This is a genomic window from Collinsella sp. UBA1693 (genome assembly GCF_002320115.1).
Lineage (GTDB): Bacteria > Actinomycetota > Coriobacteriia > Coriobacteriales > Coriobacteriaceae > Collinsella > Collinsella tanakaei.
Map to the genome: position 1 here is coordinate 44957 of NZ_DCJT01000007.1, position 57240 is coordinate 102196.

Consider the following 57240-nt stretch of genomic DNA (forward strand, 5'->3'; position numbering starts at 1 on the left):
CGGTTGCGGCTAAGCAACAAAATTAATTATATCCATGGCTGGGGGAGGCGCAAGGGGGAATTTCAAAAAAGATAAGCGACAAAAGATAGATAACGGTCTTATCAGCACATTGCGCAACGTGTGAAGCGTCTGTTTTTAGGTCTCGCGGTCTCAAGGCGTATTATCATATTAAAGATTACTCCCATGAACTGACGCGACATCCCGCGCGTCGCGGAAGGAGATACATGTCTGAGACCATTACCGGTTCCCTGAACGTCTCGAACGACGTCATCGCCGACATCGCCGGTTACGCTGCCATGTCCTGCTACGGCGTGGTTGGCATGGCTGAGCAGCTGCAGGGCGCTGAGAGCGTTCGTCTGTCCTCCGGCCAGCGCCTTCGCAAGGGCGTTTTGGTTTCCACCGCTGAAGATGGGCTGACCGTAGATCTTCACGTGGTCATCGAGGCTGGTGTCAACATGAGGTCCGTGAGCCAGAACCTTGCCAGCTCCGTCACCTTCACGCTGCAGGAGATCGCCCAGATCGATCCCTCCAAGCTTAAGATCGCTATTCACATCGACGCTATGAAGTCGCGCGCCTAGTACGCGTTGTCCACGAGATGGAGCTGCAACATCTAATGATCGCAAAGACCGTTCGCACCTGTTTTCCCATCGCCGCCGGCGCGGTTGCTGAGAAGGCAGAGGAAATCAACAAGCTCAACGTGTTCCCCGTGCCCGATGGAGATACCGGCACCAACATGTCCCTTACCCTCCAGTCGGTTGTTAAGGAGCTTTCCGCCCTTCCCGTCGATGCTGATATGGAGGCTATCGCTGGCGCCATCACCCACGGTTCTCTGATGGGCGCCCGCGGCAACTCTGGCGTCATCACCTCCCAGATCCTTCGCGGCGTCGCCGAAGGTCTTGTTGGTGCAACCGAGCCCGCCACTTCCGCTCATATCGCCGTCGCGCTTCGCCGCGCCGTCAAGGTCGCTTTCCAGGCTGTCCGCAAGCCGGTCGAGGGCACCATCCTCACCGTCCTTCGCGACATCTCGACTAAGGCCGATGAGTGCGAAAAGAAGCGCATGACCGCCGAGGAAGCTCTCGACGCCATCGTCGTAGAGGCATACCAGTCCGTTGCCCGCACTCCCGATCTGCTTCCAGTTCTGAAGGAGAACGGCGTGGTGGACTCCGGCGCCTTCGGCTTCGCCATCTTCCTTGAGAATTTCGTCGCCGCAGCCCTGGGACGCGCGAGCAACATCGAGGACTTCTCCGCCACGTTCGATGCCGATGCGGATTCTGCAAAGGCCGGCGCCCTGGATCGCGTCAAGATCGAGGCGAATGACGACTGGGAGGGATCGGAGTACCGTTACTGCAACGAGTTCCTCTTCAAGGCTGAGAAGCATTTTGACGAGGACAAGGTGCTGCAGTTCCTCGCCTCTATGGGCGATTGCGAGTTGCTGGTCGGTGCGTATCCCGACTACAAGGTTCACGTGCACTCCAACACCCCCAACCTTGTCCTTGAGCACATGCTCCAGTTTGGCCAGGTCTACGAGGTCTTCATCCACAACATGGACCTGGAGGTCGCCGAGCGCACCGCTAAGATCCATGCCGATCAGGAGGCTGCCGCCGAGCCCGCTAAGCCCCTTGGATTTGTCGCCGTTGCGGCAGGTTCCGGCGAGGCGGAGATCTTGAAGTCCCTTGGCGTTGACGTCGTCGTTTCCGGTGGCCAGACCATGAATCCCTCTACCGCCGATCTGCTTGATGCCGTCGCCAAGGTCAACGCCGAGGCCGTTATCATCCTGCCTAACAACGGCAACATCCGCATGGCTGCGGAGGCCGCTGCCAACGCATGCGAGGACAAGCGCGTTGTGGTCGTTCCCACCAAGACGGTCCCCCAGGCGTTCTCCGCGCTGTTCGCCGTCATGCCCGATGCGGGCGTTGACGACGTTGTCGAGGCAATGTGCGATGCGTACTCCGAAGTCCGCGACGGCGAGGTCACCCGCGCCGTGCGCGATAGCTCCGCTTCCGACGGCTCTCCCATCCACTCCGGTGATGTTATGGGTATCATCGCCGGTTCCATCGACATCGTTGGTTCCGACGTACTCCAGGTCACGGTCGACTGCATCAATCGCATGATGGACGAGGAAGAGGGCGACTCCCTTACCATCCTCGCTGGCGAAGAGCTTTCTGACGATGCGTTCCAGGAGATCCTCGACGCCATCGAGGAGGCCCAGCCCGACCTCGAGATCGATTCCCATCGTGGCGAGCAGCCGCTGTATCCGGTCATCTTCTCTATCGAATAGGGGACAACTCCATGTCGACAGGCGTTAAGCTGCCCGCCGCGTCCGCGCGCCTTGCTCGCTCGGCCGCCCTTAGCGACGACGTCTCTCGACTCAAATACGTTTCTGGCGCTCGTGAGGAGGCCCTTCGCAAGCTCGGTATCGAGTGCGTGGAGGACCTCCTCCTCCACGTTCCGCGCCGTTACTTGGATTTCACCAGGGCCTTCTCCATCGAGCAGGCTCCGCTGGGCGAGGTCTGCACCGTCATCGCCACCGTCGACCGCGTGACCGAGAAGCGCCCGCGGCCCCGCATGGTGGTAACGGAGGTCTCTCTTGTTGACCAAACGGGCGTATTGCAGGTGGCGTTTTTCAAGCAGCCTTGGATTTCGCAGCAGCTGTCGCGTGGGGATCGCCTCGCCGTTATGGGCAAGGTTGAGTTCTCCTACGGCTTCAAGCAGATGGCGTCGCCCCATTTTGAAAAGCTCGACGCCGCATCGGTATCCGGAACGGTGCTGCCGGTGCACCCCGTTCGCGACGGCATAAGCCAGGCTTGGATGAGACGCATCGTTTCCGGTGCGCTCGAGCAGGTTGCCGATTTCTGCGATCCGCTTCCCGCGCGCCTTCGGGCAAAGCGCGGCCTTATGAGTTTGTCACGGTCCTATCGCTCGCTCCACTTTCCCGTCGCCATGCCCCAGCGAGAGCTTGCGCGCAAGCGCCTCTCGTATGAAGAGGTGTATTACCTTCAGCTCGCCTTGCGCTTGCGCGGCAACGCCGGCCTTCTTGGCGTGCGTCCCTTCAAGCACCGGGTTGGGTCGCATGTTGACTCGCTTATCGAGCACCTTCCCTTCAAGCTCAGCGAAGAGCAGCAGCTGGCCGTCGATCAGATCTTGGAAGATATGGCCAACGGCGCATCCGTCATGAACAGGCTTTTGCTCGGCGATGTCGGCACGGGTAAGACCGCGGTGGCAAGCGTCGCTCTTGCAAGCGTGGCAGATTCCTCATCTCAGGCTTGCGTTATGGCGCCAACGGGCGTGCTCGCCCAGCAATATGCAGTAAAATGCGGTCCTCTGCTCGAGCAGGCGGAAATCTCGTGGGCGCTGCTCACGGGATCGACCACGCAGGAGGAACGCGCGCGTATTCTGGATGGGCTGCGCTCCGGCTCCATCGACGTCCTCTTTGGCACGCATGCCGTTTTGGGCGAAGACGTTTTATTTAAGCTGCTAAGCCTCGTCGTTATCGATGAGCAGCATCGTTTCGGCGTCGGTCAGCGCAATGCCTTGCGATCCAAGGGTCCCGGTGCAGATTTGCTGGTCATGACAGCGACGCCCATCCCGCGCACCCTCGCGCTGTCTGTTTACGGCGATCTTGATACCAGCATTATTCGTCATCGTCCGGTCGAGGGCGCCGGCGTCGCCACCAAGGTGTTGGACGAAGCGAACCGCGACATCGCCTACGGCGCTATTCGCGACGCATTAGAACAAGGCCGCCAAGCATACGTGATCTGCCCCTTGGTCGCGGAGAAAGAGGACGACTCAGAACTAGAAGACGTCCCCGCCCTCGAGCGCGATGATGACGGAAAGGTGGTCGCCCCGCCGCTTCATTCGGTTGAGAAGGATATCGAGGCGCTGCGCATCACCTATAGGGGCAAGCGCGTCGAGGCGTTGCACGGTCGCATGTCGTCCAAGGAGAAAGACCGAATCATCTCGGAGTTCCGCTCCGGCGAGATAGACATCCTGGTGTCCACAACGGTGGTCGAGGTGGGCGTGGACGTTCCCAACGCCACGGTCATGCTTATCGAGAACGGAGAGCGCTTTGGTTTGGCAACCTTGCACCAGCTGCGCGGCCGCGTTGGACGTGGTAAGCTATCGGGCTCGTGCTACGTCATGTGCGCCCTCAAGCGCAAGCGGGGCCGTAGGTCTCCTGCCATCGACCGCCTCGAGGCCCTTGAGTCAACGACGGATGGATTTGCGCTGGCAGAGATGGACTTGCGCCTGCGCCATGAGGGAGAGATCTTAGGCTTGCGCCAGCATGGCGGCGTGAGCTTGCGATTTGTTGATTTGGACGATGACGCCGATCTTATCGAGTGGGCGCATGCAGATGCCATCGAGACGCTTCGCTACGCGCCATCGCTCGATTCGGTGGCGACGCTTCCCATCAGGCATCGCGTCATCGATCGCTACGGCGATATCTTTAAGGAGGTTAGCGGCGGATGAGAATCATCGCTGGCGAATGGAGGGGCAGGAAGCTGTCCGAGCCCCGCGGACGGGAAGTCACGCGGCCCACGACCGATCGCGTTCGCGAGGCGTGCGCGTCCATGGTCGATTCTGCGCTGGTAGGGGGCATCGAGGCGGCACGTGTGCTCGACGCCTTCGCGGGTTCCGGAGCCATGGGCATGGAGATGCTGTCGCGCGGCGCCTGCTTCGCGGCGTTTTTCGATATCGATAGGCAGGCAGCCGGCCTGGTTCGAAAAAACCTGGAGTCCATGGGGTGCGCCGGCGCTCGCTACCGCGTTACGTCCGGCGACGTGCTTGCCATGTCGACCCGCGGTCGTCTTTTCGGTGCGCCGTTTAATTTGGTGATCCTGGACCCGCCTTATGATTTCGACCCGGCAGACGTCTCCGCCTTCGTCGAGCGCCTTGCTGCCTCGGGCAGCCTTGCCGATGACGCGTTGGTGCTCTACGAGCACGCCTCCGCCAAGCCCGGACTCGACCCCTTGGGCTTTATCGAGGAGCGCGACAAGCGCTATGGCAGCACGTCGGTTCAGCTTCTTCGGCGTTCGACTGAAGTCGAGTAAACTCGTCCGCGTATTCAATCCATTTTGCCTATCCCATTGATCGCACACATGCGAGGTACTATGCAACAGATTACCCATGCGTTGGTGCCGGGCACCTTCGACCCCATCACCTTTGGCCATATCGATGTAGCGCGTCGAGCGAGCCGCCTGTTCCCGCACGTTACGGTCGCGGTGGCGGAATCCTTGGGCAAAAACGGCGTCGGTACGGTGTTCACGCTGGACGAGCGCGTGGAGCTTGCCCGCACGGCGCTGAGCGACATTCCCAACGTCGACGTGCAGCCGTTTTGCGGCCTGCTTGTTGATTTCGCCCGGCAGGTTGGCGCCGGCGCGGTGGTAAAGGGATTGCGTGCCATGACGGATTTTGAGTACGAGCTCCAGCAGGCAGACCTCAACTACCGTCTGGATTCTGAGCTCGAGTCCATATTCGTGATGAGCTCGCCCCAATACGGGTACCTGTCCTCCTCCGTGGTGCGTCAGATCGCATCGTTTGGCGGGGATGTATCGGAATTCGTTCCCGTTTGCGTTCAGCGCGCCTTGAAAGAGCGGTTTGTATAGTATCTTGCTGCATGTGGTACTATTACCTGTTGATATGCAACCGTTGAAAGGAGACTGCGATGCCGGGCGAGAACCTTCCTGGCGAGAGGATCGAAAGCTTGGTGGATGAGCTCGAGGGCATCATCCAGGAGTCCAAGGCTCCTTTCGGCAAGGCTCAGCAGAAGATTATCGAGACCGAGGTCTTCTTCAACATCCTTGATGAGATCCGCATGAGCTATCCGGAGGAGTGGCAGAAGTCCCGCCGCATCCTTCGCGAGCGCGATGAGCTTCTTGCCTCTGCTACCGCCCAGGCTGATTCCATCATCGCGGACGCTCAGCAGCAGGCGCTCACCATCGCCGGCGAGCAGGAGATTGTCCGCTTGGCGCAGCAGCAGGCAGATGATATTCGCGATCGTGCCCAACAGTACGAGCGCGAGACCCGCTATGCTGCCGAGGACTACGCAGAGCAGGTGTTCACGCATCTGGAGGAGAACCTCAAGAGCCTCACCTCCACCGTCGCCCGTTGCCGCCAGCAGCTCAATGAGAGCGCTAGCCAGTCGCAGAACGGTGCCTGGTAGCTATGGCGAGCGAAATGGACATCCAGCCCGGCGCGGTGGATCAGCCGCAGGCGCCCAGCGTCATCGTCGATCTCACCGGCCAGCTTGAAAATCCCGGCGAATCCATGCCAGTATCCGGCAAGCTTGAGGTGGACGGTTACTCGGTGGGCGATAAACAGCTGCAGCTTTCTGACGGTATCCAATACGATGTGGTTCTCACCAATGCCGGCGACGGTATCCTTGTCACCGGCATGGTTCGCGCGCACGCCACGGGTGAGTGCGACCGCTGTCTGGAGCCAGCGAGCTTCGACGTTGCCGGCGAGATCGAGGAATACTACCTTTTCGAAGAGCCCGAGGACGAGGAAGCCTACGAGGATGGATTCGAGCTGGTGGGGGAGGACCGGCAGGTCGATCTTTCCGGTGCCATCAACGATGCCGTCGTTATGGATACGCCCTTTGTGGTGTTGTGCCGCCCGGATTGCCTGGGTATCTGCCCCACCTGCGGCGCCAACCTCAATGAGGGCGACTGCAGATGCGCGGATAAAGCCGAGCAGGACTGGCTCGATAGCGACGAGAATCCGTTCGCCGCGTTGAAGAACCTCAAATTGGACGATTAAGGCCGCATCCAATCCACGTCTCGTCCACAAATCAGGCGTACGGGGACCGTTATGGAAAAAATACCTGTACACCTGCTGTAACTGTGCTAATATCGCTACTTGCGCGTAATTGTGCTCGATTTAGATTATAAGGAAGGTCAACATGCCAGTACCTAAGCAAAAAAAGGGTCGCGCGAAGACGCATTCCCGTCGCTCCACGAACATGAAGATCACCGCTGCGGCTCGCTCTGTTTGCCCTCGCTGCGGTGCCGTGAAGCTTCCTCACCATGTGTGCCCCAACTGCGGGTTCTACAAGGATCGTGAGGTCATCGTTACCGAGTAACTTACATAAGGTGAGTTACCGTGACGCTATCGCGAAACAGTATGGCCGGCTCGGTGAGTCGGCCATTTCGCTATAAAGGGGGAGTATCCATGAAAGACGTACGCATCGTTGTCGATGTAATGGGAGGGGACGAGGAGCCCCAGGTTGTGCTCGACGGCATCTCCGCCGCCCTTGCCGCCGATCCCGCCCTCACCGTGCTCGCCGCGGGTCCTCAGGATATCGTGGTTCCGTTTTGCGATTCCACCGATCGCGCGGAGGCTCTCATCGCCCCCGATGTCATCACCATGGAAGACGACCCTATCCAGGCTGTCATGACCAAGCGCAAGTCCTCTATCGTCATCGGCTGCCGCGCCGTCAAGAAAGGTAACGCCGACGGCTTCTTCTCAGCGGGGTCTACCGGCGCCGTCACTGCGGCGGGCACCGCCTACGTCACGCCGTTTCGCTACGTGACCGCGGAGGGCGAGCGCCGCCCCATCCGTCCCTGCATCACCTCTACGCTGCCCAACCGCTCGGGGGGCCTTACGGTCTTTTGCGACATGGGCGCCAACCCGGACGTCGACCCGGACGACATGGTGCGCTTCGCCCAGATGGGCGCCGCCTACGCTTCGTGCGTCCTGGGCGTCAAGAACCCCCGTATCGGACTCATGTCCAACGGTACGGAGGACACCAAGGGCTCGCACTTCACCAAGGAATGCTTTCCGTTGATGCGTCAGCAGGTGAAGGGTTTCGCGGGCAACTGCGAGGGGTCCGACATGGTGTCGGGCAACGTCGACGTGGTGGTTACCGACGGCTTTGCGGGCAACGTCGCCCTTAAAGCGACCGAAGGCGCGGCGAAGTTCATCATGTCAGAGCTCAAGGGCGCTCTCATGGGGTCGCTTAAGGGCAAGATCGCCGCGGTGCTTCTTAAGGACGAGCTCAAAGCGATAAAGGCAAAGCTCTCAGGCGATGCCAAGGGCGGCGCGATCCTGCTTGGCCTGCGCGGCGTGGTTCTTATCGGCCATGGGGCGACCTCTGTCGAGGCCGTCAAGAATGGTACGCTCGCGGCTGCAGAAGCGGTCAGAGCGGACCTGGTTCAAAACGTCGCGGATTCTATGGAGGGTATCCTCTAGGGACCGCTCGTCCACCCGTCCACGCATACGGCAACGTTTACCAGCCGCCTTCAACCTTCCTTATCGGTCTGGTTGAGGCGGCTGCTTCAAGCGGGTAGAATCACTAGCATATGCGAAAGGTAACGCCGCCTTCGCGGCTTCACCGAAAGGAGCGCCAACCATGGAGCGCAACGAGATTCTTGAGAAGATCATCGAAATCGCCAGCGATGTTTTGGGCACCAACCCTGACGACGTCAACGAGCAGACCACGTTTGATGACCTGGATGCCGACTCCCTTGATCGCCTTCAGCTTGTGACGGCTATGGAGGACGAGTTCGACCTGGAGATCGATGAGGAGAAGCTTCTCGCCATCAGCTCCGTTGCCGACGCTGTCGAGGCGATCGAATCCGCCCAGGAGGCATAAGGTTTTGACCATAGCAAAGAAACTCGCCCTTGCAGAGCAGATCTGCGGCCACACGTTTAAGAACCGCGACCTTCTGCAAAGCGCTATCACCCATCCATCCGCGGTGGAGGGCCAGCCCGTCTCCGCTTCATATGAACGCCTGGAGTTTCTGGGCGATTCCATACTTGGCTCCATCGTCGCGTTGTCCCTGTTCAAGTCTTATCCCGGCTTTGACGAGGGCAAGCTCACGCGCCTTAAGGTGTCTTTGGTTTCCGGTATGACGCTGTCCGAGGTCGGCCGCGAGCTGGGGATCGATAAGTGCATCGTCTTTGGCGCCTCAGAGACCGGCACCGGTGCCCGCGGCATGCATTCCGCCCTCGAGAACGTATTCGAGTCGCTGGTGGGCGCTATGTATCTGGATGGTGGCTGGGACGTTGCGGAGGAGTTTATCCACCGTACGCTTAAGCCGCATCTGGCGACCGAGCGCGCGGAGCATCCCACCAACCCCAAGAGCTACCTGCAAGAATGCGTGCAGGCTGACCACCTCGAGGCTCCCTCGTACAAGTTGGTCGACACGTCGGGCCCGGCACACGAGCCCGTCTTCACCGCTGTCGCGCTCGTGGACGGAATCCGCCGCGGTCGCGGCTCGGGTTCTTCCAAGAAGGAGGCGGAGGCTGCCGCCGCCCTGGACGCGCTCAACCGCATGGGCTATACCCACAACGGCGTCATCCTTAAAAAGAAGCTGGGCTAAGCGAGGCATCTGTGTATCTCAAATCGCTCACGTTAAAGGGATTCAAATCATTCGCAGACCGGGCTCACATGTCGTTCGAGCCCGGTCTCACCGTGATTGTGGGCCCCAACGGTTCCGGTAAGTCCAATATTTCAGACGCTATTCTGTGGGTCTTAGGCGAGCAGAGCGCCAAGCAGCTCCGCGGCCAGGCCATGGAGGACGTCATCTTCTCGGGCTCGTCCGCGCGCCAGCCCGTGGGCGTTGCCGAGGTCACGTTGGTACTCGACAACTCTGACCACGTGCTTCCCGTCGACTTCAACGAGGTCGCGGTGACCAGGCGCATGTACCGCTCCGGTGAAAGCGAGTACCTCATCAACTCAAGTCCCTGCCGCCTGATGGACATCCAGGACATCCTGCATGACTCCGGATTGGGCAAGGACACGCACTCCATCATCTCGCAGGGCAAGCTCGACGCGATTTTGCAGAGTAGGCCCGAGGAGCGGCGCGCGCTCATCGAGGAGGCCGCCGGCATCTCTAAGCACAAGCGCCGTAAGGAGCGCGCTCTCAAGAAGATCGCCTCTATGGACGAGCATCTCACTCGTGCCCGCGACATCAACAGGGAAATCTCGCGCCAGCTCAAACCCCTTGAGCGCCAGGTCGACCGCGCGCGCAAGTACAAGGATCTTTCTTCGCGTGCTCGAGAGCTCACCCAGATTCTCGCGGTCGACGAGCTCCGCCGCCTGCAGGCGAGCTGGAGCGATATGGAGAGCGCGGCCAAAGAAGCCGATGCTTCGCTGGAACTCGCCCGCTACCGTCTTGCAGAAAAGGAGCGCGAGCTCGAAAAGCTACAGGTCATGCTCGAGGAGAAAGGCCTCTTTGTGGGCGACCTCGGCGAGCAGCGTCGCCATATGCAGGACGTGGTTGGCCGCATAGGGTCCGACATGCGCCTTCTCGAGGAAAAGGGCCGCAACATGGTTGCGCGCCTCTCCGAGATGCGCGGCACCCTCTCGGGTTCAGAGCACCAGCGTCGCCGCGTCTCAAGCGAGCTCGAGGACGTGGAGCGCCAGTTGGACGAGGTCCGCGCCGCAGCGGAGCTGGCCCAGCAGGATGTAGACGAGTACGCGCCGGCTGCGGGCGAGCTGCATAACCGCCGCGTCGAGCTGGACGAGCTCATCTCCAAGCTCAACCGCGAGCAGCGCGACGCCCAGCGCACCGTTGACAGTGCCTCGCTGGAGCTTGCCAAGGTACGCGAATCGCTCTCAAACGCCGAGCTCGAGGATTCCATGTACGCATCGCGCCTGGAGCAGATCGAGGAGAACATCGAGAATATCGACGAGTCGTTGGTCAGCCGTCGCGACCGCGCGGAGGAGGTGGAGGACCTCCTCAGGGCGGCACGCGAGGAGCAGGACGAAGCGAAGCTCGCCATCGAGACCGCGCGAGGCGCCCTCGAGGAGTTGCGTCGCCGCGAAAGCGAGGCGCGTCAGCGCGTGTCCGAGGTTCGCTCGGAGCTCGCAAGCCTGAAGAGGCTGGACGAGAAGATCTCCGAATCCTCCCCGTTGGTATCAAAGATTGCCCATGCTCGCCCCGATTCCATCGCCGGCCGTTTGGGGGACGTCATCGAAGCCCCCAAGGACCTCGAGGATTTGGTCGAGCGACTGCTCGCGAGCGATATCGAGGCCTTCATCCTTAACGGAGCCAGCGACCTCGAGGATGTCGCGTCCCTGGCGATGGGCGAGTCATCCTCGTCCGGCCAGGCGCTTCTGCTGCCCAAGAGCATCGATTCCGTACCGTCTGCCGACGGCGCCGCCGGTTATCGCTTGGTCGAGCGCTTACAGGTCAAAGAGGGCTTCGCTCCCGCGATCTCCGCGCTCATCGGCCATATCTATGTTGTTGAATCCCTGGCTCAGGCCCTGGCTGCCCCCGCGGTGCCCGGAGTTCTCTATGTCACACCCGACGGCGCGAGGGTGACAAATGGCGGCGTCGTTCGCGTTGGCGAGATGGCGTCGCAAACCACCGGCACCCTCGAGCGCAAACGCCGCATTCGCGAGCTCGAGGGCTTGGAGCCCGACCTTGCCTCCGCGTTCGATCATCTGACGCATCAGGTCGAGGATGCCGCGGCGGCCGTGGAGAAGGCTCGTTCGGTGCAGGGCGAGGCATCTGGAAAGATCGCTCGTCTGGACGGCGAGCGCTCCAGCGTGCTGTCGGAGATCGGCCGTTTGGAGCAGTCGCTGGTGCGTATCCTCGCCGAACAGAAGCAACTCAAGCGTCGCCGCGAGGAAGCAGCAGAAGCGGTTCGCGCCGCCCAGCCACGCGTCGACGAGCTGCTCGATGAGCGGGCGGAGGCGCAAGAGCTTTTGGCCGAGCTCGCTTCCAAGGTCGCCGATGCCGCCGACGAGCTCGACCGCGTGCGAGCCAACGACGCCGAGGCGGCAGGCAAGCTCGCCGATGCCAAGGTGCGCCTTGCCCAGTCCAAGGAGCGGCTGCGCAGCCTCAACGCCCGCCAACCCGAGCTCAAGCATCGGCTCGAGGGCATCGACCGTCGTATCCGTGCCACCGAGCAGGCATCGCGTTCGCTCGAGGTGCTGCGCCTTCGCGTTGACCCGTTGCACAATCGCTATCAAGCCCTTTCCGAGCGCGCCATGGACTGGGCCGCTCGCCTGCGCGACCAGGCTTCTATCGAGGAGGCGGACTCCGCCTCGCTCAAGAAGACCATCGAGGACGCCAAGAGCGAGGTCGCCCGCGCCAAGCAGGAGGTGGAGCGCTCCACCGCCGCGGTAAACGATTCCCGCGTCGCCCGCGGCAAGCTCGAGGTGCAGGTTGAAAACGCCATCCAGGCTATCACGGCAGACGGGGAGACGGTGCTCGAGGAGGCGCTGCAGCTGCCCGCGCCCACCGATCGCGCTGCAGCGGAGCGGGAGCTCGAGAGCCTCGCCCGCCAGATCAACAACTTGGGTCCCGTCAACCAGGTGGCCTACCAGGAGTACGAGCGCCTCAAGACGCGCGCGGACTACGTGGAGTCGCAGCTGGCGGACCTCGAGAGCGCGCGCAAGGCGCTCACCAAGATTACCTCGGCCATCGACCGCAAGATGCGCAGGCAGTTCCTCATCACCTTCGAGAAGGTGGACCAAAACTTCCGCGAGGTCTTCAGCATGCTGTTCCCCGGAGGTCAGGCGCATCTGGAGATGACCGACCCCGAGCATCCGGCCGACACGGGCATCGAGGTGGTCGCGCAGCCGCGCGGCAAGCGTATCACCAAGATGATGCTCATGAGCGGCGGCGAGAAGAGCTTGACGGCTCTAGCGCTGCTGTTCGCCGTCTACCGTACCCGTACCGTGCCGTTCTACGTGCTGGACGAGGTCGAGGCGGCGCTTGACGACTCGAATCTCTCGAAGCTGATCGGCGCCATCAACGTGCTGCGCGAGTCCACGCAGCTCTTGGTGGTTTCGCATCAGCGGCGTACCATGGAGGAGGCGGACGTGCTCTACGGCGTGTCCATGCAGGCGGACGGCGTGAGCCGCGTCGTCAGCCAGAAGTTAGATCGTGAAACCGGAAAGGTCGTGAATGCATAATGGGATTCTTTGAAGCGCTTTCCCGCGGCCTCGAGCGCAGCCGCGAGGCTTTAAACGAGGTTTTCTACTTTGGCGGCGAGGTAGATGAGGACTTCTGGGAGAACCTCGAGGACACCCTCGTCATGGGCGACATGGGAGCTGAGATATCCATGCAGGTCACCGACGACCTGCGCGACGAGGCGGCGCGACGCAATCTCAAGACCGCCCGTCAGCTGCGCGGCGCGCTGGCGGACCGTCTATCCCAGGTGTTCGTTCAGCCCGATGGCGACATCTTCCGCGATACCCCCAGCTGCGTGCTGTTTGTAGGCATCAACGGGGCTGGCAAGACCACCACGGTGGGAAAGATCGCCAGCGACATGGCGCACCGTGGAAAGAAGGTTGTGATCGGTAGCGCCGATACGTTCCGCGCCGCCGCCATCGAGCAGCTCGATGTTTGGGGCCAGCGCGCCGGCGTGCCCGTGGTCAAGCGTGAGCGTGGAAGCGATCCTGCCAGCGTGTGCTACGACGTGTTGGACGAGGCTGACCGCTTGGGAAGCGATCTGGTCCTCATCGATACCGCCGGTCGCCTCCATACCTCGCCCGAGCTCATGCGCGAGCTCGCCAAGGTGGTCAAGGTCACCCGCAAGCGCGCCGAGCAGATGAAGCGCGGGCCCATGGCGGTCCACGTGGTGCTGGTCATCGATTCCGCCACCGGTCAAAACGGCCTCAACCAGGCGCTTGAGTTCAACGACGCGCTGGGGCTCGACGGCATCATCATGACCAAGCTCGACGGTACTGCCAAGGGCGGCATCGCGCTCGCGGTCGCCTCGCGCTTGAAGCTTCCCATCTACCGTATCGGCGTGGGCGAGAGCGTGGACGACCTCCAGGAGTTCGATGCGCACGAGTTCGCCCGCGCCCTGGTGGGCGAGGAGTAGCCCCGTTTTGCCGTATAATCACCTGCCAGTGAAAAGATTGTTCGAGTGGGGGAGGACCCATGTTCAATAGCCTGTCCGATCGCCTGACAGATACCTTTGACCGCTTGCGCGGCAAGGGTAAGCTCACCGAGGCGGATATCACCAGCGCGATGCGCGACATCCGCATGGCGCTTCTGGAGGCGGACGTCAACTTCAAGGTGGTCAAGGACTTTGTTGCCCGCACCAAGGAGCGCTGCATGACCGCCGAGGTCATGGAGTCCCTCTCGCCCGCGCAAAACGTGGTCAAGATCGTTTTGGACGAGCTCATCGAGCTTTTGGGCTCGACGGAGAGCAAGCTCGTCCTCTCCAACCGCATCCCCAATGTCATCATGCTGGTGGGCCTGCAGGGCTCCGGTAAGACCACCGCTGCGGTGAAGCTCGCCTACTTGCTCAAGAAGCAGGGTAAAAGCCCGCTTCTGGCCGCCTGCGACGTCTACCGTCCCGCGGCTGCGGACCAGTTGGCCACGCTCGGTGGGGAGATCGGCGTGCCGGTCTTCCGCGGCGACGGCCAAAACCCCGTCGAGATCGCTCGCGCCTCCATCCGCGAGGCCGTCGACCACATGCGCGACGTGGTCATCGTCGACACCGCCGGCCGCCTTCAGATCGACGAGCAGATGATGCAGGAGGCCGTCGACATCAAGAAGGCCGTCAAGCCCGACCAGGTCCTCATGGTGGTCGACGCCATGACCGGCCAGGATATCGTCAACGTGGTCTCCACCTTCGCCGAGCGCACCGACTTCGACGGCGTCATCATCTCCAAGCTCGACGGCGACGCACGCGGCGGCGGCGCGCTTTCCGTCCGCGAGGTCACCGGCAAGCCCATCAAGTTCGTTTCCATGGGCGAGAAGCCCGACTCGCTCGAGGTCTTCAACCCCGAGCGCATGGCCAAACGCATCTTGGGGATGGGCGACGTCATCGGCATCATCGAGAAGGCCCAGGAGATGGCCGATGTCGAGCAGCTCGAGGCTGCGGAGCGGATGCTTCGCGAGGGCTTTACCATGAACGACATGCTCGACCAGATGCGCGCCGTCAAGAAGATGGGCGGCATGAAGGGCATTCTGGGCATGCTCCCCGGTGGACAAAAGGCCTTGAACCAGATGGGCGGCAACCTGGACGAGAGCATCTTCGAGCGCAACGAGGCCATGATCATGTCCATGACCAAGGAGGAGCGCGAGAAGCCCAGCATCATCAACGGCCAGCGCCGTGCGCGCATCGCCCGCGGCTCCGGCACCACGCCGGCAGACGTCAACAACCTCATGAAGCAGTGGGGCGAGATGAACAAGATGATGGGCAAGATGCGCTCCATGACGCAGCAGGCTCAGGCCGGTTCTGGCAAAAAGGGCAAGAAGGGTAAGAAGGGCAAGAAGATGCGCATGCCCGGTATTCCTGGCATGAGCGGCATGCCCGGCATGGGCGGCGGCAACCCGTTTGGCGCCATGGGTCGCGGTGGCAGCGATATGGATATGCTGCGCGCCATGGAGCAGCAGATGCGCAACAAGCGCTAGCGATAGCTGCAAGGTGCATTTTCGCGGGCGGTTCGCGGCCTCGGCCGTTGACCGCCCGTTTTGTTTAGAATGTGCGTGCGGCGCCTCTTTGCGCCGATTGAGGTTCCCCCTACGGGGGTAAAGCCATACACGTCGGTTAACGCCTTGACCATCCCTATTTGACATAATGCGTCCCGACGATCAGGAAAGGAGTCTCCCATGAGCAAGGCTGATCAGCTCTTTGTCTCTATGTGCAAGGATATTCTGGATCATGGCACCACCACGGAGGGCGAAAAGGTTCGACCCCGCTGGGAGGACGGGTCCCCGGCCTACACCATCAAGAACTTCGGCGTCACCAACCGCTATGACCTGCGTGAGGAATTTCCCGCGTTGACGCTTCGTCGCACCGCTCTCAAGAGCGCTATGGACGAGATCTTGTGGATCTACCAAAAGAAGTCCAACAACATCAACGATCTCAACAGCCATATCTGGGACCAGTGGGCCGATGAGTCGGGCTCAATTGGCAAGGCCTACGGCTACCAGATCGCCCAGAAGTCGAGCTATCGCGAGGGCGAGTTCGATCAGATGGACCGCGTCCTGTACGACCTCGAGCACACGCCGTTCTCCCGTCGCATCATGACCAATATGTACACGTTTGCGGACCTGCATGAGATGAACCTGTATCCGTGCGCCTATAGCGTTACCTACAACGTCACGCAGGGCGAAGGGGATGAGAAGCCCGTTCTCAACATGGTTCTCATGCAGCGCAGCCAGGATATTCTCGCGGCTAATAACTGGAACGTGTGCCAGTACGCCATCTTGCTCATGATGGTCGCCCGCCATGTCGATATGGTTGCCGGCGAGCTGCTCCACGTTATCGTCGATGCTCATATCTACGATCGCCATGTCGATATCGTCCGCGAGCTTATCGAGCGGCCGCAGTATCCGGCTCCTCGCGTGTCGCTCAATCCCAACGTCCAGAACTTCTACGATTTCACCACCGATGACCTGATCGTCGAGGATTACAACCACGGCCCCCAGGTCAAGAACATCCCCATCGCCGTTTAGGGAGGATTTCGCTTTGAGTTGCAAACTTTCAGCAATCGTCGCCGTCTGCGATGATTGGGGCATCGGCCGCGATGGCGGCATGGTAGTCGCGAACAAGCAGGATATGCGCCATTTTGTGAGCACAACAACGGGACACCCCGTCATCATGGGCCGCAAGACGCTTGAGAGCTTTCCCGGGGGACGTCCCTTAAAGAACCGCCTAAACATCGTCCTCACGCACGACCCCTTTTTTCATAGAGAGGGAGTCGAGGTGGTGCATAGCGTCGATGCGGCGCTCGACCTCGTATGCGACCAGGACGAGGCGTGGGTTATCGGCGGCGGCCAGGTCTATCGACAGCTCCTGCCGTATTGCGAGCGCGCGGTGGTCACCAAAAACCATTGCCTACGCGCGGCTGACGCTTATTTTCCCAATCTTGACCAAGATGAGGCCTGGGAGCTTGTAGATGAGACCGAACCCATTATCTTGGGTCGCGGCGAAGGCGATGAGGGCGTGAGCTTCTCTTTTGCCACCTATCAGCGCCGCCAGCAGGGGTAAATCTTCGCCCGCTGGGGTATCATACAATCTATACGTCGCATTGTGTCCGGGCCCGAGCGGCCCGGCTTCGTTGAAGGGCCCGCTCCATGAAGACCGTCATCCTATACCGTTCCAAGCACCATGGCAACACCAAGAAACTTGTCGATGCCGTTGTGGCAAACTTCGACAACGTCGACGCCATCGATGTCGCCGCGCTGGGCAAGAACGAGTATCCGGACTTGGACGAGTGCCCACTGGTGGGCATAGCCACGGGCATCTACTACGGCAAGATCGACGATGACCTGGCGCGCGTCATGGAGCACACCATCAACGAGGGGCAGAAGATCTTCGGCCTCATCACCTACGGCGGTTCCAGCAAGTGGTACGGCAAGGATATCGATGGCATCTGCCGCATGAAGCGCGCCGTCTTCCTGGCCTGCTGGGGTTGCGCCGGCTTCGATACGTGGGGACCGTACAAGTTTATGGGCGGCATGAATAAGGGCCGCCCCAACCAGGACGATATCCAGGCGTGCCTAGAGTTCTACAAGAAGCTTCTCGATGACTACGGCGATATTTTGGACGAGCAATACGAGCAGTACAAGAAGCGCCGCGCTTATCAGGAGGCGCACCCGGCAGGCGGCCTTATGTCCAATATCAAGCGCTCTGCCAAAAAGATCACCGGTAAGTCTAAAAAGCCCGCTGCGCAGGCATCTCGCCGGGAATCCTCGTCCGTGGACGACGCCGACTCCAAGGCGGATTCTGAGTAATGGCTCCCGAGATCATCCATATCGATTCCCTGGACGATAGCAGGCTCGATGCCTACACGCGTCTGACCGAACGCGAGCTCCGTAGCGTGCTGGAACCCCAAAAGGGCATCTTCATCGCAGAGAGCGCCAAGGTTATCGAGCGAGCGCTCGCTGGCGGCATGGAACCCATCAGCTTCTTGATGGGGGAGCGCTGGCTGGACTTCTTGCTTCCGCTGCTTGAGACGCTCGATACAAAAGAGAGCGTTCCCGTGTTTGTGGCTCCCATGGAGCTGATGGAGCGGCTCACCGGCTTCACGGTCACTCGGGGCGCCCTTGCCGCTATGCGTCGACCCCGCTTGGAGCCTGCCGACGCGTTTTTACGCGGCATCTGCGAGCACGCGGGCGAGCGGCCCGTGCGCGTGTGCGTGCTAGAGGGCATTGTGGACCACACTAACGTGGGTGCCATCTTCCGCAGCGCCGCCGCCCTCAACGTCGACGGCATCCTGGTGAGCCCCACCTGCTGCGATCCGCTGTACCGCCGAGCGGTGCGCGTGAGCATGGGCACGGTCTTTCAGGTTCCCTGGACCAGGATCGGTTCAGAGGCGCGCGCGTGGCCCCATGATGGATTGGATGCCTTGCATGGCGCCGGTTTCTCTTGCGCTGCCATGGCGTTGACGGACGATTCCGTTTCGCTTGACGACCCCGTGCTGCAGCACGAGCCCCGCCTTGCAATCTTTATGGGGACCGAGGGACAGGGTCTGGGAGCCAAGACCATCGCTGGCTGCGACCGCGCGGTCCGTATTCCCATGGCGCACGGCGTGGACTCGCTCAACGTGGCGGCTGCCTCCGCCGTGGCGTTTTGGCAGCTGTGTCCCCATGTTGATAACGCATATCACTACCAACCCGGTCGCTACTAGCTTGTGCCTTATAATCTTATAGCCTACTTGAGCGCTCGCTTTTGTCGAGCGCTTTTCCGTTGAGTTAGAAAGGTGTTGCCATGAATTTCAAGATGGTCCACACGGAAGTGCACGTTCTTGACCTCGATGCCTCGCTGGCGTTCTACAAGGAGGCCCTGGGTTTGGAGCCCGTCCGCGAGAAGGGTCCGGAGGACGGCTCTTGGAAGATCGTCTTCCTAAAAAACGACCAGACCGACTACCAGCTGGAGCTCACCTGGAACCTCGGCCGCACCGAGCCCTATGATAACGGCGGCGGAGACATTCACCTCGCGTTTATCGTGGACGATTACGACGCGGCGCTTGCGCACCACACCCAGATGGGCTGCGTGGTGAAGGTCAACGAGCGCATGGGCATCTACTTTATCGAGGATCCGGATGGATTCTGGATCGAGATCATCCCCGCCAAGCGATCCTAAGATTGCCCGCATGCCGCTTGTCGACATCTGCGACCGTTTTATAGACCTCTGCCTACTGCATCTAGATTGCGCCCTTGTGCCGTGAAGCATGGGGGCGTACTCTCTTTTTGGTATATTGGAGCATATGCGTCGGGGGATGGGCGCACATCGTGTGTTCGGGGGAGAAGCATGGGTAAGCGCGGGACAAGTGGTTCGATCGACGTCACGCAGGGCGTTATCTGGAAGCAGATCATAGCGCTTTGCGTTCCCATCTTCTTCGCATCGTTCTTTCAGCAATCGTACGCCCTTATCAATACGTTTATCGTGGGCCAGTTTGGCGGCAAGCTCGCGCTGGGCGGCATCCAGGCGACCATGAGCCTGACTGAGCTCGCGGTCGGGTTCTCCGTCGGCCTTGGAGCTGGCTGCGCGGTCATTACGGGGCAGTTCTTTGGCTCGCACGATGACGAGCGCCTTTCGCGTTCCGTCCACACCGCTATGACCATCGCCCTGGTCCTGGGCCTTATCGTGTCGGTCGCCGGTGTGATCTTCATCCCCCAGATTCTTCAGTTTATGGAAACGCCCCAAGAGCTCATGTGGGAGTCGGTATCCTATTCTCGCTGCTATTTTGGCGCAATGGTGTTCGCGCTCTTGCTTAATATGGGGACCGCCCTGCTTCGCGCTGTGGGCGATACCCGCGCTCCCGCCCTCATCATCGCCAGCGGCTGCGTCATCAACGTGATTCTCGACCTCATCCTTGTGGCATGGCTGGGTCTGGAGGCGCTGGGCTGCGGCATAGCCACAGCTACCACTATCTTCATCAACTGCTGCTGCGTGCTTTATCGCCTCATGCGCGCCAAGGGCGCCTGGCGTCTCGATATACGCAAGCTTGGCGTCGATGGACGAATCTGTCGCTCCATGCTCTCCTGCGGCATGCCGCTTGCGATTCAGTCCAGCGTCTACTCGGTCTCAAACATCATCATGCAGTCCACCGTCAACACGTTTGGCGTCGACGCCGTCACCGGCTGGGGCCTCTCGGGCAGGCTCGACGCGATCGTATGGATGGTAACGGAGGCGCTGGGCGTCGCCATCACCACGTTCGCAGCTCAGAACTTTGGCGCGCGCAACTACAAGCGCATGCGCCAGGGTTACCACACCTCGCTTGTCATTACCGTGTTCTTGGTGGGCTCGCTGTCACTGTTCTTGGTTGTTTTCGTCGAACCCTTGGCGCGTATCTTTATCGATGACCCCGCGGTCACGGGTTACACGGCAAAGATGGTTCATTTCATCGCGCCGTTCTACCTGTTCTACTCAGTCGTCGACAACACGTCTGGCGCCATTCGCGGTTCCGGCGAGAGTTTCCGCCCCATGCTGCTCACCATCCTGGGCACCTGCGTGTTTCGCGTGGTGTGGCTGCTGGTCGTGGTGCCCATGCACCATACGGTCGAGACCATGCTGCTGGTCTACCCCGTGACATGGATCCTCACGGCGGCCCTCTTTGTCGCCTACCATCACTTTGGCCACTGGCTAACCCATGCAGAGGAGAAGGCCGCCCGTCTGGAGGTTCAGCTGTAGGGGCCGCCTAATACTCGATTCCCCTGCGGGCGAGAAGCCCTTCATCAAAGTAGTGCTTTACGGGACGCATTTCCGTCACCAGGTCGGCAAGGTCCGCCAGCGGCGTCAGGCCGCGGCCCGTAAGAACCAGCTCCGTGGTCTGCGGCTTCAAGGAAATCAGACGCTCGATGTCCTCACGGGTGACAAAGCCCCTGCGCATCGCCTCTCCCGCTTCGTCCAAAATCAACACGTCAACCGGGGTGGGGCAGGGTAGCGTGCAATCAGGGGAGGCCTGCTCGTCTTCGGCGCTGCCGTCATCTGAGAGAGCTATTCGCGCCATCTCCATAATTTGCTGGGCGCATTCTGCGGGCGTGGCGCGCGTTGCCTGGATGATGGGTAGGCCAAAGCGGGCGGCTGCATCGTGCTCCGAGCAGTGTAGCTTCTTTACAAATTGCAGCATCAAAACGTTGAGGCCGTAGCCGGTCGCCCTAAACGCCAGACCCATGGCCGCGGTGGTTTTACCTTTTCCATCGCCCGTGTAGATCTGGACCTTGCCAGTGTCGAGATGCGTCATCTTAGGTGCTCCTTAAGGAAGTATCAGACTATCGTTTTGCTCTGTGGGTACCATTAAACCATTGCAAACCCTTTGGGATGGAGAAACAACGTATGGAGATGGATGATCATAAACGTAGAAGGAATATGGTCCTTTACGTTCTCATCGCCTTTGTTGTCTACCTTGTTATGAGCCAGGTGCTGTTCCCTAGCATGAAAACTGGCGTCAAGGTGGAGGACGTGAGCTACTCAACTTTTGTTGAGAAGCTTGAGGCAAAAGAGGTAAGCAACCTGGAGTATACGCAGGATGCCTCATCTGTTGCCCTGTATCAGCTTGAGGGCGAGAAGGATATCGCGTATCGCACCACGGTGCCTGCGGGTGATAGCGGCATCTGGACCCTCATCCGCGAATCCGGGGCGGACACCACGGTCGATATTCCGGACCAAAACTCCGGCTATATGACCTATATCCTGCTTACGGTGGTGTTGCCCATCGCTATCTTCTTCCTTGCAGGCTGGTGGCTCAACCGCCGTATGAAGAAGGCTATGGGCGATGACAACCCTTCGATGAACTTTGGTAGCGGCGGCTTTGGCGGCATGGGCGGAGGCCTGGGCAAGTCCGGCGCGCGCATCGTCGCGTCCAAAGATGTCGGCGTCACCTTCAAGGACGTCGCCGGCCAGGAAGAGGCCAAAGAGTCCTTGAAGGAGGTTGTCGACTTTCTCGAGAACCCCAAGCGCTATGAGGAGATTGGCGCCAAGCTTCCCCGCGGTGCCCTGCTTGTAGGCCCTCCGGGCACCGGTAAGACGCTGCTTGCCAAGGCAGTCGCCGGCGAGGCGGGCGTTCCGTTCTTCAGCATCTCCGGTTCGGAGTTTGTCGAGATGTTCGTCGGTCGCGGCGCCGCCAAGGTTCGCGACCTGTTCAAGCAAGCCAAGGAGAAGGCGCCCTGCATCGTCTTCATCGACGAGATCGACACCATTGGCAAGAAGCGCGATGGCGGCGGGTTCTCCGGCAACGACGAGCGCGAGCAGACGCTCAACCAGCTGCTGACCGAGATGGACGGCTTCGATAACCAGAAGGGCATCGTTGTTCTCGCTGCGACCAACCGCCCCGACAGCCTTGACCCCGCTCTGCTTCGACCCGGCCGCTTTGACCGCCGCGTCCCCGTCGAGCTGCCCGACCTTACCGGCCGCAAGGCCATTTTGGAGCTGCATTCCAAGGACGTTAAGACCGAGCCGCCTATCGACCTTTCCGCTATCGCCCGCGCTACGCCCGGCGCTTCCGGTGCCGACCTCGCGAACATCATCAACGAGGGCGCGCTTCGCGCCGTGCGCATGGGTCGCAAACGTGCCACGCAGGAGGACTTCGAGGAGTCGGTGGAGGTGGTTATCGCCGGCCAGCAGCGTAAGTCCACGGTGCTGTCCGATCACGAGAAGCAGGTTGTTTCCTATCACGAGATCGGTCACGCTATCGTCGCCGCAAGCCAGATGGACTCCGCTCCCGTTACCAAGATCACTATCGTTCCGCGTACCTCCGGCGCGCTGGGCTACACCATGCAGGTTGAGGCGGACGAGAAGTTCTTGACCACCAAGCAGGAGGTCCTCGACAAGCTGGCAGTCTACTGCGGTGGTCGTGCGGCTGAGGAGCTTATCTTTGGCGAGATGACCACGGGTGCCGCCAACGATATCGAGCAGGCCACCAAGCTGGCGCGCAACATGATCACGCGCTTTGGCATGTCCGACGAGTTTGGCATGATGGCGCTGGGTACCGTCCAGAACGCCTACCTCAACCAGGATACCTCGCTTACCTGCGCTCCCGGCACCGCCGAGCGCGTTGACGAGGCTGTTTTGAAGCTGATCACCGAGGCTCATGAGCGCGCTATGCAGATTTTGAAGGAGAACAAGTTCAAGCTACATGAGCTCGCCCACTACCTCTATAAGAAGGAAACCATCACTGGCGACGAGTTCATGAACCTTCTTACCCGCGAGAACCCGCTGATGCCTAAGCAGTAATCGCGTTTTCTAAAACCGTTGACGGGTCCCTCCTGTATCTCCATGCTTGCTTTGCGCAGCGCGTGGAATATGGGAGGGTTCCTTTTGTTATAGACGCGCGCGTACCGTGGGTATAATGGGCGCGGAATTATTTTCGGTGGCGGCTGCATCCGCGGCGTGCCACCGTACCCATATATTGCACCCATTTAGAAAGGGGGCTCTCTTGAATAGGGAACCCGATCTTCGCTTCGCTATCCTTATCGATGCAGATAACGTAAGCGAGAAATATGTTCAGATTGTTTTGGACGAGGTCGCTAACGCCGGCGTCGCAACCTATAAGCGCATCTACGGCGATTGGACCAGCCCCAGGCTTTCCAGTTGGAAGAAGTGCCTTCTGGATAACTCCATCATCCCCATGCAGCAGTACAGCTACACCTTTGGTAAGAACGCAACGGACTCCGCGATGATCATCGATGCGATGGACATCCTGTATTCGGGTACGGTCGACGGATTCGCGATCGTGAGCTCGGACTCCGATTTCACGCGCTTGGTCGCCCGCCTGCGCGAAAGCGGCATGTACGTCATAGGCATGGGCGAGCAAAAGACGCCTCGCCCCTTTATCTCCGCATGCAACCAGTTCAAATACCTCGACCTGCTTTTGGCTGCTCGCGCCAGCGAAGAAGAAGCTGATGAGGACGAGGAACTGGAAGTGCCGGTAAAGAAGCGCCGCGCGCGCTCGCGCGGTCGCAAGCAATCTCGTGCTGCCGAGCGTTCTCAAGACGCCGATGCCGAGCTCGCAATCGATAGGAATGAGGGCGACGCCCTGATCGAGGTTGCAGCCGATATCGAAGATGCTGCGGACGCGGGTGCCGCCCAGCGCCGGGCTCGCCGCCGTCCCGGCGACAGGGGAGTGTTCGCAGTGCCGGCAGGAGATATGCCCGGGGATGCCGACGCGCTTGCCGAGGTGTCCGCAGAGTTCCCCGGTGAGGCGGAGGCGGATGCCGTCGAGGTAGAGTTTGGCCAGATGAGCAAGGCGGACCGCCGTCGTCACATGCGCATGATCCGCGAGTCCATCAACGCCATCATCGACAAGTTCTCAGATGATGACGGCTGGGTGAGCCTTGGCCAGTTGGGAGACCAGCTCGCTCGTCGTCTTCCAGATTTTGACGTGCGCAATTACGGCTTTAAGAAGCTTCGTCCGTTTTTGAAATCGCTGGGCGTCTACGAGTTCGACGAGCCTTCAGATGACTCCGGGCATCGCCAGATCTATCTGCGCGTCAAGGCTGAGTAGGACCCTGTATTTCCACGATGTGCTTGCCGTGTTATCAAGTTTGCAACATCGCTCAAGATCGATCGATTCCGATATGAATGGAAAACCCGCTGTCATCTGTATCCTGGATGGCGGCGGGTTTATTTGAAACTAGGGTGCGGGCGGATTGATCGCGAGCTATGCGAGGGCGCGTCCATATGCGTCGGCGGCCTTGATGGCCTCTACAAACTTCTCGTCCTCAAAGGGCTGCGGGTTGCCTTGTTTCCACTCATTGGTGTTGTGGGCGAGCTCGACAATGCGGGGCAGGTGCTCCTCGGTAAGGTCGAGTTCCGCCAAGGTGGTGGGCAGGCCGAGCTTCTTGTTCAGCGCGGCGTAGCGGGCCAATCCCTCCTGGTCGCCAATGTATGAGAGCAGCACTAAGACGCCAAAGCTCACGACCTCTCCGTGAAGATGTGTCTTGCCGCCGCGCGGCACGCCGGTGGTCGCGTTGTAGAACGCGTGGGCCAGCGAGGAGTTGTAGTAGAAATCCGGTTGGTTGGTAAGGTTGGAAACGTAGCCGGTGTTGACTACGATATCGAGTGCAATCTGCTTGACGGCTTCGCTGGCGGTGTTGTTTCGAACGTCTGCGAGACCCTGCTCGCCGTAGGTGAACAACGGCGCCGAGCAGGTGTGTGCGAGGGCTAGGCCTAGCGCGCCGGTGTGGGTAAGGTTGCCTGCACCGGTTGCGTATTCTACCTCTGGCTGCTTGGAGAGCGCGTCTCCAATGCCCGCCCAGAAATACTCCTGGGGAGCGTTTGCGATGATGGCGGGATTTATGAAGATGTGCGCCGGTGCGTCCGGGTAGGAGTAGCACTTCAGCGAGTGATCATCGTGGTAGACAACGGCGATGGCCGTGGCGCTCGAGCAGTTTGAGCAGATGGTGGGTACGGAGAAAACCGTCTTCTTGGTGGCGATCGCCGCGGTCTTCACGGTGTCGATGGCTTTGCCGCCGCCGATGGCGAAGGCGACGTCCGCCTGCTGGAAAGAGGGGTTGGCCTCAAGCGTCGCGATGGTGCTTTCGGTTGAATCGGTGCCGTAGACAATGGTATCCAGAACCTCGATATCGGTGCCTTCCAGGACCTTCAAGATCATGGGTGCCGCTGCCGACAGGGCACGCTTGCCGCCCACCAGGACTACCGACTTGGCGCGATAGCTCGCAAGGGCGGCTGGGACCGCGCCAAAGCAATCTTCTCCCACCGTGTAATCACTCATCTGGATATTTCTCATGGCACTCCAATCCGCGCACGTATACTGTGGGCTATGGTAGTTATTGCGATTGATTTTCATTGCGAAACGCATTTTGATTTCTGTACTGTAAATTGTGTTCTATGCGTTCTCAGTTAATTGGTGCGCGCGTCACATGATGTGGCTGCAGAAATAAAGGCGCTCATTAGATATGTTTGAGGGTCGGCTCAAGTTGTTGGGTGTGATGGTGACATGAAGAAAGTTGTTGTAAGCGCTTGTCTGTTGGGCGAGTGCTGCAAGTACAGCGGGGGAAGCAACAAAAGTGAGAGGTTGCTAGAGCTGCTTGCCGCGCGCGATGACATCGAAGCGGTGGGCGTGTGCCCAGAGGTGGCGGGAGGGCTTCCAACGCCGCGCCCGCCCGCGGAGATTGTCAACGGCGAGGTGATCAACAAGGAGGGCGTAAGCGTGGATGCCGAGTACCGCGCGGGCGTCGCCACGGTTATGGATCGCTTGCGTCGATCTATCGAGGCCGGCGAGGTGGAGGCTGCCATCTTGCAGTCGCGCAGCCCTAGTTGCGGCGTGCATCAAGTCTACGACGGCACGTTTTCCGGCACGCTTGTCACAGGCAAGGGGCTGTTCGCCCGGGCGCTGGACGATGCGGGGGTTCGCCTTGTCGACGTGGCCGATTTATAGCGTCGCTCGTTTATCGTCCATCGATTTGCTATTGCCCGTGTTTCGCGTTTATGAAAATGGGGGAGAGTGCATGGTCGCCGTATACTTTCGCATGACGCGCGCCCGCTCCGTGCTATGATGTCGGACTACAGGCGTTGAAGGGGACGAGTACCTTGGACCACGCGTGCTACAGAGAGTTCGGCATGCTGAGAGCCGGACGCGCGCGCCCAGGAGAATATCACCCCGGAGCCGCGGCCCCAACGGAATGCTTTGCGCTTCTTAGTAGACGTCGCCGGGATGGCCGCCGTTATAGGCCAGCCGAGTATTGAGGGGAGCGCGAGAGCGTGACCTCTAAGCTGGGTGGTATAGCGAAACGCTACCGTTTTGTGCGGTTTTATGGAAGGCGCTTCGTCCCAGCTTGCAGGGACGGGCGCCTTTTTTGTGTCCGTGAGATGAAAGGGGTACTTGTGGCGAACGAGTACAAGAAGACCATGAACTTGCCCAAGACGGCGTTTCCCATGCGCGCCGGTCTGGCCAAGTCCGAGCCTGTCCGCCTGAAGGGTTGGCAGGACAACCATGTCTACGAGCAGCTCATGAAGAAAAACGAGGGGCATGACAAGTTTGTCCTGCATGACGGCCCTCCGTACGCGAACGGCCCCATCCACCTGGGCCACGCTATGAACAAGATCTCCAAGGACATCATCAACCGCTACCGCTCCATGCAGGGGTACCAGACCCCCTACGTGCCCGGTTGGGATTGCCATGGCCAGCCCATCGAGCACAAGGTCGAGGAGATGCTGGGAACCGAGAAGTTCAACCAGACCCCGGTCGATAAGATCCGCGAGCTTTGCAACAAGTTCGCCGTCGAGAACATCGACCTGCAGCGCGAGGGCTTCAAGCGCTTGGGCGTGCTGGGCGATTGGGATAACCCCTACCTCACCCTCTACCATCAGCACGACGCCGCGGACATCGAGGTCTTCAAGGAGATGTTCGATGCCGGTATGATCTATCGCGGCCACAAGCCCGTTCACTGGTGCAAGCACTGCCACACCGCATTGGCCGAAGCCGAGATCGAGTACGGCGATGAGACCAGCCCCTCCATCTACGTCCGCTTCGAGCTGACCTCCAAGCCCGCCGGCCTTGAGAACTTCGACGGCCCCGTGGACTTCGTCATCTGGACCACCACCCCGTGGACCATCCCGTCCGACCAGGCGGTCTCGCTCAAGCCCGAGGCCATCTACGTCGCCGTGGAGCACGAGGGACGCGCCGAGATCATGATGAAGTCCTTGGCCGAGCAGGTCTGCGAGATCGCCGGCTGGGAATACACCCCGGTCATGGTCGACGGCAAGCCTTATGAGGTTCCCGCCGAGACTTTCGATCACCTGCATTACAAGCAACCCGTCTTCGACGGCGTCGAAGGCGTCGCTCTTCTTGCTGACTACGTCGGCACCGAAGACGGTACCGGTATCGTCCACAACTCGCCCGGTCACGGCGTGGACGACTATTACGTTTGCCTCAAGGAGGGCATGGACATCTGCATGCCCGTCGACGACGACGGTCGCTTCTACGTGGGCGAGGACTTCGGTACCGGCGGCCCGTTCAGCGGCATGGACACCGACGAGGCCAACCCGCATATCATTGAGTTCTTGCGCGAGCGCGGTACCCTGGTGGCAGAAAAGAAGATCACCCACAGCTACCCGCATTGCTGGCGCTGCAAGAATCCCGTGCTTTTCCGCGCTACCGACCAGTGGTTCGTCTCCATGGACAAGACGGGCCTGCGCGAGACCGCTTTGGACCAGGTGAAGAACCACGTCGCTTGGTATCCCGAGCACGCTTCCAACCGCATCGGCGCCATGGTTGAGCAGCGTCCCGACTGGTGCATCTCTCGCCAGCGCAACTGGGGCGTCCCCATTCCCAGCTACACCTGTGCGGACTGCGGCGAGAAGATTATGAATGACGACACGCTCGACGCGGTCATCAGGCTCTTCCATGAGAAGGGTTCCGACGCCTGGTTCACGGATACGCCCGAAAGCTATCTTGGCGGCGCTTGCGTTTGCCCCAAGTGCGGCGGCCATCACCTCAAGGCCGATCGCGACATCTTGGACGTGTGGTGGGATTCCGGCGTCTCCTGGAAGGCCGTCTGCGAGTTCCGCCCCGAGCTCAAGTACCCGGCTGATGTCTACCTGGAGGGCTCCGACCAGCATCGCGGCTGGTTCCAGAGCTCGCTTCTGACTAGCGTGGGCGCAAACGGCGTCGCTCCGTACAAGGCTGTCATCTCCCAGGGCTTCACCCTGGACGGCCAGGGCCGCAAGATGTCCAAGTCTCTGGGTAACGTCATCGACCCCAACAAGATCTGCGACGAGATGGGCGCCGACATCGTGCGCCTGTGGGTCTCCAGCGTGGATACGTCCACGGACGTCGCCTGCGACCATGAGATTCTCGCCCGCACCTCCGACGCGTACCGTCGTTTCCGCAACACCCTGCGCTTCCTGCTCTCCGTTCTGGGGGACGATTTCGAGCCCGAGCGCGACGCGGTCGCCATCGCCGATCTTATGCCGCTCGACAAGCTCATGCTCGCCCGCTTGACCCAGGTGCAGGCAGAAGTCGATGCCGCTTACGAGCGCTATGAGTTCAACCGCGTCTACCGCGTGCTCTATGACTTTGTGGTGACCGAGCTCTCCAACGTCTACCTGGATGCTCTGAAGGATCGTCTGTATTGCGACGGCGTCGACTCCGTGTCCCGCCGCAGCGCTCAGACCGTTCTGGCAGAGCTCCTCTCCATGCTCATGCGCGACTTGCAGCCCATCTTGTCCTACACCGTGGACGAGGCCATGGCGTTCGCTCCCAAGAGTCTGGTGGACAATCAGACCTACGCCGCCATGCTCGACTGGTACCGCTCCCCGCTGTCCATGGACGAGGCTTCTGACCTGCTTCCCGTTCTCGAGGCGGCTATCGAGCTTCGCGGTGTGGTCACCAAGGCGCTTGAGGACGCTCGCGCCGACGGCTCGTTCACCAAGAGCCAGGAGGTTCGCGTGAAGGCTACCGTCCCTGCCGAGGCCTACGCGCTTCTCACCGGCGAGCATGCCTGCGATCTTGCGGAGTTCTACATTGTTTCCGAGGTCGATCTGGAGCAGGGCGAGGACTTCTCCGCCACCGTCGAGGCGGCACACGGTGAGAAGTGCGATCGCTGCTGGAACTTCCGCGAGTCCACCGGCGCCCACGGAGAGCATGAGCATATCTGCGATCGCTGCGCTGCGGCCCTGGGTTTGTAATCTCATAGTCGATGCGGCGAATCGTTAGGGCTATTCTCCAAGATTCGTACGTGTTTTGCGCGGCGTCTCCGTGCTCCTCTTCTGGGGTTTCGGGGGCGCCGCTTTTTGCACCGTTTTATTCGGGTACCCTATAGTCCAGTTCGCGGTTATAAGGAAAGAGGCAGATGGAATCTACCCGTTCTAACAATAGAGGCTTTTCTAGCAAAGGCGCGCTTGTTCCCTCCATGGTATGGCGCCTGCTTGTCTCCGGGGCCATGGCATTGGTGTTCCTGGTGGTTGATCAGGTTTCCAAGATGATTGTTCGCCGCGCCGTCATGACGGGCTTTTTCAGCGTGGAGGTCATTCCCGGTGTGCTCGGCCTGGAGTTTGTCGCCAACCGAGGCGCCGCTTTTGGCCTGGGCGAGGGCATGGGTTGGGTGTTCGTTCTGCTCGCCGTGGGCGTTACTGCTTTTGTTCTCGTTTACCTTCTTCGCGCGCCTGAGATCTCACGGCTCGAGGTGCTAGGTATGGGCATGGTTGTGGGCGGAGCCATCGGCAACGCAATGGACCGCTTGGTCTTTGGCTTTGTGACGGATTTCTTTGCGACCCGCTTTATCGATTTTCCCGTTTTCAATGTGGCGGATATCGGTATCACGTGCGGCGTGGCGATTGCGTTCATCGGCTTTATGTTCTTCTCGCCCGCCGCGCGCGAGCACAACGATAACAACATGCAGGCTGGTGCTGAAGACGGGAGTGATCGCTAATGGCAATGGATGCCCACTACCTTGTTGATGCTTCCGATGCAGGCTGTCGTCTGGATGCCTATCTGGGGTCACAAGACGGTATGCCCTCGCGCAGCGCGTGCGCGCGGCTGATTGAAGGCGGATCGGTGGCACTTAATGGTGAAACGGTCCTGTCTAAAAAAGAGTCTGTTCAGGCGGGTGACAGAATTTCCGTCGAACTTCCGGACGAGCCGGAGCCTGGAGTTGTTGCAGGCGAGCCCATTCCGTTGGATATCCGCTATGAGGACGATTATCTCATCGTCCTTTCAAAACAGCGCGGCCTGGTGTGCCATCCGGCTCACGGGCATGACTCGGGCACGCTCGCAAACGCTTTGGTCTACCACTGCGGCATCGAGCATTTGGGCACCTTGCAGGGCGAGGACCGTCCCGGCATAGTGCATAGGCTCGACCGCGACACGTCCGGTCTCATGCTTGCCGCCAAGGACGATGATACCCAGCGCGCCCTGCAGGACCTTATTCGCCTGCGTACGCTCGACCGCCGCTATATCGCTTTGTGCCATGGCTACATCGCGCATGATGCGGGCACCATCAATACCGGCATCGCGCGTTCAACGCGTGACCGCGTCAAGATGGCCGTGACGGACGACCCCTTTGCACGTCAGGCAATCACCACGTTCAAGGTACTCGAGCGCTTTGAGGCCACGCGCGGCAACGATGGCTACACCCTTGTTGAATGCCATCTCTATACGGGGCGTACGCACCAGATTCGCGTGCATATGCGTCATATCGCGCATCCGCTTGTGGGTGACCCGCTCTACGGAAAGGGCAACGACCGCGCCAACTACGGCCTGCAGCGCCAGTTCCTCCATTCCTGGCGCGTCAAGTTCGCCCATCCGGTTACGGGAGAAGAGATCGAGCGCTTCGATGAGCTTCCTTGGGATTTGGCGGCGGTCTTGGACGAGCTCGCTCCCACCAGCCTTGGGCGGACCGAGGCGGGTGAGCGTATAGTCCCCATGCTTGGCTTGCTTGAAGATTAATAATTTGCATCCTTTGCATGTTGGCTTGCTCTGCGAGCGCAGCTCACGCGGCCTTGCAGTACACTGAAATGAATGTATCGATTTACCTAGATGATCGGGAGAGACCTTTGGCGCCCATCGTTGTTTTCAATTTTGTGATCGGTGTCCTGTTCACCGTCTGCTTCCTCTACCAGGTCATCTATATGCTTGTCGGGCTGTTTCACGGCGAGGTCAAGGTGCCCAAGGCTGCAAAGCAGCATCGCTATGCGTTCTTTATCGCGGCCCACAATGAAGAGCCCGTGATCGCCAACCTAGTTCAATCGATCAAGGACCAGGATTACCCTGCAGAGCTGATTGATATCTTTGTGGTCGCTGACGCCTGCACGGATAACACCGCTCAGGCCGCGCGAGACGCCGGTGCCATTGTCTATGAGCGCAACGACCTCGCTCGAAAGGGAAAGAGCTGGGTTATGGATTATGGTTTTGACCGTATCTTGCGTGAATACCCCGGCAAGCACGAAGCGTTCTTCATCTTTGATGCGGATAACTTGTTGTCGCGCGACTACGTATCGATTATGAACGATGCGTTCGACCAGGGTTATCTCGCACTTACCAGCTACCGCAATTCCAAGAACTTTGGCAGCTCGTGGATTTCGTCCGCTTACGCGACCTGGTTTTTACGCGAGGCCCGTTATCTCAACAACGCCCGCATGATCTTGGGCACCTCATGCGCGGTATCCGGTTCCGGCTACCTTGTTTCTTCCAAGATTATCGAGGGAATGCACGGCTGGGACTTCCATACGCTTACCGAGGATATCCAGTTCTCTACGTTTTGCGCCGTGCACGGCGTTCGCATCGGCTATGCCCCCGCTGAATTCTATGATGAGCAACCGCTGACGCTTTCCGCTTCCTGGAAACAGCGCATGCGTTGGACTAAAGGCTTTTATCAGGTGTTCTTTACGTATGGCAGGCACCTGCTCAAAGCTATTAGCAAGTTCCGTCGCTTCGCGGCCTATGACCTGCTTATGACTATCGCCCCCGGCATGCTCTTGACGTTGATCTCCCTGCTTGCAAACGGCACCTTTATCATCGTCGGCATGATGTCGCATGGGTTCTTGGCTACAGATGCCGAGATTGAAATGTGCATAGGCTCGCTTTTGCTTACGCTTGGCTTTATGTACGTCACGTTTTTCGCCATGGGTCTGCTCACAACCATCACTGAGTTCAGGCATATCCATTGCCCTGCGAAATGGAGGATCGTGGCTAACTTGTTCACGTTCCCGCTCTTTATGTTTACGTATATTCCGTTGACGGTTGCAGCCTTGTTCCTCAAGGTCGACTGGGTTCCCACGCCGCATGATGTCTCCGTCACGCTTGATGAGGTCATCCAGGGGGCACGGTAACTCTGGTGTCGCAGAGGCGGTCGGCCTTGGTCGCGCTGCTTTGTCGCCAAAGCTGATGGTTTGCATACTGTGTTTTAATTAGCTGCGGATTCGTGGTGTGTTATACATCGATTATGCAAGGTGAAGAACCGTCCCCGTTCGCCATGGCAGCTTAGTGCCACGAAGTGGGTAAGGCTGGATTTCGTGCGAGCTTATTTCAACGGAACGGGCCCCTCGGTTGGGCTCATTTTGGTCTTTTCAGGCTTGGGTGTGCGCTGTCGAGAGGTTTTCGAGCGTACTTTCGGACATGTTCAGCAACTTGTTCTGCCATACTCAGGTAAATAGTTGCTTAAATAGCATCTGTAATGCATGGTGAACCATACTGCGGGGCTCGTTGAGCACCTGATTGGAGCTGCATAATCCTAAGATCCCCGCCTGGAGGGGTTCAGCTGCCATCGGAATCGGATACGCCTTCATTTTGGGCGTTTGCCTAGGCATCAAACCTCGCGGATCGGGCCATTCCTTACAAATTCATGGCGGTATCGCTCATGAAGCCATAGCCATCGTCGAAGTCGAAGTCATCCTCGTCCCATTGCGGACCCCATGCGTCATGGTCATCCTCTTCATAGAGGTAGCTGGGCACGTCCGTCGAGAAATAATAAGTCGAAAACGCGGTGTAGAGAAGCAGCGTGATCGCGAGCGCCAACAGGGTGATAAGGCCCAGCACGGAAGCCGTGAGGATGTAGGCGAAGCGTGAAGAATTGGTCTGGGGCAGGGTAGAAGCGCTGGCGCTTTCCACTGGACGCTGCGTTGTGATGGTTTGATTTGGGTGCTCGGTTGCGTTCACGGCGCTTTGCCCCTTTCGCGATGCTTGGTCTGAATGGATACTCGACTATTATAGGCACTCTTAATTTGGGTAACGATACATTTAAATTCGGCATGTGCGTGGCGAGAGGGGGGGGAGCCATGGAGGGCGCGCGCGGTATCGTTATCTTTGGTTTGGCGGGGGTGTTTGCGGCATCCATGGCCGCTGCAGTGGTGATTGATGCGCGCTCGTGTAGGCTCCCCAACAGTCTTGCCGCCTTCATGGCGCTTGTCGCCGTGGTCCTGGCGCGCTCGCTGTATCCTGCGCAGACTTTCTTCGCACACGTCTTTTGTGGCATCGTTCTTTTTAATGCGCTCATGTTGTTTGAATTCATTTGGCGACGGGTGTCTGGATGCTCGGGCTTGGGAATGGGAGACGTTAAGGCGTTGGCGATATTAGCGTTGATATCGCCAATGGCGGCTTTGATCTCGTTTTGCATCTCCATGGTGCTGCTGGCGGTCATCTGCCTGGCTCGAAGGCTGAAGTCACTGCCGTTGCTTCCCCTGCTTTTGCCCACGTTTGCCGTCGTTCTAGCTGTTTGCCCCTCCGTTTGGTCACGTTTGGATGGCAGCATGGTGTTTTAGGCCCCCGTTGTCCGCGCTTTGTGCGATTATGGGCAAAAGAGCTTACGAGAGGACTAAGGATCATGACTCTGGTAGACAACTCCCTGCGTGCCGGGCTTGATGGCATGCCCTCCTCCCTTTCCGACGCGCTAGTCCAACGCATGGTTGACGACCGCCGTCGCGGTTGGACCAACCCCTGCAAAACGCAAGACGCCGATGCCATAAGGCGCGTCGACCGCGTCCAGGACCACGGTAGCCTGTGGCGCCCCGCCTTTGTCCGAGATACCGAGAAGATCCTGCACCTGCCAGCCTATAACCGCTACGCCGGCAAAACGCAGGTGTTCAGCTTTAGGAGCAACGATGATCTCTCGCGTCGAGGCCTGCATGTCCAGCTGGTCGCGCGCATCGCAAGGGATATCGGCTACGCTCTGGGCCTCAACTGCGATCTTATCGAAGCGATAGGGTTGGGACACGATCTGGGGCACACCCCGTTTGGTCACGCTGGCGAGCGTTTCCTTAACGACGTGTATCGCGATCGAACCGGCAAGTGGTTTTTCCATAACGTTCATTCCGTTCGCGTGATGGATCGCCTGTATGGACGAAACCTCACGCTTCAGACGCTTGACGGCGCGCTATGCCACAACGGCGAGTACGAACAACGGGTTTTCGAGCTGTCGGGTCTTTCTTCTTTTGATGAGCTCGATCAAGCGGTCGAGAATTGTTGCGAGCTTGGTGGCGCCGCTATCGGCCATCTTCGTCCCATGACGCTCGAGGGGTGCGTGGTCCGCATCTCCGACATCATCGCTTACGTTGGGCGAGACCGGCAAGATGCTATCGAGGCGGGGCTTTTGGACGAGGACGCATTCGATGACGGCCTTGGTGGCAAATATAATTCCTGGATTTTGACGCATGCGTCAGTTGACATCATTGAGAACAGCTATGGCAAGGATCGCATCGAGATGAGCGAGGCGATGTTCAAGGAGATTCGCCGTGCAAAAGCTGAAAATTACAAGAAGATTTATCGCTCAAGCGGTATCGAGGGGGAGCGCGAGGAGGTGCTGGGTCGTGCGTTTGCGCTTATGTACGACTATTTCTTGCGCGATGTTTTGGACGAGGATCGCACGAGCTTCATCTTCCGTCACCATATCGACCGCATCGAGCGCACGCTCGCCCATTACGGTAAAACCTATCGGTGGCGAGAGGATCCCCATCAAACCGTGGTGGACTACATCGCAAGCATGACTGACGGCTATTTTGCCGAGCTCGCATCCAAACTCTTCCCTGATTTAAAGTTCCCTCGCAGGACGTACATCAACGAAGTCTGCTAGGGTGTAGTGTCTCTTGTTGGGGGCGTATGTTCGATCACCCCTTTGTGAAGAATGGTTTGCATGGATACTTTGTTTTCTGAACATGAGCGCGCCACCCAGCTGCGCAACGCGCCACTCGCCGTACGCATGAGGCCCACCAGCCTTGATGATTACGTCGGTCAGGAGAAGGCCGTCGGCCCGGGGTCGTGGCTGCGCTCCGCCATCGAGCACGACGTTATGTCGAGCGTGATCTTGTACGGTCCGGCGGGTACGGGCAAGACCACGCTCGCCCATATCATAGCCGCGCATACGCGCAGCGAGTTTGTCGAGGTATCTGCCGTGACCGGTACGGTAAAGGACCTGCGCCGCGAGATCGATGAGGCTAAGCGACGCCTGATGTCCTTTGACCGCCGTACCATATTGTTTATCGACGAGATCCACCGTTTTTCGCGCTCTCAGCAAGATGCCCTGCTCCACGCGGTGGAGAACCGCACGGTCGTCATGATCGGAGCTACCACGGAGAATCCGTACTTTGAGGTGAATTCTGCTCTGCTGTCGCGTAGTCGCGTGGTGGAGCTAGAGCATCTGCGCAACGATGACGTCGAGAAGCTCATCCGGCGCGCGTTGCAAGATCCGCGGGGGCTTGCGGGCCGGTTCACCATGGACGACGAGGTGGTGAACGCCGTCTGCATGCTGGCGGCGGGGGATGCTCGAAGTGCGCTGACCACGTTGGAGCTTGCCAGCGAGATTGCGATTACCGGGGGAGACGGCGATGGCGGCGCCATTACGCTAGAGGATGTCCGTGTCGCCAATCCCCGCCGAGGTTTGTCCTATGACAAGTCCGGGGATATGCATTACGACATTATCTCCGCCTTTATCAAGTCGATGCGCGGTAGCGATCCGGACGCCGCCGTATACTGGCTAGCTCGCATGATCGATGCGGGTGAGGATCCCAAGTTCATCGCCCGTCGCATCCTTATCGCCGCTTCCGAGGACATAGGCAACGCTGATCCCCAGGCTATTCTGGTGGCCGAAGCTGCCTTTAAGTCCGCCGAGGTCATTGGGTATCCGGAGTGCAGGATCAATTTGGCGCAAGCCGCTATTTATAACGCGCTCGCGCCCAAGTCGAATGCGTGCGAAGCCGCGATAGATGCCGCGCTGGCGGATGTGCGCTCGAGCGGTCAGCGCGAGGTTCCGGTGCATCTGCGCGACCGGCATCGTCCCGGTTCCGATGAATACGGTCCTTACCTGTATCCCCATGACTATCCAGAAGGATGGGTGGAACAGCGCTACCTTCCAGAGGGGCTCGAACGCGGGGCGTTTTGGAAGCCCGCCGGCAGGGGCTGGGAAGAATGGCGGGTGGAGCAGTCTGCCCGCGACCGTAGCGGACGCGCGCCGAAAGTCGACTAAGGACTGTTCTCCGCCGCCCGCGTTGCCGGGATCGCGGTCTTGGTCCTTCCCGTGGAGCTGGTATTGGGGTTAGGTTAGCCTGCCCTTGCATGGGGTACCATACACAGCGTATGTCGCTTGGCGGTATGCACCTGAGTATCAACCGTAACTACTTGGAGGCAACATGGAGCCTATCCAAATCGTCCTGATTGTACTTGTCGCCGCAGGTATCTGGGCCGTGGTCGAACTCGCACTGACCATTCGCCGCGCCCGCACCACCGTCGACACTCTCGACAAGACCATGAACGAGGTTAACGAGGCCATTGGCGAGGCACGCCCCGTCATCGCCAAGCTTGACGGCGTCGTCGATGATTTGCAGCCCGCGTTGTCCCAGGTGGAGCCTTTGCTCAAGCAGGGGAGCGTCGCTATCGAAGCGCTGTCTGCGGACTTGATTGAGATTAACGGCGTGCTTCGCGATGTCTCGCAGGTAACCTGTACGGTTTCTACTGCGTCGGACGCCGTCTCCGGGATCGCCGACGCCGCGACCGAGAAGGTCCAGCGGCTTCTGGGCAAGAAGCATCGCACGGCCTCTGCCAAGCGCGCGCTTTCTGAGTCTGCAGAACCTAAGGACGCCGACGCTTCCGATGCGCTCGCCGCAGAGGATGCGGACACTCGCGCGGATGCCGAGCCCGCTCCTATCGAGGCTCCCGCTAACCGTTACTTCACCTATTCCGATGGCACCGCCGGGGAGGACTCCAATGACTAATTCGTGTCCAGTATGCTTGACCGTTCAGGCCGACCCCTCTTTTGCACGCCTGGTGCGTATGACCGCCTCTAACGTCGCTATGCTCTCGTCCATGTCCGTGGACCGCATCGAGGACATTCGCATGGCTGCCGAGGAAGCGTTCATCTACGCCTGCTCCACCGAGCCCGGTGCGGACCTTTCGATTTCCTTTGATGTTGATTCCGAACACGTGGGCATGACCTTTGAGCTTGGCGACGTTGCGTTTGCAGAGCCCTCTGAAGAGGATCCCACGTCAGCGTACGTCGACCTGATCCTTGGTGCCGTTTGCGACTCCTATGAGAAGCGGGAGGACCCCGCAACTCTAGTGCTTATGCTGAAGGCTGATGTGTAATGGCAGATACCCAACGCGCAACAAAGTCTGGAAAGGCGGCGTGGGACAAGGAAAAGACCCACGAGCTCTTCCGACGCTATAAAGAGGAGGGCGATGTCGAGGCACGCGAAAAGCTCGTGATGTCCCACATGAACCTCGTCCGCTTCCTTGCAAACAAGTTTAAGAACCGCGGCGAGCCGCTCGACGACCTTATCCAGGTGGGTTATCTTGGCCTGCTCAAGGCGATCGACCGTTTTGATCCTAGCCGTGGCCTTGAATTCACCACGTACGCAACGCCCACCATCATGGGCGAGATCAAGCGACATTTTCGCGATAAGGGTTGGAGCGTTCGAGTCCCCAGGCGCCTTCAAGAGCTTTCCGCAAAGGTAAACCAGGCTACGGACGTGCTTACAACCGAGCTTCAGCGATCGCCCAAGATCGAGGAGATCGCCGAGTATCTGGATGCGTCCGTGGACGAGGTTCTCGAGGCGATGGAGTCTTCCTCTGCCTATAGCTCCGTACCGCTCGAGGGCACCGGCAACAACGATAACGACGACGCGCCCAGCGTTCTCGATCGCTATGCTACCGAGGATTCCGCTCTGAACTTTACTGATGACCGCTTGATTATCGAGGAAGCTCTCAAGGGGTTCTCCCCGCGCGAGCGCGAGGTCATCGACCTGAGGTTCTTGCAGGGAATGACGCAGATAGAGATCGCCGAGCAGCTTGGTATCTCCCAAGTCCAGGTGTCTCGCCTGTTGCGCCGTACTCTCAAGAAGATTCAAGATAAGATCGACCCCGAAGGGGTTATGAGCAAGTAGCGCGGTTGTTCGCGCGTTTGGAGATACATGGTTCGCACACCGTCGCGCGATGACCGCGACCGCTCTCTCAAGTCCGCATTTCTCAACGTGTGGACCGTCATCGGCTGCGTCATCATCTTCCTTATCGTATTGAACTTGTTGGGCTTGCTGAGCGGTACGCTTTTGTTCCTGGCAGTCGGGTGCATCTCGGCGTTCATCGCCTCGCCCCTGGTCAACTGGCTCGAGCGACATCGCGTGCCCCGCGGCGCCGGCGCCCTGTTGGGCATCCTGGTCGTTATCGTGGCGGTCCTGTTGCTGTTCGTCATCGTTATCCCGTTGATGGCGAGCCAGCTTCTTGAGCTGCTCAGCCATTCGTCCTCCTGGCTATCCGCCTTGGGGCGATGGTTTGTCGACCTGGAGCAGCAATATGCCGTTTTCGAGCACTTCTTTGACACCGTCAAGCTCGATTCGCTCATGAGCTCTTTGGGCGACTTGTTCAACCGGCTCGCCTCCGGTCTGCTCGCATCTATCAAAGATGGAATCGTCCCCATTGTGAACAATATCGCTTCCACTACGTTTACCGTGTTTTTGGGTCTGGTGCTGGCGTACTGGCTGGCGCTCGATTACCCCAAGATCAACGAGGAGATCTGCGGTCTTCTGGGCGAGGATCGCGCGCTTGATTACCGTCTTATGGTGGCCGTGGTATCCAGCTCCGTGGGCGGCTACCTGCGTTCCACGCTCATCAACTCCCTTATTCAGGGCTTCTTGGCGTTTCTCGGCTTCGCCCTTGTGGGCCATCCGTATGCTGCGGCGATGGGCGTTCTTTCCGGCGTGCTCAATATCATCCCGGTGGTCGGCCCCAGCATCTCCGCTATCATCGCGTCGCTCATCGCGTTGTTCTATAGCCCTATGATGGCGGTATGGACCATGGTTATGGCCATGCTGTCCCAAAACGTCACGGACAACGTTATCGCGCCCAAGATCAATCAGTCCACTATGCAGGTTCATCCCGTGCTGTCGCTGACCGCGTTGGTCATTGGCTCCACTCTTGGCGGCACGGTTGGCATGATCATCGCGCTGCCCATAGCCGCCGTTCTGAAGAGCCTGTTTATCTTCTATTACGAGAGCCGCACCAACCGCCAACTTGTGTCCTATGCGGGCGCGCTGTTTCGCGGAACCCCCTTCCTGGATGAGAAGGGCGATCCCGTGCCCGCTTTCGACGCGCTGGGTAACGATACCTTTGTCGCTGACTCACAGATCATCGATGACGAATCGGTGCCCAAGGCGGAGGCGGTGCCCAAGCCCCATCTTGATAACCCTTGGTCTACCTTAAATATGTTTGAGAACATGGGTGCCACCGGCGTTTTCAAGAACCCCTTTGCATCTATGGATGAGAAGTCCAGGAAGCATAGCGATGCCGCCGCGGACGAGGATGACGGTAAGTAGACCGCCCTTCCCTTCCCAGCGCCCTTTCGTATTTTAGTTCCCTCTCAAAATGGGCCCCTCATCGATTTCATGCGGGCTACTGCTGAAAACGCGGTCCAGTTGGACTTGGCGCTCAGCTGAAAACAGGCTCCAGTTTACCTCTAACGCTAAAAACGGCCTCCGGTTGGAGTTGGCGCCACCGGAGGCCGGATACGCTAGCTCCTTATCCAGCGCTTTTTCTCGCGGCCTTTCGGAACCCTCCGGGCTCAAGTTCAACTGGACCGCGTTTTTAGCGTCTCCAAGTCCAACTGGATCCAAAAAGTAGATGGCGGGTGCAAACGGAGGCTGTTTTCAGCAGAGACCCCAAGTCCAACCGGAGGCCAAAAACAGCGCGTAGTCAATTCGTGCGGTTTGGTGTCCACCTTCTCCATATTCCATATGATTGGTGCCTTGGTGCGCAACGTGTTGAGCGCGCGGACGGTATTGTTGCCGCCCGCGCGCTTGTTGTTATTCTCTGACTAGCTCGATTGCCTTGTGACGCGCAGCGTAACTATAGGTATACTTATCTAGTTTGAGAAATACTGCACTACCACAGGAGACGCATCTCATGACTGCTGATTATCCGACTATGACAACCGCCGAGATCCGCTCGGCGTACCTTTCCTTCTTTGAGGAGCGCGGCAACAAGCTGTACCCCAGCTCCTCGCTGGTCCCCGATGATCCCTCCCTGCTGCTCGCCAATGCTGGCATGAATCAGTTTAAGGAGTACTACCAGGGCAAGAAGACCATGAAGGAGATCGGTGCCTGCTCGTGCCAGAAGTGCGTGCGCACCAACGATATCGACATCATCGGCGCCGACGGCCGCCATGCTTCCTTCTTCGAGATGCTCGGCAACTTCGCCTTCGGCGGCGTCACCAAGCAGCAGGCATGCGCATGGGCCTACGAGCTCATCACCGAGGTCTTTAAGCTTCCCAAGGAGCGCCTGCACTTCACCGTCTTCACGGATGATGATGAGACTTATGACGTGTGGCGCGAGCTTGGCGTTCCCGCCGACCACATCACGCGTCTGGGCGAGGACGACAACTTCTGGGCAGCCGGACCCACCGGCCCGTGCGGCCCGTGCTCCGAGATCTATTTCGATCTGGGTGAAGAGGTTGGCTGCGGTCGCCCGGATTGCGCCCCCGGCTGCGATTGCGACCGTTTCCTCGAGTTCTGGAACCTGGTCTTTACCCAGTTCGACCGCCAGGAGGACGGCTCCATGCCCGAGCTGCCCCATCGCAATCTGGATACCGGCATGGGCCTGGAGCGCATGGCTGCCATCATGCAGCATAAGAGCTCCTTCTTCGATGGCGACGTTATGCAGAGCCTCATCAAGCTGGGTGAAGACATCTCTGGCAAGACCTACGTGGACAACGACTATACCGGGGCTTCCCGCTCCTTGCGCATCATCGCCGACCACGCTCGTTCGGTCGACTTCTTGATCTCCGACGGAGTGCTTCCCGGTAACGAGGGTCGCGGCTACGTCCTGCGCCGCCTGCTCCGCCGCGCCGTCTTCCATGGTCGCCTGCTGGGTATCGAGGACGCGTTCCTGGGTCGCTTCATCGATGCCGTCAACGATGTTATGGGAGAGGCATATCCCAACCTTATCGAGAACGCCGACCTGGTCAAGGGTATTGTGAACGCGGAGGAGGAGCGTTTCTCCACCACGCTCAACAACGGTCGCGTTTACCTTGACGAGCAGCTTGCTGCCCTGAGTGAGGGAGGCGTGCTTCCCGGCAAGGCCGCGTTCATGCTCCATGACACCTTTGGTTTCCCCATCGACCTCACCGTCGAGATTGCGGAAGGCTCCGGCCATGCCGTAGACATCGAGGGCTTCAATGCCGAGATGGCCGAGCAGAAGGCCCGTGCCCGCGCCGCCGCCAAGGGCGATGCCTGGGGTTCTTTCAACGACGTGTGGACCGAGCTCTCTGACGAGCTTCCTGCTACCGAGTTCGTTGGCTATGACAACGAGAGCATCGAGGGCGCTCGCGTTCTCGCCATCGTGGTTGATGGCGAGCGCGTCTCCCAGGCTTCCAACGCGGAGAAGGTTCAGGTTGTTCTCGACCGCACCCCGTTCTACGCCGAGATGGGCGGCCAGATGGGCGATCGCGGCCTCATCGACACCGATAAGGCACAGCTGTTTGTAAACGCCACCGTCTCCAAGGGTGGCCTGTACGTGCACGAGGGCACCCTCAACGGCTTGCTCTCCGAGGGCGATGTTGTCTTTGCGGGCTACGATCTTGAGTGGCGCTCCCTGCTGCGTCGCAACCACACCGCGACCCATCTGCTCGATGCTGCCCTGAAGAGTGTTCTGGGTGATCACGTCAACCAGGCAGGCTCCTTGGTTGCCCATGATTACCTGCGTTTTGACTTCACCCACTTCGAGGCCCTGAGTTCCGAGCAGATCTCTCAGATCGAGAGCCTGGTCAACGCTCAGATCTTCGCCGCCAAACCGGTCGTCACCCGCGTGATGGGCATCGAGGATGCTAAGGCCTCCGGCGCCGTCGCGCTGTTTGGTGAGAAGTACGGTGACGTGGTTCGCGTTGTGTCCGTGGGTGAAGAGGACCAGCCGTTCTCCCGCGAGCTCTGTGGAGGCACCCACGTTTCCAATACCGCCGAGATTGGCCTGTTCAAGATCGTTTCCGAGTCCTCGACCGGTTCGAACATCCGCCGTATCGAAGCCGTGACCAGTACCGGTGCCATTGAGTGGCTCGAGGGTCGCGCTCAGATCGCTCTCGATGCGTCCGCTGCGCTCAAGTGCCGCCTCGAAGAGGTTCCCGCCCGCATCGCCAACCTTCAGTCCGAGCTTCGCGAGGCGAACCAGAAGCTGAAGGCCGCGCTCACCGGCGGTTCTTCCGATGCCATCTCCAGCGCTATCGAAAACGCTGTCGATTGCGGTTCCTACAAGCTCGTGATCGCTCAGCTCGAGGGCCTTGAGGCTGCCGACCTACGAAACGTATGGGATACCGTTCGCCAGAAGGGCGGATCCGCTGTTGCTTGCGTCATTGCGACCGTGACCTCTAAGGGTCAGCCTGCCCTTCTTGCCGCGGCTACCGATGAAGCTGTCGCGGCGGGCTTCAAGTCCGGTGACGTCATCAAGAAGATCGCCCCCATGGTTGGCGGCGGCGGTGGCGGCCGTCCGCAGATGGCTCAGGCAGGCGGTAAGGACGCCTCCGGTATCCCGGCCGCGCTCGAGGCCGCTCGCGAAATGGCTACCGCGTAACGAATATGGTTGTACTCGCGCTTGATATCGGCGAGACCAGGATCGGCATCGCCGCTTCCGACCGCTCCGGTCGCGTGGCGATGCCCGTTAAGGTCATGAATGCGGACGAGGTCATCAACCTCGCCCGTCCCTTCCGCATGCTCCTTGAAGATTACGAGCCCGAGCTTTTGGTCTGCGGACTCCCTCAAACCATGGCGGGAGAGGAGGGTCCTCAGGCTGAGCGCATCAAGGGCGTTGCTCAAAAGCTTTCCGATGCCACTGGACTGCCCGTAGCATTTGCGGACGAGCGTTTAAGCTCGCGTGAGGCGAAGAGGATCTTGCGCGAGGAGGGTCTCAGCGAGCGGCAGATGCGCGGCAAAGTCGACATGATCGCCGCATCCCTGTTCCTTCAGGCTTGGCTTGATGGACACGATAGAAAGGAATCTCGTGGCTAACGACCGACGCGACATCCGAGGCGCTAACGGCGCCCAGCCTTCATCGCGCCCCGCGGGAAAGCGCTTTAAATCCGGGGCCCCCGTGGCATCTGGAGTCCAGCGTTCCGCTTCGTCCTCGCAGGCCCGTCGGTCAGCCGTGCGCCCCCAGCCCGTTCGTCCCGCTAGAAATGATTCCGGTCGAGGCGCGGCTCGCCCCTCGCGATCTCCGTACAACTCGCCCCGACGCGGACCCTCGCCGCTTATCGTCGTTATCGCGATCGTTGCCGTTGTCGCCGCCGTTGCCGGCGTGCTTCTGTTCGTGGTTCCCGCGGTATCCAACTTCATCTCGCCCTCTACCTCGTCTGTTCCTGCTGGACAGGAGGTGCAGGTGACCATCCCCGAGGGTGCTTCCGGCGATGTGATAGCCAGTCGCTTGTCCGAGGCCCATATCATCGATGATCCCAAGAGGTACTACGCTGCCGTCGAGAAGCTCGACGCCGCCATGTCGCTCAAGCCCGGTGACTACGTTCTCTACACGGGTATGGATCCGGAGGACGTTGTTCGCCAGCTTGTAGAGGGGCCCAATGTCGAGGGCGTGAAGCTCGTCATCCAGGAGGGCCTCACGGTTCAGCAGACCGCTGCCAACGTCGAGGCCGCCTACGGTATTTCCGTGGACGAGTTCCTCGCCCAGGCGAAGGCGTCGAATTACGTTGCAGACTATCCGTTCCTTGAGGGCACCTACGACGACTCGCTAGAGGGATACCTCTATCCCAAGACGTACTCGCTGGGAGACGACCCCACTGCCGATGATGTTATCCGCGCCCTCCTGAATCAATTTGTTGCCGAAACCGCCGATATCGATTATTCGGCGACCTACAACGGCCTTACGTTCCAGCAGATCATGTGCATGGCCTCCTTGATCGAGCGCGAGACCGCCGTGGAAGACGAGCGCCCCCTTGTGGCGAGCGTTATCTACAATCGCCTTGATGCCGACATGCCTTTGCAGATCGATGCCGCCATCGTCTACGCCCGCGGCGGCGGCAGCCAGGGCGTGACCTACTCCGACCTCGAGATCGATTCGACCTACAACGTGTATAAGAACAAGGGCCTTACCCCTGGTCCCATCTGCTCGCCCAGCATCTCGTCCATCAAGGCCGCGATCGAACCCGCGGATACCGATTACCTGTATTATGTGGCTTCTTCTGCTATGGATGGCACGCATAAGTTCAGCAGCGATTACGACCAGTTCCTCAAGGACCGTGAGGAGTACTCGGGGTCCGCGTCATGACGTTCCTCGCCCCTAAGCGATACGTGGCCTCGGTCGATTGCATTGATTTGGACGAGCTCTATCGATCCGGTAAGCGCGCGTTGCTGGTGGATCGAGACAACACGCTCGTTCCCCGCGACGCCGCCTGCGCCCCTCCCGAGGCTCGCGATTGGCTTGACCGGGCGCGCCGACTTGGTTTTCGCGTCTGTCTTGTGTCTAACAACTGGTACCGCAGCCAGGTTGAGGCTTCTGCCCGCGAGCTTGGTATAGACCATGTTATCTGGTGCGCTATGAAGCCGGCGCCCTTTGCTTTGTGGGCGGGGCTGCATAAGCTCTCGGCAACGCGCTCGGAGTCCCTTCTTGTGGGCGATCAGCTCTATACGGATGTGTTCGCTTCGCGCTTGGCGGGCATTGATTCCATTTTGGTGAAACCGCAGACGCATGTTGATATGTGGTACACCTACGCGTTCCGCTTTTTCGAGCGTCGTGCGCTTCGCGACCTTCCATGCGAGGAAGGGGGCGATGGCCTACGATGACCAAGGTTGAGAAACGAGGGTGCGACCACGTCTTCTTTATCGGTTTTCTGGGCGCTGGCAAGTCGACTCTTGCCCGCAACCTCGGCGGCATGTTCAATCGTAGGTTCGTCGATACTGATCGCATGGTCGAGCGCAAGATGCGCATGAGCGTCACCAAGATCTTCGAGACGCTTGGCGAGAAGGAGTTCCGCGCGCTGGAAACTCAAGCGCTCCAATCGCTCTCGCGCGACAAGAGCCTTTTGGTATCCTGCGGCGGCGGGGTCATAGAGACTCCCGACAATATCGAGATCATGCACCGCCTTGGATATTGCGTGTACCTTGATGGCGACATCGATGATTCCCTGCGGCAGATCCGCCGTAGTGACACCAGGCCGGATTTTCGCTCTGCCGAGCATGCGACAGCGCTTCTCGAGCACCGTCGTCCCCTTTATAAGCAGGCGGCCGATTTCACCGTCGATATCCGCGGCAGGTCTTTTACCGATGTATCCTATTCCGTAGCCGAGCTTCTTTTGGAGTGTGGTCTTCTATGATTCGTCGTCAGCTTATCAACTTCGGTTCGCGCAGCACCGACTTCCGCGTTGGCGAAGGCGTTGTCGAGCAGCTTGGTAAGATGGTAAAATGCCTGGTCGCTACCCCCAAGCGTGCCGTTATCGTTACAGAATCCTCCCTTGCGGAGAGCTACGGTCTAGAGGTCTCGCGCGCCTTGATCGATGCCGGTTTCACGGTGAGCGACCTGTCGCTTCCAACAGGGGAGAACGTGGCGACGATGGCCTATGCCGTCCAGCTATTCGATGCTCTCGACTCTTGCGACATCACGCGCGACGACGTAATCGTTGGCCTTGGCGGCATGGGCGTGTGCTCGCTGGTTAGCTTTTGCGCCCATGCTTGGTGCGGGGAGACTCCGTTCGCCCTGGTGCCCACCACGCTCGATGCGATGACCTCGTGTGCTACAAGTATGCGACCGCTGGATACCCGTTCCTCGTCTCAAATGATATCCGTCGAGCCGCGTGCCGCTTTGGTCGCTTGCGACCTCGACTTGGTGCCCCTGTGTCCGCATGACGAGCGCATGAGCGGCTACGTGATGCTTTGCGCCTCGGCCTTTATCGACAGCAGGCGTCAGTGGGACCGTTTTGGGGAGCTGGTCGAGGGCGTCCTCGATAACGCCGAAGTTCCCATGGTAGATGCTCTCTGCATGGCTCAGACCGCCCGATCCTCCGTAATCAAGGCGGCCAATCCCTCAGCTCGCAACGCTTTGGAGTTCGGCGTCACCACCGCCGGCGCCCTTCGGTCGTGCCTCGGAGATTCGATTCCCGCCTATCAACTCCTCGCCGAGGGCATGCGCTTTGAAGCCAGGCTTGCGGTCGATGCGTTTGGCTTTGATTTCGACGATGTCTTTTCGCTGGATGACAGGCTCGATGACCTTGGGGTGGAGGAGCTTCCCTTCGAGCTTGAGTTCGATAGGTTCTTGACCGCCCTCAAGGAGACCCGCTTCAAGCGTTCGAACCGCTTCATGTTCTCGTTGCCCCGCCACGTTGGCACCGTTCGCTATGCCACGGTGGAGGACGATGTGCTCGAGCGACATGCTCGCGCCTACCTCGCTTCGCGCGCGGAGCTTATGGACGAGCCCGCGTAAGGACTACTCTAGCCTGCCGCGGTAGGGTTACTATCGTTATCGGTACGCACACGCATAGGAAGGACTACTTACATGTCTACAGAGATTTCTGGACCCGCAGCGCGCATCGCCCGCGTTCGCGAGATGATGGCTCAGCGCGGATATGATGCCGTGGTTGTTCGCGATGAGGCCAATCTGCGCTGGCTCACCGGCGCTATGGGCGTATTTGATTACACCTTCGAGTTCCCGCACGTTGCCTTTATCTCGCGCGACCGTTGCTTTCTGCACACGGATTCTCGTTATTTCAACTCTTTTGAGGAGAACCTTCCTGCGGGCAATCCCTGGGAGCTCGATATGGACCAGATCGCTATGCCTCGCTGGGTGGCCGATCGCGCCCTTGAGACTAAAAGCTCTGTCATCGCAGTCGAGGACGACATGCAGATCTCTTTCTACTTTGGTATCCAACGAGGTCTAGAGGACGTCTCTATCTGCGCCAGCTTGCCCCAGATGCACGGCGATATCCAGCGCATGCGCGCGGTCAAGGACGCCGAAGAGATTGAGTTGATGCGTCACGCCCAGTCGATTACCGACGCCGCCTTTGCCCACATGTGCGAGTTTATCCGTCCCGGCCTTACCGAGAAGCAGATTCGCACCGAGCTCGAGACGTTCATGTTCAACAACGGAGCGGACTCCCTTGCGTTTTCATCCATTGTGGCCTCTGGTCCCAACACGGCCAATCCTCACGCTATCCCAAGCGACCGCATGGTCGAGAAGGGCGACTTCGTCCTTATGGATTATGGCGCGGGGTACCGCGACTATCGCAGCGATATGACCCGCACCGTCTGCGTCGGCCAGCCGTCTGAAAAGCAGCTCGAGCTCTACGCCCTGGTCCGTCGCACCCATGAGGAGTGCGCGGCGGCCATCCACGCGGGCGCCGATGGCCATGAGATCCACATGCTCTCGAAGAAGATCATCGGCGATGCGGGCTATGGCGACTATTATGGCCACGGCTTGGGGCATGGTGTGGGCATCGATATTCATGAGCTACCCAACCTTGGTCGCACCAGCAACGTGCTCGAGGAAGGCTCTGTGGTCACCGTTGAGCCCGGTGTCTACCTTCCCGGCGTTGGCGGCGTGCGCCTAGAGGACTACGGTATCGTGACCAAGGATGGCTTCGAGCCCTTCACCAAGTCCAGCCACGATCTGGTAGTCATCGACTGCTAAGTAGGTTTTCTGTAGCGCTCATAGCGTTATGGGTCGAAAGAGTATAATTAACTATCTGTATATGTATGTTTGGGTGGCGTCTATTTGACGTCGCATGAGGAAAGGTTTTCAATGGCAACCATCTCCACCGCTGACTTCAAGAACGGCATCGGCCTGCGCATTAAGGACAAGGTCTGCACTCTCGTCGAGTTCCAGCACGTCAAGCCCGGCAAGGGCGGCGCTTTTGTCCGCTACAAGACCAAGGACATCAAGACCGGTCGCGTAGTCGAGCAGACTTGCAACGCCGGCTCCAAGTTCGAGAGCGTCCAGCTGTTCACCAAGGAGATGCAGTATCTCTACAACGACGGCGCCGACTACATCTTCATGGACAATGAGACCTACGAGCAGGTTTCCGTTCCTGCCGACTTTGTGGGTGACAACTCCAAGTGGCTTCGCGAGAACGATACCTGCCAGCTGCTCTACGCCGAGGAGGAGCTCATGGGCGTAAACCCGCCGATGTTCATCATCGCCGAGGTCACCGAGACCGTTCCGGGCGCTAAGGGCGATACCGTCCAGGGTGCCTACAAGCCCGCGACCATCGATACCGGTGCCGTTGTCCAGGTCCCTATGTACCTCAACGAGGGCGAGAGCATCAAGATCGATACCCGCACCGGCGAGTTCGTTTCCCGCGCTTAGCCCCAAACCGTTACAGTCCGCATTTTCGTAGTAGGGGAGAAGACCATGACCGAAGAGATCAAGATTGCCGGTATAGGCATCGCACCCGAGGTCCTATCCGCCATCGTTTCTCGCGCTGTCGAGGAGGTCGAGGGTATCGCAACCGTTGGTGTGCGCGATATCGCCACCAACCTCGTTTCCATGCTGAGCTCCAAGAACGTTCCCGCGGGTCCCGCTGTCGAGTGCTCGGTAGTCGATGAGAAACTTGCGATTACCGTTCACGTCGCCGTGTTCTTCGGCTATCCCTTCAAGAAGCTCGCCGAGTCCATTCGCGAGGCTACTGCCAAGGCTATCGATGCACAGGTCGGCGTCGAAGTCGAGTCTGTGGACGTTTGCATCGACGGCCTCGTATTTCCCAAGGAGTAGCGCGTGAGCTTAAAGGTTGAACGCGGACGCACCCTCGCCCGTAGCCAGGCCCTGCAGATTCTGTTCCAGGCGGAGGCGCTCGATCTTTCGGTCGATACCGTTCTCGCTGGCGATTATCTGATTTCCAAGGGCCCGCTTGACGCCTATGCCGTTGAGTTGGCTCGTGGCTGCCACGACAATATCGATCGCATCGACTATGCGCTCAAGAGCGTTTCCATGAACTGGAGCCTCTATCGCATGCCCGGCACTGATCGCAACCTGCTTCGCCTCGCTGTGTACGAGATGCGATTCCTTACCGGTGACGCCGCCATCGATGATGCGGTCATCATCAACGAGGCCGTCGAGATCGCTAAGGCTTATGGCACAGATGAGTCTTCTCGGTTTGTCAACGGTGTGTTGGGTCGCATCTCCCGCATGGAGACGCTTCCCGAGCCTCCGGTCGAGCAGGGTGAGGACCAAGTTGAGTCCGAGGACGAGGCGCAGATTGTTTCATCTGAGGTGGCATTCGATATCGAAGCCCATACGGAGTCCGATGTCGAGACGGAGTCCGACGCCGATGTCGAGGAGTCGATAGACACCGTCCTCGGTTCCGATGACGTGGATGGCGAGTAGCCATGGCCGATACCACCATCAAGACGTTCGATGACATCACCGATCGTCTCGATGAGATCGTTGCCGCGGTTCGCTCTAAAGACACCTCACTTGAGCGTAGCCTCGATTTATTCGATGAGGCTATCAAGCTCGGTAGTCGCGCCGTCGATATGGTAGACCAGTTCGACCTGTCTCCGCGCGAAGCCGATCTTCTCGATTCGGACCAACCCGTCAGCAGCGCAGCGAGCGCTGAAGACGGCCAAGCGAAAGGTGTTACCGGCGAGGGTATTTAATCCTCGTCCGCCAAAGCGTAGATTGGCAGCGATATGAAACGTGTCCGTCTTGATGACGAGCTGATTTCTCAGGGCATCTGCGATAATCGCGCGGATGCCCTGCGCACATTGATGGCAGGTCTAGTCTCTTCCGGCGGTGAGCGCTTGACCTCGCCCGGTCTTAAGGTACGGCCAGGAATCGAGCTTCATGTTAAAGGTCGTATTCCCTATGTTGGGCGCGGCGGCCTTAAACTCGCCGGTGCGCTCGATCACTTCAACGTTGATCCCAGTGGGCTATCTTGCGTCGATGTTGGTTGCTCGACGGGTGGATTTACAGATTGCCTTCTCAAGCGCGGCGCTGCTCATGTGATCTCCGTCGACGTTGGTCGAGCCCAATTCGACTGGTCCTTGCGCCAGGATGAACGCGTTGTGCTTCTAGAGCGCACCAATATGGTTGATTTACCGTCGTTGGGGTATGAATCTTGCTGCGACTTGGCCGTTTGCGATGTCTCGTTCACCAGCATCGCGACCGTTTTGCCTTCAGTGCTGTCTGTTCTCACGCCTTGCGGGCGTTTTCTTACCTTGGTAAAGCCGCAGTTTGAAGCACCTTCCCATTTGGTGGGCGAGGGCGGAGTCGTAAGGGACCCTTCTGTTCATCAAGATGTTCTCGCATGGGCTATCCGCCTTTTTGCAGATTCTGGTTTGTATCCTGTTGATGTGTGCGCTTCTCCCATAACTGGAGCTAAGGGTAACAAGGAGTTTTTCCTGCTTGGCGATCGCAGCCTCTTTGCGCGCGCCGATGATTTGGACCTTGCCAACCAAGTTGACATGCTCGTTAGAAAGACGGTGGAACTATGAAGGTCTTTCTTGTCCCTAACTATTACAAGACGGAAGCCGTTCAAAGCGGGCTTACCCTTGAGTTATGGCTGAATCGCCAGGGCTATGATGTTGCATGGGCGGCTGACCAGCGATCGAGTCTGAACGTGCCCGCAGATATCGAGGGCAGCGATCTTGTCATCTCGCTTGGGGGCGACGGCACCCTGTTGCGCGCCGTTCGCATCGTTGGGGATCGGCAGATTCCCATCTTGGGTTTATCCTACGGTCATCTGGGCTTTCTCACTGCCGCGAGTCCGGAGGATGTCGATATCCTATCTGTGGTTACGGATGCGCTTGCGGGCGAGATGCACGTAAGTCGCCGCGCTATGTTGCGGGCCCGCGTGTATTCCATTCTTGAGGATGGTTCGGAGGCGGTTTTGGAGCACTTCGGCCTTAACGATATGGCGCTTACCCGCGGTCCGCTTTCCGATATGGTGGAGTTTGATATGACCGTATCGGGACATCACATCGACAGGCTTCGTGGCGACGGCGTGGTTGTTTCTACAGCTACCGGTTCTACGGGTTACGCGCTTTCTGCCGGCGGCCCCATTGTGAACCCTGACTTCCCAGGTTTAATCTGCGTTCCCATCGCACCCCATACCATACAGGCGCGTGCGTTCATGACGTCTCCTTCTGATGTTGTAGAGGTATCGATATCCAAAAATCGCCCCAGCATTCCCGCTATCGCGGTCGATGGTCAATTCCTGGCGCCTGAAGGCGAAATCGAGCGCGTCGAGGTATCACGTGCTCCGTTTGATACGCTGCTGCTCGATTACGGTCCGGAGAGCTTCTACGCTTCCGTTTCCCGCGTGTTTTACGGAGTGAGGCGTCATGATTGATGAGATTCGCGTAGAGAACCTCGCCCTTATTCGAGAGGCGAGCCTTGTCCCCTGCAGCGGTCTTACCGTTTTGACCGGCGAGACCGGTGCCGGCAAGACCGCGCTGCTCTCCGCTTTGAAGCTTCTTATGGGAGAACGTGCGGACGCGTCGAGCGTGCGCGAGGGCGAGGCGGGCCTTGTAGTGGAAGGGCGATTTTTCAAGGGCGTGGATGATCCCGAGGGATTCGGTGTTGTCCGTAGCGTTTCTGCTGATGGCCGTAGCCGAGTCAAAATTGATGGTTCCATCTCGAGCGTCCGCGAGCTCGCGACGCGCGTTGGCTCCATGATCGACCTGTGCGGCCAGCATGAACATCAAAGCTTGCTTGATTCTGCCAATCATGTTCGCATGGTCGACTCCTGGGCAGCAGATACCATTGCCCCCATATTGGACGATTACCGTGCGAAGCTTCATGCGGCTCGAGCCGCTGCCGCCGAACTTGCCCGCGTTACCGAGGCCTCCCGTTCAAAGGGTGCATTGCTGGACGAGGCGCGTTTCACTGTCGAGCGCATTTCCGAGGTCGATCCCCATCTTGGAGAATATGAGGAGCTAGAGGAGTCGCTTCCCCGTGCTGAGCACGCCGAGGCGCTTGCCTGCGCTGCCAATGATGCCCAGTCGCTGCTGTCTGAAGAGAATGCCGCGCTCGACTCGCTCAATGCCGCCATCGCAGAGCTGCAACGCATGGCGGGCGTTGATAAGAAACTTTCCGAGTTTGTCGATAGTTTGGCCGAAGCGTCGATTCTTATTGAGGATGCCGCTGCGGACCTTCGTCGATATCGCGATAGCGTTGACTTTGATCCTGAGGAGCTTGCACGCCAGCAAGACCGCTTTGCCCAGCTTAAAGGGCTGTTGCGACAGCACGGTCCCACTATGGACGATGTCTTTGCTCGTCTTGAGTCTTCAAAAGAGCTGCTGAGCCTGGTTGACGATGCTGAAGAGCGAGTAAAGCGTGCCCGGCTAGAGCTTGATGCGGCTGAGAGCGATCTTGTCCAAGCGGCTCGTGCATTGATGAAGGCGCGTTCGGTTGCCGGACCGCGGTTTTGTCGCGAGGTCGTAAGGCAGATGGCGCGCCTTGAGATGGGCGGAGCCGAAGTGCTGTGGGACGAGCGCGAGCTGCCTCGTGAGCGTTGGACCGACTCCGGACCATCTATTTGCGAGCTTCTATATAGAAGCGGGTCGGGGCTCACCCCTCGTCCCCTTAAGCGCATCGCTTCCGGTGGCGAGCTGTCGCGCGTGTTGCTTTCGGCTAAAGTGGTAATGGGTTCTGCAGACCATGCGGGCACGCTTGTGTTTGACGAGGTCGATGCGGGCGTTGGCGGTGCAACCGCCCGTTCACTCGCGACGGTCCTTGCAGATTTAGCCAAGACGCACCAGGTTATCGTTGTCACGCATTTGGCGCAGGTGGCCGTTGTTGCGGATGCGCATTACGTTGTACGAAAGGCGGATACGGGCAGCGGTATTCCCGAAACATCGCTTGTTCCCGTTGAGGGGGATAAGCGCGTGGCTGAGATTGCCCGTATGCTATCAGGCGATAGCTCGCCTGAATCCCTCGCCCATGCGCGCGCGATGCTTGAATCTTTGTAGGAAAATGCCCCGTACGACTTTTTCTGGTCGCGCGGGGCATTTTGCAATTATAGGCAAATCGCAGGGTTTTCGAGCTAGGCCTCGCTTGAGAGACGATGGGCGAGGATGCGAATCGCGTGGGCGTATCCCTCAAGACCCTCTCCGGTGACACGCTCGAAGCAAGCCATGCCGGCGTAGGATATCTGGCGAAAATCCTCGCGATCTTCCACGGCGGAGATATGGATCTCTACTGCAGGAAGGGCCACGGCCTTGAGGGCATCGAGGATGGCGACGCTGGTATGCGTATAGGCAGCCGGATTGATGACGATGCCGTCAAAAGAGCCGTATGCCTGCTGGATCTTATCGACGATCTCGCCTTCATGATTTGATTGGAAGCATTCCACACGCGTAAAACCGCATGCGCTTGCCGCTTCCTCGCAGATGGCGACAAGTGCTTCGTAATTCTGCGTGCCGTAGATGCCGGGCTCGCGAATGCCGAGCATATTGATGTTGGGTCCGTTGATGACGAGTACATTCATAGGATGCTGTCCAATCGTGTAGGCGTTTAGAGTGCCTGAGGCTCGCCGAGACGGTGGGCGACCTCGCGCGCCGTCGCTTCAGCGCAATCAAGGGAATCGACCACTGTATCTGCCCAGGCACGGTACAGCGGCATGCGCTGCTGCGCGAGCTTGTCGACGCCGTCGCGCGCGGTGATGGGTCTGCCCTTATGGGCCAGCTCGTCGATATTCCTATTGAGCATGACGATGCGACTGTTTTGATGGAGGAGGCCGTAGTTTTCCTCGCGTGTGACCACGCCGCCCCCGCAAGAGATAACAAGTCCGCTGCGAGCGGCAACATCGGCGAGGACCTTGGTCTCCTGCTCGCGGAACGCATCTTCGCCGCGTTCAAGGATAAATTCTGCGCAGGGAGCGCCGACCATCTGCTCAAAAGCGTGGTCGAGGTCGATATGCTCTCGACCTGTGATTTGCGCCAAGCTCTCGCCAACGCGCGTCTTTCCAGATCCGGGCATTCCAATGAGGGCGATGTTTTGCTCGGTGAGCGACAGGGCCTTGGTGACTTCCACGATGCGGTCGCGTGATACGGTTTCGCCTGTGTAGCGCTCTACTGCTTGAGCCGCTTGGGCTACCAGCATGAGCAAGCCGCCTACGTATGGGATGTCGCGTTCTTCAGCTTGCAACATAAGGCCCGTGCGCGCGGGGTTGTAAACGATATCGACCACAGCCTCAAGTTGAGTGAGCTCATCAAGGCTGCAGACGCTTGCGGGGCAATTGGGGAACATGCCCACGGGCGTGCAGTTGACCACCAGCGCGGCGTGGCTCCATTGGGCAAGATCGCTGTAGGTAATCTCCCCCTGTCGGCTCACTACATGGGCTTCGACGCCTAAATCTTCAAGTACTTTCATACAAGTGGATCCGGCTCCTCCGTCTCCGCCAAAGACCAGGGCCACTTTGCCTGCCAGCGGTACGTCCACGCTTTCAACCAGCACTTTGAAGCCGTAATAGTCGGTATTGTCGCCACGGAGCCTGCCGTCTGCAAGGCGTGTGATGGTGTTGACGTTGCCCAGGCGTTCGGCGACGTCTGAGAGCTCGTCCAAATAGGACATGACGTCGCGCTTATATGGGATGGTCACGTTGACGCCCTCCCATTCGTCCCCTTTAAGGAAACTCTCGATGTCTTGGGGCTCGCGCTCGAACTTTCGGTAGTCGAGACCGGCGAGAGCGTGGTAGATGACGGGGGTATAGCTATGACCCAATACTCGTCCAAGAACCCCGTACGGACGCTTAGCTTCCATTTAGAGCACCTCCTGATAGCTGCCAAAATACGTGTACTGCTCGCAGACATCGTCCAAAGAATCCAGCAAGGTCATAAACGGCTGCGAACCCACCGGGCAGATGAGATCGAAATAGAACATGAAATCGAAGTCATGTCCGGGGATGGGACGGCTTTCCAGCTTGACAAGGTTGATATCCAGGGCGTAGAAGCGTTCGAGGACGCGATAGAGCGATCCGGGCTGATGGGGGAGCGTGAGCATAAACGAGGTGCGGTCCGCCCCCGGATAGATGACGACATCTTTGGTGATGACGACGAAGCGGGTGTAGTTGTTGTCGGAATCCTGTACATCTTCTTGCAGGATTTCGAGGTTATAAAGGGCTTTGCAACTGCGGGAGCAAAGTGCTGCGATGTCGCTGCGCTCAGATGATGCGACGAACTCTGCAGCCTGCGCGGTATTGCTGGCCGTTGTCGCTTTGAAGCCCATAGATTCAATGAATTCGGCGCATTGGGCAAGCGCTTGCTCGTGCGAGATGACCTCGCGGATATCTTCACGACGCGTACCGGGCTTGGCGACCAGGTTATGGTCGATTTTAAGGCGCAGCGAGCGGACGATGGAGAACCTGTACTGCGCCAACAGGTCATAGACGGCGTTGACCGAGCCCGCGGTGGAATTCTCAATGGGTAGCACACCGTAGTCGCACAGGCCGTCGCGTACCGCCCTGAACACGCCCTCGAATGTATCGAAAAACGTGATGGAAGGTACCTTGAAGAGCTTGGAGGCGGCGAGCTGGCTATAGGCGCCCTCGACCCCTTGGCACGCAACGGATGCGGTGACGGGGAACTGGGCGTCTGCGGGCAGTAGCGTGTTGATGGCGCGCCTGGATTGGGGCTTTTGATCAAGCGATGCCAGGTAGCGGTTCTGCTCGATCTTGTTCATATTCATTAGAAGCGAGAAGAGCGAGATGAGCTGCGCCTGCCTGTCTTGAGGGGCCGCCTGAGCGATACCGGCGAGTTTATCGCGCTCGCGGCTGGGGTCGAAAATGGGCTTGCCCATTTCGAGCTTCGCGTTGACAACGTGGGGGGCGAGGTCGAGTCGCTCGTTGAACAGCTCGATAAGCTGGGCGTCGATGCGATCGATATGCTCACGTACTTCTTCTAGATTCATATGCTGGGCTCCTGGGCGGGATTGGGTTTAGCGAAAGCGGGCATCGGCTTGGCAAGGCAGGACGAAAGCACCGTCTTCGAGCATGGCATCGAGCAATGCGACCGCGCAAACGGCTTCTGCTACGGGGACTGCTCGCGGAACGATGCAGGGATCGTGGCGACCGTGGATCTTGAGTTCCGCGTTCTCATGTGCTTCAAGATCCACGCTGTCTTGCTGCTGTCCGATCGACGGCGTGGGTTTTACCGCCATGTGCCAGATAACGGGCATACCGGTGGTGATACCGCCGACGATACCGCCCGCATTGTTGGTTTGAGGTAGTACTTGGCCATCCCGCATTCGGTACGAGTCGTTGTTCTGGCTTCCCATCAGACGGGCCGAGGAGAACCCGGCGCCAAAGTCCACGCCCTTGATTGCGGGAATGCCGAAGGCGAGGCGGGCGATGCGGTTCTCGATGCCGTCGAACATTGGGTCGCCGATGCCGGCGGGAACGCCATACGCGACGCATTCGATCACGCCGCCCACCGAGTCCATATGAGACTTTGCATCGACTATGCATTCGCGCATAGAGGCCGCCGCGTGCGCGCTTACGCAGGGGAGCGGGTTAGTGGATATGG

General features: G+C 59.2%; 55 protein-coding genes (1 of these 55 running past the window's edge). 48 read left to right on the top strand and 7 right to left on the bottom strand.

All coding sequences use genetic code 11. The features are described 5' to 3' along the window. Positions 1-224: 224 nt before the first annotated feature. The 20 genes from B3H65_RS03750 to B3H65_RS03845 all read left to right on the top strand — a co-directional run bounded on the left by B3H65_RS03750 (position 225) and on the right by B3H65_RS03845 (position 20556). Entirely contained in the window at positions 225-578 is a 354-nt protein-coding gene (locus B3H65_RS03750) for an Asp23/Gls24 family envelope stress response protein (protein ID WP_009140553.1), read from the top strand. Between the two features lie 35 nt (positions 579-613). Further along, positions 614-2278, top strand: a complete 1665-nt coding sequence (locus tag B3H65_RS03755; protein WP_286684185.1) for a DAK2 domain-containing protein — start codon at positions 614-616, stop codon at positions 2276-2278. 11 nt (positions 2279-2289) lie between these two features. Then, the gene (locus B3H65_RS03760) at positions 2290-4467 is read left to right on the top strand and encodes an ATP-dependent DNA helicase RecG (RefSeq protein WP_286684186.1); all 2178 of its coding nucleotides are present in this window, start codon (positions 2290-2292) and stop codon (positions 4465-4467) included. Beyond that, positions 4464-5048 carry a 16S rRNA (guanine(966)-N(2))-methyltransferase RsmD gene (gene rsmD / locus B3H65_RS03765; RefSeq protein ID WP_009140550.1) on the top strand — a complete coding sequence of 195 codons (585 nt, stop codon included), beginning with the start codon at positions 4464-4466 and terminating at the stop codon, positions 5046-5048. Before B3H65_RS03760 ends, rsmD begins: the two co-directional genes overlap by 4 nt. Positions 5049-5108: 60 nt before the next feature. Further along, complete coding sequence (coaD, locus tag B3H65_RS03770) at positions 5109-5603, top strand: pantetheine-phosphate adenylyltransferase (RefSeq protein WP_009140549.1); 495 nt, start codon at positions 5109-5111, stop codon at positions 5601-5603. Between the two features lie 59 nt (positions 5604-5662). Next, a complete protein-coding gene (locus B3H65_RS03775; RefSeq protein WP_117679351.1) occupies positions 5663-6160 on the top strand; it encodes an ATPase in 498 nt (165 codons plus the stop codon). Positions 6161-6174: 14 nt separating this feature from the next. Further along, positions 6175-6756, top strand: coding sequence for a YceD family protein (locus tag B3H65_RS03780; RefSeq protein ID WP_286684187.1), 582 nt, complete (start codon positions 6175-6177; stop codon positions 6754-6756). Positions 6757-6898: 142 nt separating this feature from the next. Beyond that, positions 6899-7078 (top strand): 50S ribosomal protein L32, encoded by a 180-nt coding sequence (gene rpmF / locus B3H65_RS03785; protein ID WP_009140546.1) that lies wholly within the window; start codon positions 6899-6901, stop codon positions 7076-7078. A gap of 89 nt (positions 7079-7167) precedes the next feature. Beyond that, entirely contained in the window at positions 7168-8187 is a 1020-nt protein-coding gene (gene plsX / locus B3H65_RS03790) for a phosphate acyltransferase PlsX (RefSeq protein WP_270480146.1), read from the top strand. Between the two features lie 160 nt (positions 8188-8347). After that, positions 8348-8590 carry an acyl carrier protein gene (locus tag B3H65_RS03795; RefSeq protein ID WP_009140544.1) on the top strand — a complete coding sequence of 81 codons (243 nt, stop codon included), beginning with the start codon at positions 8348-8350 and terminating at the stop codon, positions 8588-8590. Between the two features lie 4 nt (positions 8591-8594). Continuing rightward, positions 8595-9320 (top strand): ribonuclease III, encoded by a 726-nt coding sequence (rnc, locus tag B3H65_RS03800; protein WP_286684188.1) that lies wholly within the window; start codon positions 8595-8597, stop codon positions 9318-9320. Positions 9321-9331: 11 nt separating this feature from the next. Next, positions 9332-12868 (top strand): chromosome segregation protein SMC, encoded by a 3537-nt coding sequence (gene smc / locus B3H65_RS03805; protein WP_286684189.1) that lies wholly within the window; start codon positions 9332-9334, stop codon positions 12866-12868. Then, the gene (gene ftsY / locus B3H65_RS03810; protein WP_009140541.1) at positions 12868-13782 is read left to right on the top strand and encodes a signal recognition particle-docking protein FtsY; all 915 of its coding nucleotides are present in this window, start codon (positions 12868-12870) and stop codon (positions 13780-13782) included. Before smc ends, ftsY begins: the two co-directional genes overlap by 1 nt. Before the next feature lie 59 nt (positions 13783-13841). Next, positions 13842-15326 carry a signal recognition particle protein gene (ffh, locus tag B3H65_RS03815; protein WP_117679357.1) on the top strand — a complete coding sequence of 495 codons (1485 nt, stop codon included), beginning with the start codon at positions 13842-13844 and terminating at the stop codon, positions 15324-15326. A gap of 198 nt (positions 15327-15524) precedes the next feature. Continuing rightward, positions 15525-16373 (top strand): thymidylate synthase, encoded by an 849-nt coding sequence (thyA, locus tag B3H65_RS03820; RefSeq protein WP_117679358.1) that lies wholly within the window; start codon positions 15525-15527, stop codon positions 16371-16373. 13 nt (positions 16374-16386) lie between these two features. Beyond that, positions 16387-16908, top strand: coding sequence for a dihydrofolate reductase (locus B3H65_RS03825; protein ID WP_286684190.1), 522 nt, complete (start codon positions 16387-16389; stop codon positions 16906-16908). A gap of 86 nt (positions 16909-16994) precedes the next feature. Continuing rightward, entirely contained in the window at positions 16995-17654 is a 660-nt protein-coding gene (locus B3H65_RS03830; RefSeq protein ID WP_286684191.1) for a hypothetical protein, read from the top strand. Beyond that, the gene (locus B3H65_RS03835; RefSeq protein ID WP_286684192.1) at positions 17654-18550 is read left to right on the top strand and encodes a TrmH family RNA methyltransferase; all 897 of its coding nucleotides are present in this window, start codon (positions 17654-17656) and stop codon (positions 18548-18550) included. The genes B3H65_RS03830 and B3H65_RS03835 overlap by 1 nt, the downstream gene beginning before the upstream one ends. Positions 18551-18630: 80 nt before the next feature. Next, on the top strand, positions 18631-19005 hold the full coding sequence (locus tag B3H65_RS03840) for a VOC family protein (protein ID WP_286684193.1): 375 nt from the start codon (positions 18631-18633) through the stop codon (positions 19003-19005). A 168-nt stretch (positions 19006-19173) separates the two neighbouring features. Further along, a complete protein-coding gene (locus B3H65_RS03845) occupies positions 19174-20556 on the top strand; it encodes an MATE family efflux transporter (protein ID WP_278562068.1) in 1383 nt (460 codons plus the stop codon). Between the two features lie 7 nt (positions 20557-20563). On the opposite strand, the gene B3H65_RS03850 is transcribed toward B3H65_RS03845, so the two are convergent. After that, entirely contained in the window at positions 20564-21109 is a 546-nt protein-coding gene (locus B3H65_RS03850; protein WP_286684194.1) for a cob(I)yrinic acid a,c-diamide adenosyltransferase, read from the bottom strand. 92 nt (positions 21110-21201) lie between these two features. Between B3H65_RS03850 and ftsH the strand changes: the two genes are divergently transcribed. Both ftsH and B3H65_RS03860 read left to right on the top strand, forming a co-directional pair. Beyond that, the gene (gene ftsH / locus B3H65_RS03855) at positions 21202-23097 is read left to right on the top strand and encodes an ATP-dependent zinc metalloprotease FtsH (RefSeq protein WP_286684195.1); all 1896 of its coding nucleotides are present in this window, start codon (positions 21202-21204) and stop codon (positions 23095-23097) included. A gap of 202 nt (positions 23098-23299) precedes the next feature. Continuing rightward, positions 23300-24367, top strand: coding sequence for an NYN domain-containing protein (locus tag B3H65_RS03860; protein ID WP_286684196.1), 1068 nt, complete (start codon positions 23300-23302; stop codon positions 24365-24367). 156 nt (positions 24368-24523) lie between these two features. On the opposite strand, the gene B3H65_RS03865 is transcribed toward B3H65_RS03860, so the two are convergent. Continuing rightward, positions 24524-25612: an iron-containing alcohol dehydrogenase family protein gene (locus B3H65_RS03865; RefSeq protein WP_286684197.1), complete on the bottom strand. Its 1089-nt coding sequence runs from the start codon at positions 25610-25612 to the stop codon at positions 24524-24526. Between the two features lie 210 nt (positions 25613-25822). On the opposite strand from B3H65_RS03865, the gene B3H65_RS03870 reads away from it, so the two are divergent. The 5 genes from B3H65_RS03870 (at position 25823) to B3H65_RS03890 (ending at position 32655) form a co-directional block, all read left to right on the top strand. After that, positions 25823-26263, top strand: a complete 441-nt coding sequence (locus B3H65_RS03870; RefSeq protein WP_278562057.1) for a DUF523 domain-containing protein — start codon at positions 25823-25825, stop codon at positions 26261-26263. Between the two features lie 446 nt (positions 26264-26709). Continuing rightward, on the top strand, positions 26710-29514 hold the full coding sequence (gene ileS / locus B3H65_RS03875) for an isoleucine--tRNA ligase (RefSeq protein ID WP_286684198.1): 2805 nt from the start codon (positions 26710-26712) through the stop codon (positions 29512-29514). A 164-nt stretch (positions 29515-29678) separates the two neighbouring features. Beyond that, on the top strand, positions 29679-30257 hold the full coding sequence (gene lspA / locus B3H65_RS03880; protein WP_286684199.1) for a signal peptidase II: 579 nt from the start codon (positions 29679-29681) through the stop codon (positions 30255-30257). Beyond that, positions 30257-31273: an RluA family pseudouridine synthase gene (locus B3H65_RS03885; protein ID WP_270480168.1), complete on the top strand. Its 1017-nt coding sequence runs from the start codon at positions 30257-30259 to the stop codon at positions 31271-31273. The genes lspA and B3H65_RS03885 overlap by 1 nt, the downstream gene beginning before the upstream one ends. A gap of 107 nt (positions 31274-31380) precedes the next feature. Continuing rightward, a complete protein-coding gene (locus B3H65_RS03890; RefSeq protein WP_286684200.1) occupies positions 31381-32655 on the top strand; it encodes a glycosyltransferase family 2 protein in 1275 nt (424 codons plus the stop codon). 502 nt (positions 32656-33157) lie between these two features. Here B3H65_RS03890 and B3H65_RS03895 read toward each other — a convergent pair. Beyond that, complete coding sequence (locus tag B3H65_RS03895) at positions 33158-33481, bottom strand: hypothetical protein (protein WP_286684201.1); 324 nt, start codon at positions 33479-33481, stop codon at positions 33158-33160. 119 nt (positions 33482-33600) lie between these two features. On the opposite strand from B3H65_RS03895, the gene B3H65_RS03900 reads away from it, so the two are divergent. The 21 genes from B3H65_RS03900 to B3H65_RS04000 all read left to right on the top strand — a co-directional run bounded on the left by B3H65_RS03900 (position 33601) and on the right by B3H65_RS04000 (position 53688). Next, positions 33601-34083 carry a prepilin peptidase gene (locus B3H65_RS03900; RefSeq protein ID WP_286684202.1) on the top strand — a complete coding sequence of 161 codons (483 nt, stop codon included), beginning with the start codon at positions 33601-33603 and terminating at the stop codon, positions 34081-34083. 62 nt (positions 34084-34145) lie between these two features. Then, positions 34146-35390, top strand: coding sequence for a deoxyguanosinetriphosphate triphosphohydrolase family protein (locus B3H65_RS03905; RefSeq protein WP_286684203.1), 1245 nt, complete (start codon positions 34146-34148; stop codon positions 35388-35390). Positions 35391-35450: 60 nt separating this feature from the next. Further along, entirely contained in the window at positions 35451-36779 is a 1329-nt protein-coding gene (locus B3H65_RS03910) for a replication-associated recombination protein A (RefSeq protein WP_286684204.1), read from the top strand. A 163-nt stretch (positions 36780-36942) separates the two neighbouring features. Beyond that, the gene (locus B3H65_RS03915) at positions 36943-37524 is read left to right on the top strand and encodes a hypothetical protein (protein WP_286684205.1); all 582 of its coding nucleotides are present in this window, start codon (positions 36943-36945) and stop codon (positions 37522-37524) included. Beyond that, positions 37517-37894, top strand: a complete 378-nt coding sequence (locus B3H65_RS03920) for an ATP-binding protein (protein WP_009140519.1) — start codon at positions 37517-37519, stop codon at positions 37892-37894. Before B3H65_RS03915 ends, B3H65_RS03920 begins: the two co-directional genes overlap by 8 nt. Continuing rightward, on the top strand, positions 37894-38691 hold the full coding sequence (locus B3H65_RS03925) for an RNA polymerase sigma factor SigF (protein ID WP_009140518.1): 798 nt from the start codon (positions 37894-37896) through the stop codon (positions 38689-38691). The genes B3H65_RS03920 and B3H65_RS03925 overlap by 1 nt, the downstream gene beginning before the upstream one ends. A gap of 27 nt (positions 38692-38718) precedes the next feature. Beyond that, on the top strand, positions 38719-40116 hold the full coding sequence (locus tag B3H65_RS03930; RefSeq protein ID WP_286684206.1) for an AI-2E family transporter: 1398 nt from the start codon (positions 38719-38721) through the stop codon (positions 40114-40116). A gap of 586 nt (positions 40117-40702) precedes the next feature. Continuing rightward, positions 40703-43357 carry an alanine--tRNA ligase gene (gene alaS, locus B3H65_RS03935; RefSeq protein ID WP_286684207.1) on the top strand — a complete coding sequence of 885 codons (2655 nt, stop codon included), beginning with the start codon at positions 40703-40705 and terminating at the stop codon, positions 43355-43357. Positions 43358-43362: 5 nt separating this feature from the next. Further along, complete coding sequence (ruvX, locus tag B3H65_RS03940) at positions 43363-43791, top strand: Holliday junction resolvase RuvX (RefSeq protein ID WP_117679377.1); 429 nt, start codon at positions 43363-43365, stop codon at positions 43789-43791. After that, positions 43784-45058, top strand: coding sequence for an endolytic transglycosylase MltG (gene mltG, locus B3H65_RS03945; RefSeq protein ID WP_286684208.1), 1275 nt, complete (start codon positions 43784-43786; stop codon positions 45056-45058). The genes ruvX and mltG overlap by 8 nt, the downstream gene beginning before the upstream one ends. After that, a complete protein-coding gene (locus B3H65_RS03950) occupies positions 45055-45573 on the top strand; it encodes a YqeG family HAD IIIA-type phosphatase (RefSeq protein WP_009140513.1) in 519 nt (172 codons plus the stop codon). Before mltG ends, B3H65_RS03950 begins: the two co-directional genes overlap by 4 nt. Then, complete coding sequence (locus B3H65_RS03955; protein WP_117679379.1) at positions 45570-46103, top strand: shikimate kinase; 534 nt, start codon at positions 45570-45572, stop codon at positions 46101-46103. The genes B3H65_RS03950 and B3H65_RS03955 overlap by 4 nt, the downstream gene beginning before the upstream one ends. Then, positions 46100-47206: an iron-containing alcohol dehydrogenase gene (locus tag B3H65_RS03960; protein ID WP_286684209.1), complete on the top strand. Its 1107-nt coding sequence runs from the start codon at positions 46100-46102 to the stop codon at positions 47204-47206. The genes B3H65_RS03955 and B3H65_RS03960 overlap by 4 nt, the downstream gene beginning before the upstream one ends. Before the next feature lie 72 nt (positions 47207-47278). Then, the gene (locus tag B3H65_RS03965) at positions 47279-48409 is read left to right on the top strand and encodes a M24 family metallopeptidase (RefSeq protein WP_286684210.1); all 1131 of its coding nucleotides are present in this window, start codon (positions 47279-47281) and stop codon (positions 48407-48409) included. A gap of 111 nt (positions 48410-48520) precedes the next feature. Then, entirely contained in the window at positions 48521-49084 is a 564-nt protein-coding gene (efp, locus tag B3H65_RS03970) for an elongation factor P (protein ID WP_009140509.1), read from the top strand. Positions 49085-49129: 45 nt separating this feature from the next. Then, positions 49130-49489: an Asp23/Gls24 family envelope stress response protein gene (locus B3H65_RS03975; RefSeq protein ID WP_286684211.1), complete on the top strand. Its 360-nt coding sequence runs from the start codon at positions 49130-49132 to the stop codon at positions 49487-49489. Between the two features lie 3 nt (positions 49490-49492). Beyond that, positions 49493-50101: a transcription antitermination factor NusB gene (gene nusB / locus B3H65_RS03980; protein WP_286684212.1), complete on the top strand. Its 609-nt coding sequence runs from the start codon at positions 49493-49495 to the stop codon at positions 50099-50101. Between the two features lie 2 nt (positions 50102-50103). Then, a complete protein-coding gene (locus B3H65_RS03985) occupies positions 50104-50373 on the top strand; it encodes an exodeoxyribonuclease VII small subunit (RefSeq protein WP_286684213.1) in 270 nt (89 codons plus the stop codon). 33 nt (positions 50374-50406) lie between these two features. Then, entirely contained in the window at positions 50407-51210 is an 804-nt protein-coding gene (locus B3H65_RS03990) for a TlyA family RNA methyltransferase (protein WP_286684214.1), read from the top strand. Then, positions 51207-52067, top strand: a complete 861-nt coding sequence (locus tag B3H65_RS03995) for an NAD(+)/NADH kinase (RefSeq protein ID WP_286684215.1) — start codon at positions 51207-51209, stop codon at positions 52065-52067. The genes B3H65_RS03990 and B3H65_RS03995 overlap by 4 nt, the downstream gene beginning before the upstream one ends. Then, positions 52060-53688 (top strand): DNA repair protein RecN, encoded by a 1629-nt coding sequence (locus B3H65_RS04000; protein ID WP_286684216.1) that lies wholly within the window; start codon positions 52060-52062, stop codon positions 53686-53688. Before B3H65_RS03995 ends, B3H65_RS04000 begins: the two co-directional genes overlap by 8 nt. 74 nt (positions 53689-53762) lie before the next feature. Here the strand turns inward: B3H65_RS04000 and aroQ are convergent, their stop codons facing one another. The 4 genes in view from aroQ to aroC are tightly spaced (at most 27 nt apart) and all read right to left on the bottom strand, a layout consistent with a single transcriptional unit that may run on beyond the window. After that, a complete protein-coding gene (gene aroQ / locus B3H65_RS04005; protein WP_286684217.1) occupies positions 53763-54206 on the bottom strand; it encodes a type II 3-dehydroquinate dehydratase in 444 nt (147 codons plus the stop codon). Positions 54207-54232: 26 nt separating this feature from the next. After that, positions 54233-55480, bottom strand: coding sequence for a shikimate kinase (locus B3H65_RS04010; RefSeq protein ID WP_286684218.1), 1248 nt, complete (start codon positions 55478-55480; stop codon positions 54233-54235). Further along, a complete protein-coding gene (gene pheA, locus B3H65_RS04015) occupies positions 55481-56626 on the bottom strand; it encodes a prephenate dehydratase (RefSeq protein WP_286684219.1) in 1146 nt (381 codons plus the stop codon). A gap of 27 nt (positions 56627-56653) precedes the next feature. Further along, a protein-coding gene (gene aroC / locus B3H65_RS04020) for a chorismate synthase (protein WP_286684220.1) crosses the window boundary here: on the bottom strand, positions 56654-57240 show its 3' portion. The gene runs 541 nt beyond the window's last position; 587 of the gene's 1128 nt are visible here — the last part of the coding sequence; the start codon falls outside the window, past its right edge — the gene reads right to left on this strand; its stop codon occupies positions 56654-56656.

Bases quoted from the DNA above. Each gene is read 5' to 3' on its own strand.
- B3H65_RS03985 (WP_286684213.1), top strand. From the start codon at position 50,104: ATGGCCGATACCACCATCAAGACGTTCGATGACATCACCGATCGTCTC.
- B3H65_RS03955 (WP_117679379.1), top strand. From the start codon at position 45,570: ATGACCAAGGTTGAGAAACGAGGGTGCGACCACGTCTTCTTTATCGGT.
- B3H65_RS03915 (WP_286684205.1), top strand. From the start codon at position 36,943: ATGGAGCCTATCCAAATCGTCCTGATTGTACTTGTCGCCGCAGGTATC.
- B3H65_RS03835 (WP_286684192.1), top strand. From the start codon at position 17,654: ATGGCTCCCGAGATCATCCATATCGATTCCCTGGACGATAGCAGGCTC.
- B3H65_RS03780 (WP_286684187.1), top strand. From the start codon at position 6,175: ATGGACATCCAGCCCGGCGCGGTGGATCAGCCGCAGGCGCCCAGCGTC.
- rpmF (WP_009140546.1), top strand. From the start codon at position 6,899: ATGCCAGTACCTAAGCAAAAAAAGGGTCGCGCGAAGACGCATTCCCGT.
- B3H65_RS03750 (WP_009140553.1), top strand. From the start codon at position 225: ATGTCTGAGACCATTACCGGTTCCCTGAACGTCTCGAACGACGTCATC.
- thyA (WP_117679358.1), top strand. From the start codon at position 15,525: ATGAGCAAGGCTGATCAGCTCTTTGTCTCTATGTGCAAGGATATTCTG.
- B3H65_RS03950 (WP_009140513.1), top strand. From the start codon at position 45,055: ATGACGTTCCTCGCCCCTAAGCGATACGTGGCCTCGGTCGATTGCATT.
- B3H65_RS03830 (WP_286684191.1), top strand. From the start codon at position 16,995: ATGAAGACCGTCATCCTATACCGTTCCAAGCACCATGGCAACACCAAG.
- B3H65_RS03775 (WP_117679351.1), top strand. From the start codon at position 5,663: ATGCCGGGCGAGAACCTTCCTGGCGAGAGGATCGAAAGCTTGGTGGAT.
- B3H65_RS03930 (WP_286684206.1), top strand. From the start codon at position 38,719: ATGGTTCGCACACCGTCGCGCGATGACCGCGACCGCTCTCTCAAGTCC.
- B3H65_RS03760 (WP_286684186.1), top strand. From the start codon at position 2,290: ATGTCGACAGGCGTTAAGCTGCCCGCCGCGTCCGCGCGCCTTGCTCGC.
- B3H65_RS04010 (WP_286684218.1), bottom strand. From the start codon at position 55,480: ATGGAAGCTAAGCGTCCGTACGGGGTTCTTGGACGAGTATTGGGTCAT.
- ftsY (WP_009140541.1), top strand. From the start codon at position 12,868: ATGGGATTCTTTGAAGCGCTTTCCCGCGGCCTCGAGCGCAGCCGCGAG.
- B3H65_RS03845 (WP_278562068.1), top strand. From the start codon at position 19,174: ATGGGTAAGCGCGGGACAAGTGGTTCGATCGACGTCACGCAGGGCGTT.
- B3H65_RS03870 (WP_278562057.1), top strand. From the start codon at position 25,823: ATGAAGAAAGTTGTTGTAAGCGCTTGTCTGTTGGGCGAGTGCTGCAAG.
- lspA (WP_286684199.1), top strand. From the start codon at position 29,679: ATGGAATCTACCCGTTCTAACAATAGAGGCTTTTCTAGCAAAGGCGCG.
- B3H65_RS03920 (WP_009140519.1), top strand. From the start codon at position 37,517: ATGACTAATTCGTGTCCAGTATGCTTGACCGTTCAGGCCGACCCCTCT.
- aroQ (WP_286684217.1), bottom strand. From the start codon at position 54,206: ATGAATGTACTCGTCATCAACGGACCCAACATCAATATGCTCGGCATT.
- efp (WP_009140509.1), top strand. From the start codon at position 48,521: ATGGCAACCATCTCCACCGCTGACTTCAAGAACGGCATCGGCCTGCGC.
- B3H65_RS03965 (WP_286684210.1), top strand. From the start codon at position 47,279: ATGTCTACAGAGATTTCTGGACCCGCAGCGCGCATCGCCCGCGTTCGC.
- B3H65_RS03905 (WP_286684203.1), top strand. From the start codon at position 34,146: ATGACTCTGGTAGACAACTCCCTGCGTGCCGGGCTTGATGGCATGCCC.
- ftsH (WP_286684195.1), top strand. From the start codon at position 21,202: ATGGAGATGGATGATCATAAACGTAGAAGGAATATGGTCCTTTACGTT.
- B3H65_RS03865 (WP_286684197.1), bottom strand. From the start codon at position 25,612: ATGAGAAATATCCAGATGAGTGATTACACGGTGGGAGAAGATTGCTTT.
- B3H65_RS03900 (WP_286684202.1), top strand. From the start codon at position 33,601: ATGGAGGGCGCGCGCGGTATCGTTATCTTTGGTTTGGCGGGGGTGTTT.
- coaD (WP_009140549.1), top strand. From the start codon at position 5,109: ATGCAACAGATTACCCATGCGTTGGTGCCGGGCACCTTCGACCCCATC.
- B3H65_RS03990 (WP_286684214.1), top strand. From the start codon at position 50,407: ATGAAACGTGTCCGTCTTGATGACGAGCTGATTTCTCAGGGCATCTGC.
- rsmD (WP_009140550.1), top strand. From the start codon at position 4,464: ATGAGAATCATCGCTGGCGAATGGAGGGGCAGGAAGCTGTCCGAGCCC.
- B3H65_RS03795 (WP_009140544.1), top strand. From the start codon at position 8,348: ATGGAGCGCAACGAGATTCTTGAGAAGATCATCGAAATCGCCAGCGAT.
- ffh (WP_117679357.1), top strand. From the start codon at position 13,842: ATGTTCAATAGCCTGTCCGATCGCCTGACAGATACCTTTGACCGCTTG.
- B3H65_RS03995 (WP_286684215.1), top strand. From the start codon at position 51,207: ATGAAGGTCTTTCTTGTCCCTAACTATTACAAGACGGAAGCCGTTCAA.
- B3H65_RS03975 (WP_286684211.1), top strand. From the start codon at position 49,130: ATGACCGAAGAGATCAAGATTGCCGGTATAGGCATCGCACCCGAGGTC.
- B3H65_RS03885 (WP_270480168.1), top strand. From the start codon at position 30,257: ATGGCAATGGATGCCCACTACCTTGTTGATGCTTCCGATGCAGGCTGT.
- B3H65_RS03840 (WP_286684193.1), top strand. From the start codon at position 18,631: ATGAATTTCAAGATGGTCCACACGGAAGTGCACGTTCTTGACCTCGAT.
- B3H65_RS03850 (WP_286684194.1), bottom strand. From the start codon at position 21,109: ATGACGCATCTCGACACTGGCAAGGTCCAGATCTACACGGGCGATGGA.
- alaS (WP_286684207.1), top strand. From the start codon at position 40,703: ATGACTGCTGATTATCCGACTATGACAACCGCCGAGATCCGCTCGGCG.
- ruvX (WP_117679377.1), top strand. From the start codon at position 43,363: ATGGTTGTACTCGCGCTTGATATCGGCGAGACCAGGATCGGCATCGCC.
- B3H65_RS03925 (WP_009140518.1), top strand. From the start codon at position 37,894: ATGGCAGATACCCAACGCGCAACAAAGTCTGGAAAGGCGGCGTGGGAC.
- B3H65_RS03755 (WP_286684185.1), top strand. From the start codon at position 614: ATGATCGCAAAGACCGTTCGCACCTGTTTTCCCATCGCCGCCGGCGCG.
- B3H65_RS03960 (WP_286684209.1), top strand. From the start codon at position 46,100: ATGATTCGTCGTCAGCTTATCAACTTCGGTTCGCGCAGCACCGACTTC.
- B3H65_RS04000 (WP_286684216.1), top strand. From the start codon at position 52,060: ATGATTGATGAGATTCGCGTAGAGAACCTCGCCCTTATTCGAGAGGCG.
- pheA (WP_286684219.1), bottom strand. From the start codon at position 56,626: ATGAATCTAGAAGAAGTACGTGAGCATATCGATCGCATCGACGCCCAG.
- plsX (WP_270480146.1), top strand. From the start codon at position 7,168: ATGAAAGACGTACGCATCGTTGTCGATGTAATGGGAGGGGACGAGGAG.
- B3H65_RS03910 (WP_286684204.1), top strand. From the start codon at position 35,451: ATGGATACTTTGTTTTCTGAACATGAGCGCGCCACCCAGCTGCGCAAC.